General features: G+C 41.6%; 43 protein-coding genes (2 of these 43 running past the window's edge). 22 read left to right on the top strand and 21 right to left on the bottom strand.

Annotated elements, in window-relative coordinates; all coding sequences use genetic code 11:
- The 4 genes from J8M01_RS04985 to J8M01_RS04970 all read left to right on the top strand — a co-directional run.
- A protein-coding gene (locus J8M01_RS04985) for a D-hexose-6-phosphate mutarotase (RefSeq protein ID WP_211057208.1) crosses the window boundary here: on the top strand, positions 1-479 show its 3' portion. It extends 373 nt beyond the left edge of the window; 479 of the gene's 852 nt are visible here — the last part of the coding sequence; the start codon falls outside the window, past its left edge; it ends in the stop codon at positions 477-479.
- Between the two features lie 464 nt (positions 480-943).
- A complete protein-coding gene (locus J8M01_RS04980; RefSeq protein WP_192509095.1) occupies positions 944-1,189 on the top strand; it encodes a hypothetical protein in 246 nt (81 codons plus the stop codon).
- Positions 1,190-1,281: 92 nt separating this feature from the next.
- Entirely contained in the window at positions 1,282-3,657 is a 2,376-nt protein-coding gene (locus tag J8M01_RS04975) for a hypothetical protein (protein ID WP_211057207.1), read from the top strand.
- A 123-nt stretch (positions 3,658-3,780) separates the two neighbouring features.
- A complete protein-coding gene (locus J8M01_RS04970; protein ID WP_211057206.1) occupies positions 3,781-4,146 on the top strand; it encodes a hypothetical protein in 366 nt (121 codons plus the stop codon).
- A gap of 79 nt (positions 4,147-4,225) precedes the next feature.
- On the opposite strand, the gene J8M01_RS04965 is transcribed toward J8M01_RS04970, so the two are convergent.
- Together J8M01_RS04965 and J8M01_RS04960 are read right to left on the bottom strand one after the other, a co-directional pair.
- Positions 4,226-5,998 (bottom strand): PKD domain-containing protein, encoded by a 1,773-nt coding sequence (locus J8M01_RS04965; RefSeq protein ID WP_211057205.1) that lies wholly within the window; start codon positions 5,996-5,998, stop codon positions 4,226-4,228.
- Positions 5,999-6,099: 101 nt separating this feature from the next.
- Positions 6,100-7,257: a hypothetical protein gene (locus tag J8M01_RS04960; RefSeq protein ID WP_211057204.1), complete on the bottom strand. Its 1,158-nt coding sequence runs from the start codon at positions 7,255-7,257 to the stop codon at positions 6,100-6,102.
- Between the two features lie 279 nt (positions 7,258-7,536).
- Between J8M01_RS04960 and J8M01_RS04955 the strand changes: the two genes are divergently transcribed.
- The 4 genes from J8M01_RS04955 (at position 7,537) to J8M01_RS04940 (ending at position 14,683) form a co-directional block, all read left to right on the top strand.
- Positions 7,537-8,697, top strand: a complete 1,161-nt coding sequence (locus J8M01_RS04955) for an efflux RND transporter periplasmic adaptor subunit (RefSeq protein WP_211057203.1) — start codon at positions 7,537-7,539, stop codon at positions 8,695-8,697.
- Between the two features lie 16 nt (positions 8,698-8,713).
- Positions 8,714-11,857: an efflux RND transporter permease subunit gene (locus J8M01_RS04950; RefSeq protein ID WP_211057202.1), complete on the top strand. Its 3,144-nt coding sequence runs from the start codon at positions 8,714-8,716 to the stop codon at positions 11,855-11,857.
- A gap of 144 nt (positions 11,858-12,001) precedes the next feature.
- Complete coding sequence (locus tag J8M01_RS04945; RefSeq protein ID WP_192509089.1) at positions 12,002-12,541, top strand: hypothetical protein; 540 nt, start codon at positions 12,002-12,004, stop codon at positions 12,539-12,541.
- A gap of 87 nt (positions 12,542-12,628) precedes the next feature.
- Entirely contained in the window at positions 12,629-14,683 is a 2,055-nt protein-coding gene (locus J8M01_RS04940) for a S9 family peptidase (protein ID WP_348772715.1), read from the top strand.
- A 502-nt stretch (positions 14,684-15,185) separates the two neighbouring features.
- On the opposite strand, the gene J8M01_RS04935 is transcribed toward J8M01_RS04940, so the two are convergent.
- Positions 15,186-15,659, bottom strand: a complete 474-nt coding sequence (locus J8M01_RS04935) for a Dps family protein (protein WP_211057201.1) — start codon at positions 15,657-15,659, stop codon at positions 15,186-15,188.
- Between the two features lie 381 nt (positions 15,660-16,040).
- Between J8M01_RS04935 and J8M01_RS04930 the strand changes: the two genes are divergently transcribed.
- A complete protein-coding gene (locus J8M01_RS04930) occupies positions 16,041-16,250 on the top strand; it encodes a hypothetical protein (protein ID WP_192509087.1) in 210 nt (69 codons plus the stop codon).
- Here the strand turns inward: J8M01_RS04930 and J8M01_RS04925 are convergent.
- Positions 16,244-16,852: an alpha/beta fold hydrolase gene (locus J8M01_RS04925; protein ID WP_192509086.1), complete on the bottom strand. Its 609-nt coding sequence runs from the start codon at positions 16,850-16,852 to the stop codon at positions 16,244-16,246. The two genes, J8M01_RS04930 and J8M01_RS04925, sit on opposite strands and share 7 nt — an antisense overlap.
- Before the next feature lie 9 nt (positions 16,853-16,861).
- Positions 16,862-17,398: a YaeQ family protein gene (locus tag J8M01_RS04920; protein ID WP_211057200.1), complete on the bottom strand. Its 537-nt coding sequence runs from the start codon at positions 17,396-17,398 to the stop codon at positions 16,862-16,864.
- Between the two features lie 167 nt (positions 17,399-17,565).
- Here J8M01_RS04920 and ylqF point away from each other — a divergent pair, with 167 nt between their 5' ends.
- The 8 genes from ylqF to J8M01_RS04880 all read left to right on the top strand — a co-directional run bounded on the left by ylqF (position 17,566) and on the right by J8M01_RS04880 (position 28,461).
- The gene (gene ylqF / locus J8M01_RS04915; RefSeq protein WP_210996373.1) at positions 17,566-18,510 is read left to right on the top strand and encodes a ribosome biogenesis GTPase YlqF; all 945 of its coding nucleotides are present in this window, start codon (positions 17,566-17,568) and stop codon (positions 18,508-18,510) included.
- 2,108 nt (positions 18,511-20,618) lie between these two features.
- Positions 20,619-21,254 carry a hypothetical protein gene (locus tag J8M01_RS04910; RefSeq protein ID WP_210996372.1) on the top strand — a complete coding sequence of 212 codons (636 nt, stop codon included), beginning with the start codon at positions 20,619-20,621 and terminating at the stop codon, positions 21,252-21,254.
- 56 nt (positions 21,255-21,310) lie between these two features.
- Entirely contained in the window at positions 21,311-22,210 is a 900-nt protein-coding gene (locus J8M01_RS04905; RefSeq protein WP_211057199.1) for a serine hydrolase domain-containing protein, read from the top strand.
- A gap of 4 nt (positions 22,211-22,214) precedes the next feature.
- Positions 22,215-23,276: a histidine kinase gene (locus J8M01_RS04900; RefSeq protein ID WP_211057198.1), complete on the top strand. Its 1,062-nt coding sequence runs from the start codon at positions 22,215-22,217 to the stop codon at positions 23,274-23,276.
- Entirely contained in the window at positions 23,273-23,965 is a 693-nt protein-coding gene (locus J8M01_RS04895; RefSeq protein ID WP_210996369.1) for a LytTR family DNA-binding domain-containing protein, read from the top strand. The genes J8M01_RS04900 and J8M01_RS04895 overlap by 4 nt, the downstream gene beginning before the upstream one ends.
- Positions 23,966-24,208: 243 nt before the next feature.
- A complete protein-coding gene (locus J8M01_RS04890; RefSeq protein WP_211057197.1) occupies positions 24,209-25,510 on the top strand; it encodes a GntP family permease in 1,302 nt (433 codons plus the stop codon).
- Positions 25,511-25,797: 287 nt separating this feature from the next.
- Positions 25,798-27,885 (top strand): elongation factor G, encoded by a 2,088-nt coding sequence (gene fusA / locus J8M01_RS04885; protein ID WP_210996368.1) that lies wholly within the window; start codon positions 25,798-25,800, stop codon positions 27,883-27,885.
- 180 nt (positions 27,886-28,065) lie between these two features.
- Positions 28,066-28,461: a hypothetical protein gene (locus J8M01_RS04880; protein WP_211057196.1), complete on the top strand. Its 396-nt coding sequence runs from the start codon at positions 28,066-28,068 to the stop codon at positions 28,459-28,461.
- Positions 28,462-28,593: 132 nt separating this feature from the next.
- Here the strand turns inward: J8M01_RS04880 and hemB are convergent, their stop codons facing one another.
- From hemB to J8M01_RS04830, 10 genes are all read right to left on the bottom strand, one after another.
- Complete coding sequence (gene hemB / locus J8M01_RS04875; protein WP_192509071.1) at positions 28,594-29,604, bottom strand: porphobilinogen synthase; 1,011 nt, start codon at positions 29,602-29,604, stop codon at positions 28,594-28,596.
- A gap of 9 nt (positions 29,605-29,613) precedes the next feature.
- Entirely contained in the window at positions 29,614-31,374 is a 1,761-nt protein-coding gene (locus J8M01_RS04870) for a diguanylate cyclase (protein ID WP_247670995.1), read from the bottom strand.
- Between the two features lie 77 nt (positions 31,375-31,451).
- Complete coding sequence (locus tag J8M01_RS04865; protein ID WP_211057194.1) at positions 31,452-32,240, bottom strand: TatD family hydrolase; 789 nt, start codon at positions 32,238-32,240, stop codon at positions 31,452-31,454.
- 73 nt (positions 32,241-32,313) lie between these two features.
- The gene (tatC, locus tag J8M01_RS04860; protein ID WP_211057193.1) at positions 32,314-33,057 is read right to left on the bottom strand and encodes a twin-arginine translocase subunit TatC; all 744 of its coding nucleotides are present in this window, start codon (positions 33,055-33,057) and stop codon (positions 32,314-32,316) included.
- 31 nt (positions 33,058-33,088) lie between these two features.
- A complete protein-coding gene (gene tatB, locus J8M01_RS04855) occupies positions 33,089-33,400 on the bottom strand; it encodes a Sec-independent protein translocase protein TatB (RefSeq protein WP_192509067.1) in 312 nt (103 codons plus the stop codon).
- 5 nt (positions 33,401-33,405) lie between these two features.
- On the bottom strand, positions 33,406-33,633 hold the full coding sequence (tatA, locus tag J8M01_RS04850; RefSeq protein WP_192509066.1) for a Sec-independent protein translocase subunit TatA: 228 nt from the start codon (positions 33,631-33,633) through the stop codon (positions 33,406-33,408).
- Between the two features lie 64 nt (positions 33,634-33,697).
- Positions 33,698-35,302 (bottom strand): ubiquinone biosynthesis regulatory protein kinase UbiB, encoded by a 1,605-nt coding sequence (gene ubiB, locus J8M01_RS04845; protein ID WP_192509213.1) that lies wholly within the window; start codon positions 35,300-35,302, stop codon positions 33,698-33,700.
- Between the two features lie 10 nt (positions 35,303-35,312).
- A complete protein-coding gene (locus tag J8M01_RS04840) occupies positions 35,313-35,915 on the bottom strand; it encodes an SCP2 sterol-binding domain-containing protein (RefSeq protein WP_211050508.1) in 603 nt (200 codons plus the stop codon).
- An 8-nt stretch (positions 35,916-35,923) separates the two neighbouring features.
- Entirely contained in the window at positions 35,924-36,679 is a 756-nt protein-coding gene (gene ubiE / locus J8M01_RS04835; protein ID WP_192509212.1) for a bifunctional demethylmenaquinone methyltransferase/2-methoxy-6-polyprenyl-1,4-benzoquinol methylase UbiE, read from the bottom strand.
- A gap of 112 nt (positions 36,680-36,791) precedes the next feature.
- Complete coding sequence (locus tag J8M01_RS04830) at positions 36,792-37,775, bottom strand: GGDEF domain-containing protein (protein ID WP_211057246.1); 984 nt, start codon at positions 37,773-37,775, stop codon at positions 36,792-36,794.
- Between the two features lie 323 nt (positions 37,776-38,098).
- On the opposite strand from J8M01_RS04830, the gene J8M01_RS04825 reads away from it, so the two are divergent.
- The 4 genes from J8M01_RS04825 (at position 38,099) to J8M01_RS04810 (ending at position 44,508) form a co-directional block, all read left to right on the top strand.
- Entirely contained in the window at positions 38,099-39,865 is a 1,767-nt protein-coding gene (locus J8M01_RS04825; protein WP_211057192.1) for a DUF885 domain-containing protein, read from the top strand.
- A gap of 369 nt (positions 39,866-40,234) precedes the next feature.
- Positions 40,235-42,193, top strand: a complete 1,959-nt coding sequence (locus J8M01_RS04820) for a S9 family peptidase (RefSeq protein WP_211057191.1) — start codon at positions 40,235-40,237, stop codon at positions 42,191-42,193.
- 378 nt (positions 42,194-42,571) lie between these two features.
- On the top strand, positions 42,572-43,711 hold the full coding sequence (locus J8M01_RS04815; RefSeq protein ID WP_211057190.1) for a methionine aminotransferase: 1,140 nt from the start codon (positions 42,572-42,574) through the stop codon (positions 43,709-43,711).
- The gene (locus J8M01_RS04810; protein ID WP_211057189.1) at positions 43,699-44,508 is read left to right on the top strand and encodes an amidohydrolase; all 810 of its coding nucleotides are present in this window, start codon (positions 43,699-43,701) and stop codon (positions 44,506-44,508) included. The genes J8M01_RS04815 and J8M01_RS04810 overlap by 13 nt, the downstream gene beginning before the upstream one ends.
- Here the strand turns inward: J8M01_RS04810 and J8M01_RS04805 are convergent.
- The 5 genes from J8M01_RS04805 to J8M01_RS04785 form a co-directional block, all read right to left on the bottom strand.
- A complete protein-coding gene (locus J8M01_RS04805; RefSeq protein WP_211057188.1) occupies positions 44,505-47,795 on the bottom strand; it encodes a methyl-accepting chemotaxis protein in 3,291 nt (1,096 codons plus the stop codon). The two genes, J8M01_RS04810 and J8M01_RS04805, sit on opposite strands and share 4 nt — an antisense overlap.
- A gap of 186 nt (positions 47,796-47,981) precedes the next feature.
- Positions 47,982-51,320, bottom strand: a complete 3,339-nt coding sequence (locus J8M01_RS04800) for an amidohydrolase family protein (RefSeq protein WP_211057187.1) — start codon at positions 51,318-51,320, stop codon at positions 47,982-47,984.
- A 176-nt stretch (positions 51,321-51,496) separates the two neighbouring features.
- Positions 51,497-53,656: an ATP-binding protein gene (locus J8M01_RS04795; RefSeq protein WP_192509058.1), complete on the bottom strand. Its 2,160-nt coding sequence runs from the start codon at positions 53,654-53,656 to the stop codon at positions 51,497-51,499.
- 106 nt (positions 53,657-53,762) lie between these two features.
- Entirely contained in the window at positions 53,763-54,419 is a 657-nt protein-coding gene (locus J8M01_RS04790) for a response regulator transcription factor (protein WP_192509057.1), read from the bottom strand.
- Between the two features lie 229 nt (positions 54,420-54,648).
- Positions 54,649-55,020, bottom strand: a complete 372-nt coding sequence (locus J8M01_RS04785) for a histidine triad nucleotide-binding protein (RefSeq protein ID WP_211057186.1) — start codon at positions 55,018-55,020, stop codon at positions 54,649-54,651.
- Positions 55,021-55,153: 133 nt separating this feature from the next.
- Here J8M01_RS04785 and J8M01_RS04780 point away from each other — a divergent pair, with 133 nt between their 5' ends.
- Positions 55,154-55,792, top strand: coding sequence for a DUF2057 family protein (locus J8M01_RS04780; protein WP_211057185.1), 639 nt, complete (start codon positions 55,154-55,156; stop codon positions 55,790-55,792).
- Between the two features lie 32 nt (positions 55,793-55,824).
- Here J8M01_RS04780 and J8M01_RS04775 read toward each other — a convergent pair whose 3' ends face one another.
- Positions 55,825-57,671, bottom strand: the 3' portion of a protein-coding gene (locus J8M01_RS04775) for a M1 family metallopeptidase (protein ID WP_211057184.1). Its footprint extends 1 nt past the window's final position; only the last 1,847 of its 1,848 coding nucleotides appear in the window; only part of the start codon is in view: it crosses the right edge, with 2 bases visible at positions 57,670-57,671; its stop codon occupies positions 55,825-55,827.

The following is a 57,671-nucleotide window of genomic DNA, read 5'->3' as shown; positions in this document are numbered from 1 at the left end:
CTAAATTAGAGGTAACATTTTTGTTTGGCCAAAGTATTGAGGTGCGCTTAACCAATACCAATCTAGGCCAAAACGCGTTTACATTGACGCAAGCCTTACATACGTATTTTCCAACTCCGTCTATTAATGAAACGTCTGTTGACGGCCTACAAGGTGCTCAATATATTGAGTTTGGTCAGGGGCCGTTCTTACAAGAGGAGGTGGTACATTTCGCGCGAGAAACAGATATGGTGTATACCCAAGCGCCTGTTACACAAATGATTAATACACCAGATGGGCGTATTGAAGTGAGCAGAGAAAACTCTCAGTCGTGTGTTTTATGGAACCCCTGGGTTGAAAAGTCGCAGCGTTTAAGTAACTTTAAAGATGATGAATACTTATCGATGCTCTGTTTGGAAGCGGCAAACGTAATGGATGATGCTATTGTGGTTAATCCTGGAGAAAGCCACACCTTAGCTACCCGTATTCGCTGGGCTTAAGCGGCCTAATTTTTTGCTATTGCACCACCGGCGGTGATAATACCTTTAAGGTGCGATAGCGCGCCCATCTTGATAAATGGGTACCGTGATAGTCTCTACAACTTACCGTTTTTTTGGTAAAGCTGACACATAATATCCCTCCTCATGGTTGTACCCCACGTGTACTGAGGCCTACTTGTGCGACATAATTTACAAGGCTCACAAAAAGTAGGCGTATAATCATCATGTAGACTACACATAAATGTGAGTTAACAGTCATATGTTTTTTGTACGCTCACGCAGGTGCTTTAGCTTCTAGAAAAATCGTTTTTTGCTTCTTTCATTGTAAATCGTGAAGTGCTTACAGAGCATATAATTCAGATCAGTTATATAGGAAGTGTGAACAGCATATTTAAAATTAAGTTACGATATTTATTTGATAATAATTATCATTAGCATATAATGTATGTTAACAGGAGGTGAATATGTTAGTGATACTGTGTCTGTTGGCATTATTATTAGTGATTGCTGTACTGATCAACGTTAAAGCAAGTAATACAATCAGTCGTTATTTACATCGACTTGGTGTGTGGAGTGCCGCATCTTTGGTGGCAGCAGCAATGTATTACGCAGGATTAAGTGCATCGCTGGCGATATGTGTTCTTGTTGTGTCTGCTGGTATTTTAAGCTTATTTGTTTCTTTGGCAAACCCAACGGTACACCCGAGTTAGTAATATGTTTTTACACTTACCTTTGAGTGTTTAGATTAAATAATTGCCATTATTTGCGATACTCACTATAAGATGATTATTTTGAGTTGATTATGCTGCGATTATTACTCTGGATCAGTGTTTGCGGTCTCTCTTTTTCGGGTTGGGCGACGCCTGAATGGTCAACGTTACGTACCGCCCATTTTAATGTGCACTTTACTGATGGTCACGATGCATGGGCGCAATCAGCTGCGCAAGAATTAGAGCAAGTTCGGCAGTTTATTTTAACGCAACAAAATCGCAGTTTACCCGCAACTGCAGATGTGGTTGTATTTGATCCTATCCATGGCGCAAACGGGTTTGCGTTGCCCAGTACAGATTCGCCATTGATGGCACTGTTTACCACGCCACCGCAATCAGACACGGTTATTTCTAATAGTCGAGGGTGGCAACAACTACTTATTCTTCATGAATATGTGCATTTGGTCCACTTATCTCAGCCCTCACGTAACCGATGGCGACAACGTATTCGTAATAGCTGGGATCTCTATGATTTGAATGAAGCAACAATGCCACGCTGGGTAGCAGAAGGGTATGCAACATTATTAGAATCAAAGATGACAGGACGTGGGCGCCTCTACGATAACTTTAGCGAAGCAATATTAACTCGGTTTGCTCAGCAAGGAGCATTGCCAACTTATCGCCAACTCAATGGTGCAGACGAGCGGTATTTATCTAACACCATGGCATATTTGTTGGGGGGAAGGTTTCTTGCTTGGCTCGAAAAAAACTATTCAGAGCAAACACTTGATGCTGTCTGGGTGAGAATGCAAGCGGTAAAAAAACGGCGTTTTCAAGACGCATTTACGGGCGTGTTTGGGCAGCCAGCCGAACGGCTTTATCAGCGCTTTATTGCAGAATATACGTATCACAGTATGCAGCAAGAACGTGCTGAGCCGCAGTTGGATGACACAGTATGGATGAAAGCAGATTTCAGTGCACATAGCCCTGCATTGTCGCCAAATAAATCACTACTTGCGTTGGTTGAACGCAATGCTCAAGGCGCTGTGTATTTGAATGTCTATGCAAATGAAGACAATGCCCAGGCGGCCAAAGAATTTGCCAGTGAGCAGCAGCAAGTATTAGCACGCGATGAGCAGGATATTGTTGATAAAGCGCCAGAGGTATTTCATCGCGAGCGACAATACCAATTGCCATCACGAAACCACGAAAGCATTCGTTACCCACAGTGGTTGGATGATAGCACCTTATTGTTTGTGTCTGGGGTGAAAGAGCACGTCAATGATCATCATGTCAGTGGTGAGCTGTTTCGCTGGTCCTTAAACAGCAATACACTCACTCAACTGACGATTGGCGCAAGTATTCGTCGATTTACGGTGGGTAAAAAAAGTAAGTATATATATGCAGAGCAAGCTCGCTATGGATATTCTGATTTAGTATCGATACACCTTTCACCACAGCATATCACCCCACTCACAGAGCATCAGTTGGGGGAAGTGTATGATTTTCCAATTTTAAGCCACAGTGAACATGCCCTAGCTTATTTAAAAACGGGTTTGAATCGCCATTGGCAATTGATTGTTCGACGCATTGACAATGGCATTGAATATGAAGTGCCAATGCCGGCAGGCTATCAATATGTGGCACATCCGCAATGGCATCCAGATGATGGCAGCATTGTCTTTATAGCGGGTGTTGATGGTGACATAGATATGTACAGTTATGAATTTGAAACAGAAAAACTAACAAAGATCACCAAAGGCCAGCAGGTGGTTGGTTATCCCACTTTTTTAGATGATGATACGCTGTTATTTCTATCGATGAATGCACAGGGCGTTGAGTTGCGTGTTATTTCGATACATGTAGGTCATGAGCTGCAGGCGGTTAACATAAAGAGGGGCCTTAAAAGCTCGCGAATGGACACTACACAGAAACATACTCGATATTTACCTGAAGCCCAAATATACGAGCCCGTTCACCCTAAATTGCCTTATGATATTTGGCAGCAGTCAAGCTCCTTAGCACTTGGAGTTCAGTACAATAGCGCATCAAGTTCGCTCATTCACGTGGGAGTTAAAGGCTCTGATTTCTTAGAGCAATTAAGTTGGCAAGTGGGCCTAGTGCAAGACACAACAGCAACCAAGTTATCAGGGTATTTTGCGGATATTCACTATGAAGATAAGGGAGTGAAGTGGCAGGGGAAAGTATTTGATGTTGCACATCGCCCTCACAATGAGGGTGGAAGTGAGCTTGTTCACGAGCAACAAAGGGAAGGAGGCTTCGTGCAACTTTCAAACACATTGACGTATTCAAGATGGGCGTTTAAGGGTCAATTAGCTGCACATATCAGTGATTTGGAGCGTCAATATGTAGACCAGCGCGCGCGTTGGTTGCGCGTTGGTGCGGCTTATCGTTGGTCTGATGACCAGCAAGATTTTGCGCTTGCGAATGCCATGTCGTGGCATTAGTATGAAGGCGAAATAGGGGAGCATGTATGGCAGGGATATGATGTTGCAGCGCATATCTCTGGAAAGGTTGCTCATATTCCTTGGTATATACAAACCAACCAAATGTTGCGCCAAGGTAGTAGCTTGCAATTAGGGGGATTTGTTACACCTATTTTGGATAACAACATTGCGGCGAATCAAGTGTTCATACCAGAATTGGCGTTGTCTAGTAGGCAAGGAAATCACTATCAGCAGTTTGGTGCAGGAGTAAGTTGGCGCGTGAATAAACCATGGTTATATTATCATCAACACCACCTAGATAATGAGGTTTTAGGTAACAGTTATGGTTTTCAATTCACTACGTTTATCGAAAAAAGCAGTTGGTTAGGAAGGTTTGCTCCTGCAGGTGTGAGTGATTTACGTATTGATTTTGGCTTGGGTCGGGTATCCGGTAGGCTTCTGGAAAATGAAAATAGAGTGTGGCTTGGTGTTTGGTACGATCAAAAGTAATGTATGAGCTCTTGAATATATGAGGGCGGCTTGCTTAACAAGCCGCCCTCCGTCTAACTAGGAGATAGAAAGATGTTGATTATTGAGTGTAGTCAGCTTTTAGAGATACACCGCTAAATGTTCTATAAGCTCGGATCATGACGTGATATCGACCAGCTCCTTCATTGACTGTACATGTTTCGCTATTCCCACTTCGATATGGGCGACATGTCCAATTAGACGTGGTCGGCTTCTGGTCTTTTTTCACATATAAATCAGCATCACCAGTGCCACCATATAGGTTAAATTTAATATTAGTTGCGCCGGCTGGTACATCAAAATAGAAGAACTCTTCAGAGCGGTTGCTGCCTCGCAAGTCTGACTTAGCGACGCCATTTTGTAACTGAGCAGGGTCTGTACCATCATTGACTGAGACTGTTTTACTGGTTGTTGCTGTCGCACCACTAGAGTCGGTTACCGTTAATGATACAGTGTAATCACCAGCTGCTGTAAAGCTATGACTGGTGTTTGCACCAAACCCATTGCTGCTGTTATCACCGAATTGCCACTCGTATTGGCTAAGCGAGCCATTTGGTGAGGTTGATGCAGTACCATCAAAGTTACAATTTAGTGCTGAACAGTCTGCAGAGAAGCTCGCAGTTGGTAATGGATCCGTCGAGCCATTGTCACCGTCAGGTACACCGTTAAAGTGTGAAGAAACTTGAGGCCAAATACGGCTAATTTTAGCCCCTTTGTTGGTGCACCCACCTAAATGATGCAGGGCAATTACTTTATTGGTTGCTGCCGCTAATACTGGCGAGCCAGAAGAGCCGCCAATGGTATCACAGTAATAGCCTAAATCAGTGCCAGTACCGCGGCCATTCGCATTAGCTTGATTCACTTGGCATAGGTTGTTGTTATCTTGATCAGATTCAATCGATAGCTCTTTGGGGTTACCTGAACCATGTTGAGGAATATAGATACGCTCACCTTGCGTTGCGTCACGTACATCTAACCCAAAGTAACCAAATGGTGCTGCTTTAGCAAAGTCATTAATTGAAAAGAGTGTGTAGTCTAATGTGTAGTCGGTTGCAAAGAAATCTTTACCCGTTACTTTAACAACCGTTTCTCTGGTTGATCCATTACAGCTGGTGTTTTGATAGTTAAACCAAACCTCTGTAGAGGCCAGCTCTGCTGCAGTTTCAACGCAGTGATTATTGGTAAACATGCGGTTATCAGCGCCCACACGCCAACCAGTACACAAGCTACGGCCACCAATAACGAGTCGGGCAACAGGACGACTGCGTTCAAATTCAACAGGGTGAGACTCAGCCCAACATTGCACGTCTTTACGTTCATTGATACCACAAGTTGATTGAGTATCGACGTCGGTGCCGTTTAAAATACTGATGCCGTTTTCTTTACCATAGTAATAATGATCAATGACTGGAGTGACGTTACTCGATCCCGCTGTGTATTCTACGACAACAGCATCACTCGATACCGACATGGTAGAAAATGAGGTTGTACCATTGTCACCTAATTTGGCGTCGAGTGTGGCTTTTTTCATATCAGAGATGGTGTATTCGTAACGCTCACTGCCATCGAGGTTTCTAACGACCAACTTACCTCCACCACTTAGGTCGAGGTTTTTAAAGTGTAATTTTATATAGCTGGCATCGGGATGTGTTATGGTTTGTTTAAACGATCCTGCTTTGGTTGTCAGGACAATGTTTGTTTCTTCTTTTGCACCGATCACCGCTTCGCTGGTTTTACTGGTATATTTTAGCATTTGCGCTTCTGTAAGCGGCGCTTGTGCCATTGTAGTTAACGATACTGAACCAATTAATGGTAGTAAATAACGCACTTTCATTTTAATTTCCTTACATGTAGTTGTCGTTTGTATAAAAATCGAACACAACCAACATAGTTAGAAATTTGTTAACTGTAAAGTGTTTTTTGTTAACTTTAGCGTTACCTTTCGGAGAGTAATTGTTCTAATGAGCTTAATTTAGCTTGATATATTCCAGCTTTTTTCTGGTCTTCTGCTTTGAGTAATGCTTCAGATAAAAATTGTTGGGAGGTACTGAGGTTGTTTTTTTGGTAATGAAGTTTGGCAAGTTCAAAATAAGGTTCTGGCAAATATGGAAACTCCTGTACCAGTTCAGAAAGTAATTTTTCTGCTCGGGTATAATGCTGATTCATGTAGGCTTTTCTAGCAATATTGATGATATCAAAAGGGGTTTTTGCTGAGGCTTCACTCATGGCTTCTAGTTTTTTGACCAATATCATATCGTTGAGCTCTGCTGCTAGATAGGTATAACTCGATAAGAGGTTACTGCTGATCAGGCTGTGTTTAATAGCATACTCAAAGAGTGTTTTTGCCGTGTCTGTATCGCCTGCCCTACGGTGTAATATGGCAGCGAGGTTGATCAACTCGGGGTCTGTGTTTCTATGTTTAAATGCTTGTTTTAAATAAGAGTAGCTATTATCAAACTGTTCATTTAGTAACTCATTGGTTGCGAGGTTTGCGTAAAACTTTGCTGTCAGATCATCCACTGTTGCAGTACTGACAAAGTAAATATCTTGTGCAGGAAAGTAATCGATAACAGTACCGGGGCGTATTGCACTGATCCATCCTTCGGGATTGTCATCTGGTGCAAAGAGTTTTGTTTTGAAATGGTTTGAGACAAGTAAGGTGCGTTCTGTTTTTGTGTAGACTGGAATGGATGCCACTTCCCTGAAGCTTGTTTCAACATCAATTAAGTTGGCATATGCCTGCGTCAATATAGCAAGACTAATACAGTTTCCTTCATCTTGTACCAATGTTTGCGCTGCAGATAATGTCGCCCCATCGTAAGTAAACTCATTAAGTTTAGTATTTAGATAGCTCGCAATGATTCTATCTTCTCTTACCCCTTTTGTTAGCGCATCTTGATAATACGCATGAAACTGAACTTGCTCAGCGGTTGGCAATAAGAAAATGTCTGCTTCTGGAATCACGGCTTGTTCGTTGAATAGACTGTGATTGAATAATGAGCTTGGCTCTTGAGGCTCTATTGATGAAGGGAGTTCGGTTGATGTACATCCGATTAATGATGCTAATAGTATGATAATAAAGACTTGTTTCATCTCGTATCTCAAGAAATAAAACCTTAATTTACCGTCTTTCAATTTATCGTACAAGGTGTAATCGGATCTTAATGTAGGCTCGTAATATACATATCACTGGCTTTATGACGTGTGGCAGTGAGGAGATTACGCCTCTATGTATACGAATAGGGTATTAGAAGTAATGGTTTTGTTATAAAAAACGCCTGATGTCGCAACAGAATCTTACAAATGTCACGTTCATTGCGGTACTAATCTTGATAGTATAGCTGTAGGAAATTATTACAGGATAATTTAGTCATGCAAACGAAAACATTAAAATGGATCTTGCCTTTCGTGGCGTTAACAATTGGTGTAGCCGGTTCTAAGGGGATTAATGCGCTAGCAGCAGAGCCAGATGCAAAAGCGCACGTAGACAGTCGGCCGATAGTCGAAATTGAAACGGTGTCAGCATTAGATCATCAGGTTGTGATAAACAGTTATGGTGAAGTTAAGCCATTTGAGTCGACTCAACTGTCAGTACAGGTATCTGGAGAAGTGATCGAATGGCACTCGAGTTTTGTCTCTGGTGGCATTGTGGCACGTGGAGATGTCTTGATGCGTATAGAAAAAGATAATTATGAGGCGGCAGTATTACAAGCTGAAGCAGAGTTATCGCGCGCTCAAGCATCACTTATCGAAGAAAGAGCATTGGCGGATGTTGCAGCTGATGAAGCGAAGCGCTTTCCAAACCGTAAACACACCGACTTGTTTTTGCGTAAACCACAAGTACTGAGTGCGAAGGCGGGTGTAAAATCAGCAAAAGCGGCGTTAAAAAGAGCACAGCGAGACTTAGATAATTGTGAAGTGAAAGCGCCTTATGATGCGTTAGTCATTTCTCGAGATGTGGGTGTGGGCCAATTTGTTAGCACAGGATCACCAGTTGCGACGTTAAATAATGTTGAATTTGCAGAGATAGTTATTCCAATAGCAGGGTTTGATAGTGCATTTTTACCAGAAAGAGTGACTGGAATTGCAGCCACAATTAAGCAAAGTGGACTCAATGGTTTTACGCGTCATGCGTCGATTCATCGTGATTTAGGAGTCGTAGACAGTGATACGCGTATGGTTAATCTCGTTGTGCGTGTTGAAGATCCTTATGGGTTAGAAACGCGTCAACCTGAAGTTAGATTTGGATCGTATGTGCAAGTCAGCTTTGGTGGTAAAACACTGAATAAAATTTACCGATTACCGCAAGATTTGGTCAATAACCAAACAGTGTGGCTGCTAAATGCGGACAATGAGTTAGAGCCAAGAGAAGTTAAGGTTATCAGAGAAGAGGGAGCCTATTTTTATGTGAGTGCAGGTCTGAACGACAATGAGAAAATTGTGATGACAGTGCCTGAATACCCACAAAAAGGTATGGCAGTAAAAGTAGCTGGTGCAGATTCATCGCAGCATGACACAGCTGAAAAACTTTAAAAGGTAGGTGTGCACTGTGAGTACTCATGAACAGCAAAAGCAAACAGGGCTAATTGCCTACTTTGCAAATAACTCCGTAGCCGCGAATTTGTTAATGTGGTTTATCATCCTTGTTGGTTTTTTTACTTATTCAACGATCCAACGACAAATGTTCCCTAATGTTGAGCTGAATTACATCACGGTAACAGCAAATTATCCTGGTGCATCTCCACAAGAGATTGAAGAAAGTATTCTGATCAAGTTGGAAGAGTCTTTACAGGATGTAACTGAAGTTGAAGAAGCAGTTTACCGGGCTTCGAGAGGTACTGGTAGTGCGAGACTGAAGGTGGATGCGAATGCTGAATTAACCGATGTCCTGGATAAGGTGAAGCTTAGAGTTGATAGTATCGCGACATTTCCAGCTGCGATGGAACCTTTGACGGTCAGTCAGTCTGAATTTCGTCAAGATGTGGTGGGGATGACAGTGGCCGCTGATTTGCCACTTACGCAACTGAAGCCTATTGCAAAACAAATAGAAGATGAATTACTTCTGTTGGGTAATGTTTCTTTGGTGTCGGTTGATGTGCCATTAGATGAAATTGCGATAGAAATTAAGCCTGATATGTTACGTCAATACAATTTAACGATTGAAGATGTGGCGAGTACCATCCGCAATTACTCTGCCAATATTTCAGCAGGTGAACTCAGAACAAGCGCTGGTGTTATCTCTGTGAGAGTGGAAAACCAATCTTACAATGGCGATGAGTTTCGTCAACTTCCTGTCAAAGTAGGGGCCAGTGGTGCGCGAGTTTTGCTAAAAGATGTGGCAACAATAAAAGACGAATTTACCGAAGGTGAACGTTACTTTAAGTTAAACGGTAAAAATGCAGTTTATATTCAAGTTAAAGCAACGACTGAGCAGAACATGGTACCGGTGGCTAATTCCGTTAAAGCCTATATCGAACTTAAAAATACCGAACTGCCCGCAGGTGTTGAGATTAAACCATTGGTTGATATGACCTATTACCTAAATGGTCGATTGAGCATGATGAAAACCAACTTGCTGCAAGGGATGTTTTTAGTTGCATTGATGCTGTTTTTGTTTTTACGCTTTAAGTTGGCGATGTGGGTCACCATTGGTATTCCGGTGTGTTTTTTAGGCGCAATGATGATGATGCCTGTATTAGGGATCACTGTAAATGTAACCTCTTTATTTGCCTTTATCATGGTGCTGGGAATCGTGGTTGATGATGCAATCGTCATTGGCGAAAGTGCGTATACTGAAGTTGAAAAGAAAGGCCCTGGCGTTGAAAACGTAATAAGGGGTGCAAAGCGCGTGGCAACACCTGCAACGTTTGGTGTACTGACGACTATGGCTGTGTTTGCCCCTTTGATGTTTTCTACCGGTCCAGATAGTGCGAATTTTATTTCCATTGCGGGTGTCGTATTGTTATGTCTAGTGTTCAGTTTGGTTGAGTCGAAACTGATTTTGCCAGCACACATTGCGCAAATTAAGTTTAAACCGCTGGCAGAAAAAAGTTGGCGTAATGGATTTAATCGTCGTTTCTTTGGTTTTGTAAATGGGCCATATAAACGCTTTGTGACAACGTGTGTAGAATGGCGTTGGACGGTACTTTTCTCATTCATTGGTGTGTTTGCTATCAGTCTCGCTTTATTGAGCAGTGGTGCCGTTCGCACATTATTTTTACCGAAGATCCCACATGATTTTCCAGCAATAAAAATTACCATGAATGACAATGTCTCTGATGAACAAACGATTAGCGCTATCAAACAATTGGAACAGCTTGTACTCACTGTAGACAAACAAGTTGAGCAAGAGTTTGGTGTGGCAATGGTCAAAAATGTCATGGTATTCAATAGCGACCGCACACATGGTCAAGTGATGGCACCGTTAGTGGATGAAGAGTTACGCCCGTTTAATACCTTTGAACTGACACGCCGTTGGCGAGAACAAATGCCAGAAATTCCTGGGGTTAAATCAATTCAAGTTGAGGATGAAGTCATTAACCTCGGTGGTGGCGGTGACTTTGGTTACTTGTTATATGGCTCGGATATAGATACGCTCAATGCGGCTGGTCGACAGTTGATCACCCTGCTGCAGCAAGAAAAAGGGTTGTTTGATATTAGTTCATCTATCGACCCTGCCAGTAAAGAAGTTCAGCTTATCCTTAAGCCAGTTGCTTATGATCTAGGGTTAACATTACGAGATGTGGGTAACCAAGTTGGCGCTAGTTATTATGGTGGCGAAGCGCAACGTGTTATTCGTAATGGGGAAGAGGTACGTGTCATGGTACGTTATCCAAAATTGACACGAGAAGCATATTCTTCATTGAAGCATACACTGATCACTACCTCGACGGGTAAAGAAGTCATGCTCGGTGACGTGGTTGAGTTAGTTGAGAAGCCAGGGATCAGCCAAATACGCCGAGAAGAGGGTTATCGCACAGTCTATGTATATGGCAATATCGATGAAGAAGCAATTGAACCCACAGCCGTGACCACCCGAATTGACGATGTGATCTTACCAGAGCTACTTGCTAATTTTCCAACCGTTAAAACGAAGCTAAGTGGTGCAATTGAAGAGCAACAAGCACAAGCAAATGAACAAGCCATTTTCTTTGTGATGGGGATGCTGTTAGTTTACATTTTATTGGCGATACCATTAAAAAGTTATGCCCAGCCGCTCATTGTCATGTCGGTGATCCCGTTTAGCTTAGTGGGCGCGCTATGGGGGCATTTATTCTTTGGTTTAGAATTGAGTATGATGTCGGCTTACGGCATCATTGCTGCCGCCGGCGTTGTTATTAATGACTCCCTAGTAATGACGGACTTTGTTAACCAAGTACGCAAACAAGGCATGGCATTAAAAGAAGCGGTTATTGAAGCTGGTTGTGCGCGTTTTCGAGCGATAACACTCACATCAATTACCACCTTCATGGGTGTATTACCCATCATGTTTGAAACAAGTTTGCAGGCAATGTTCGTGATCCCTATGGCGGTCTCTCTAGGGTTTGCAGTGCTATTTGCTACCCTGATCACGTTACTATTGGTACCGTGCTTATATATCATTTTGACCGATATACAGCAGGTGTTTAGTAAGGCTGCGGAGTTTGTTTTAAAGCTCGTGCGTTTTGTAAAAATGCGTTTTTCACCTGCTTAATTAAGTAGAGCGACCAAAAAGCCAGCTTCACGCTGGTTTTTTGGTCTTAAAGGATTGCTATTTTTTTTAAACTAGCCGAAAAGTTGTATTTATTGTGCTCGACGCTATACTTGCGCGCAATTGAATAGTGAAAGAGTAAAGTATGTGAGTCAACATCAAGACTTGGAGTGTTGGAAAGAAATTGGTGTTCTAGCTCGATTTCGACAACTACATATGGGTGATGTTGTTTCTGTGAGGTTTTACACTTCAACTGGAGAAGTAAAGGCGTTGTGTGTTCAATTGGTCATTGGCTACCACAGTCAATGCGCGGCTCATGCTTGGAGCAGTGAACTTGCGAATACGATAAATGTTCATGTGCCACTTGTGAGAGTGAATCAAATAAATACACAAGGGCGAGGAAAACTGCCAGTAATGGCCCATACAGACAGTGGCATCATAGCGTGTAAGGTCGAGTTTAAGTGTAAAGTACAGCCAAAAAAGCCAGCTCATTCAATACCTGCCTACGACTATATTTTTCCAAAAGAGCAGCAAACATATCAACAAGGTACCCGTGTTTGGCATGAGAAATCTCAGCGTTGTTATCGTTGTAAGCCATGGCCTTTTACGGAGTATTGCCGTAATGGCGCGGCGCAATTTGAACCCAATGAAGGCGCATTGTGGCAAGTTGCGTGGGAAGCCATCTAGATAAAAATAGACACACAAAAATCAGCACTGGCTAGATGAATTGACTATGATAGACTGAGTAAAATATCAATAAGTTAGGAACAATCTGTGGCCGACATCAACTCTGCTTTAACAGCGAAAAAAATCCCCCATAGTATGACACATCATGGACACCAGCGTATCGATAATTACTATTGGATGCGAGATGACCAGCGAAAGAATGACGAGATCTTGAATCACCTGCATGTGGAAAATGAACACGTGGCAGCGGCATTGGCACCGCATAAAAGTTTGCAAACGTCATTATTCGAGGAGATGAAAGCACGCATCGTCAAAGATGATAGTTCCGTCCCTGTCAAAGATGGTACTTATTGGTATGTCAGTGATGTGAGTGGGGATAATGAATATGCATGTCACTACCGGGCGAAAGATGAGCACCTTAACGAAAAAACATTGTTACTCGATGTCAATGAATTAGCGCGAGAGCATGAATATTATGATGTTGGCGATTTGGCTGTTAGCCCAAATGATCAGTTACTTGCATACAGTGAAGACTTAGATGGTCGCCGTATTTATACCTTTAGATTTAAAGATATAGCATCGGGGGAGTATTTACATGATGTGTTAGCCAACACCGAAGGCGAATTAGTCTGGGGCAATGACAATAAAACGGTTTTTTATGTCAGGAAAGATGAACAAACATTACTCGGTACTCAAGTATATAGGCATATATTAGGCACACCACAAAGTGACGATGTGTTGGTTTATGAAGAACATGATCATCAGTTTTATATGGGACTTGGCAAAAGCCGTGATGAAAGCCAAATCTATATTTATTTGTCAGCAACTGAAACAAGTGATTTGCTGGTGTTAGATGCAGCTCGTCCAGAAGGGAAATTTGAGCGCTTAATACCGAGGACTATGGGCCATGAATATGGCTTGGATAAGCTGGGCGACACGTATTATATATTATCCAATAATAATGCGATTAATTTCCGTTTATTAACGGCTTCGCAGCAGAACATAGCGCAAGTGCAGCAATGGCAAGAGGTGGTAGCACATAGAGCAGATGTGTTGCTTGAAGGCTTAGAGTTGTTTGACAGCCACTTTGTTGTGACGGAAAGAGAGATGGGGCAAATACGCTTTGTTGTTCATGATTATCAAGGGGGGAGCTATCAGCTTACTTTCAATGATGCGTGTTATTATGCAGGAGTTGGTCAAAACCCAGAGCCAGGCGCAACAACCGTCCGCATTTATTATTCAAGCCTAACGACCCCAAGTTCGGTGTATGATTGTGATTTGGTCAGTGGTAATAAAGTGCTGCGTAAACAACAAGAAGTACTTGGTGAATTTAACAGCGATGACTATGGTTGTGAACGTGTTTTTGTGACGTCTCGAGATGGAGTAAATATACCGGTTTCTTTGGTATATAAAAAAGCGAGCTTTAAAAAAGATGGCACAAACCCTCTGCTGCAATATGGCTACGGGGCGTATGGAATTACCATTGACCCTACTTTTTCTAGTACCACACTGAGTTTGTTGGATCGCGGCTTTGTATACGCAATTGCACATATTCGTGGTTCAGAAATGCTAGGACGCACCTGGTATGAAAATGGTAAAAAAGCGTTTAAAGAAAATAGTTTTAATGATTTTGTGGATGTAACGCGTTCACTCACACAGCAAGGTTATGGTGATTCAAATAAAGTGTTTGCATCAGGTGGCAGTGCTGGTGGCTTATTGATGGGAGCGGTAGCGAACCAAGCGCCAGAGTTATATCTAGGCATTGGGTGTCACGTGCCATTTTTGGACGTACTCACCACCATGTTAGATGAGACCATACCGCTTACAACCAACGAATATGATGAATGGGGCAACCCCAATAACGCGCCCGATTACCACAGTATTTTAGCATATTCTCCGTATGATAATATCGAAGCAAAAGACTATCCAAATATACTTGTGACGACCGGACTGCATGATTCTCAAGTGCAATACTGGGAACCGATGAAGTGGGTTGCTAAATTACGAGAGTACAAAACAGATAATAATTTGCTTTTGTTTAAAACAGATATGGATGCAGGTCATGGTGGTGCGTCAGGTCGTTTTAAGAGTCTTCATGAAAAGGCCCTTGAAATGGCATTTTTCATAAGCTTACTTGACTAGGGGCTGTTGAACTTTCAGGTTCATTTTTGCAGCAGTTTGATTGGATTTTATACAAGGCAGAGGCTGCGTAGCATGGTTATTCCATGTGAGTCAGCTGATAACATAGTAGAAAAGCCAATCAAGCGCTGCCTACCGGTTCTTTTGAGCCCCCCTTTCTCTTTGTTGCTTAATATTCGCTTAGATTACTAGGCCACACATTAAGCGCCGCGATAAAAGCATGCTCAAAGAGAACAAAAATAGAACAGCAAAGATCAACAGCCCCTAGCATTACCAAGATGCATGAAAAGTGCATAACCTGCTCAGCTATGCTTTTTTGCTGAAAGTTTATTTGTCAGGTACATGGCTGTTGGCGGGTGTATATTGATGGCCTAACCATTTGTACCAGAGTGCAAAAGGTTTTAATTGTAAAAGGATACACTAGGTGATTTGAGCTGTGCCTTTCTTCGAGGCTACGGCTGACCTATCAATAGGCCAGCTGTAGCATCACAGTGCTTTATTCGCTTTAGTTCAAATAAGCTTTGAGCATCCAGACTAACTTTTCTTGTTCTTTAATGTAATCACTCATCAGAGCCGCGGTACCTTCATCTTCGGCTTCTCCCGCTTCTGCCAGTATGACGCGTTGCATGCCAATCAAAGTTGTGAAACCAGCCAAGAGGTTTTCTAACGCCTGTGTACCATCACTGATCCCTTTTGCTTCACGTATTTGGCTTTGCTCAAGGTAGTCAGAAAAGACATGCAAAGGCTGGCCTTCTATGGTTAAAATTCGCTCAGCAATTTCGTCAACCTTCTCTAATAAAAGGTTGTAAATTTCTTCAAATTTTAAATGTAATTCAAAGAAGTTACGGCCCTTGATGTTCCAATGAAAACCGCGCGCGTTCATATATTGAATTTGGTAGCTGCTTAATAGAGTGTTTAATGACGCAACGAGTGCTTGGCTTTTTTGATTGTCTAAACCGATTGAATTTGTGTTTTTCATAGTAGGCTCCTTATTTCGATGAGTTCAGTATGGATGAATGTCTGGCAAATGCCCAACGAGTTAAATCAATAAGAGTAATCTGTAAAATCAATTGATTTTAACTTTTCATTTATTTTTGTTGATTTAACTCTAATGCTCATTGATATAGGTGATATAAGGCAAGTGTCGTTATCACGTGTTGGAATAGAGCTTGCCAAGTTGCTATAAAATGACGGCTAACGTGTCAATACTTGATCTCGTTCAAATTCTAGCAAGGCATAAAATGAAGGCGATGCAATATTTGATTTAGGTCAAAAATCACACATTGCCTAAGCGCATAATAGCAATGAACTTCAGCACTGCGTGCTGAAAACAGTGAAGATGGAATTTAGGAGTATTATTATGCAAGGTAAAACACCATCTCAACATAAGAGTGAGATAGTCGTTGTGATTATGGCGTTGTTGGTATTTGTGGTTGGTTTAGTTGGGCATTTAGCGGGTGCCAGTATCGCAAACTCAGATTCGTTTGGTTACATCGCGGCACCGGTACCCTTGATTGTTGGTGTACTGGCATTTATTGCTTATAAGGTTGCTGAGAAAGGCGATCATTGATGATCGTCGGTCAGCAAGGAATTGATATATTGCGTGACTTGTCGAGAGTAGATCATACTGGTATGGCTAACGTGAAATATTTTATGTTCAGCCATGCCTGGTAATTGTGTTTCCTCAAGCAATACAGTGCCATCTGAACGACTGCCTTTTTGTAAGATCGGCATAAAACCTAAAGGCAGGTCGCCAGCGATACTATAGAGTTTTGCCGAAAAGGGCCAATCTTGATTATCTGTGAGTAAGAACTCAATGCTATTTTTAAGTAGCATGTTAAGCCCCTTATTGTGCATATGTTTGGCGATTGCACTGCCTTTGTGTGGGGTGCCAAGCGTAATGACCTTTTTCACCGATTGACTGGCAATAGAGTGTTGTTCTAAATAAGCGCGCGCGACGAGCCCGCCCATTGAGTGGCACACAAGCGCGGTGTCTTGATGACCAATAAAATCATCAAGCGTGGTAAATATCGCTGTTTTGTCAGGGTCTAGGGTGTTGTAGCTAAAATTTAATATATCAAAGCCGCGTTTCTTAAGTTTGGCGCACAGTGGGCGCATCACAAAGCCTGACATATACAAACCATGTAATACTACGATGCGCCGAATTGTCATATGTGCCTCTTATTTCAATTGTTGCGGTACAATATGTACACTGGTTTGTTCATCGCTGAACCAAATTTCCCCATCTTGAATGGTGATGGTAAGCGTCATTGCACGACTGACCATATTGGCTAACTGTGCGGTTGCTTCATAGGGCAAACTGATCACGGATAAGTTATGATAACTGGCCAGTTTTTGCTGATTCTTTTGCCACCATATTGGTTGGTTATTTTCACCATAGGTATACAACACAACACTGTTTGCACGGTTACAGGCTTTTTTTACGCGCTTCTCTTCTGGCAAACCCAGTTCAACCCATAGCTCTATCTCATCACTATAGTTTTTTAGCCATACTTCAGGCTCGTCGTCTGCACACAACCCTTTGGTGAACTCTAGCCTTTCTTGAAATTGTAATACGTAGGCTAAAATTCGGATCATCAAACGTTGCTCAGTTTCCGACGGATGTTGTGCGAGCGTGAGCGATAAGTCTTGATATACATGCCTATCCATGTCGCTAATAGATAGGTGAGTTTTAATTATAGTTGATTTGAGCGCCATGGTTTTTTTGATTAATAAATAGCAGAGGGGGGCAGTATACAAGAGATCACTCAGATAATACGCAGTGTATGCGCGGATCAAATAAATTTTTTATGGTTTTAAAGCAATTGTGCGCTTATCTAGGTAAAATGGTGAGCTAATCACTATTTCACACAGGAGAATACTATATGGCAATCCAGTGGTTCCCAGGACACATGAACAAAGCGCGCAATGAGATCAAAGAAATTATGCCGCAAATGGATGTCATTATTGAGGTGCTTGACGCGCGTATTCCCTATAGTAGTGAAAACCCAATGGTGTCTGCACTACGTGAAGGTAAACCGGTGGTGAAAATACTCAATAAGGCGGATTTGGCAGATCCGGTGATGACTGAGCAGTGGATGCAATATTTAGAGCAAGAAAGTGGTGTGAAAGCTGTGGCATTTGGTCACGATAAAGCGGCAGAAGTGTATAAAATAAATGAGTTATGTAAAAAGTTAGCGCCGCATAAAGTGGGTATTGATAAACAGCTTAAAGCCATGATCATGGGGATCCCAAATGTGGGTAAATCCACATTAATAAATACGCTAGCAGGGCGAATTGTTGCTAAAACGGGCAATGAGCCAGCGGTGACTAAAGCGCAGCAACGTATTAAACTTGACGATGGTATTATGCTGTATGACACACCAGGCATGCTTTGGCCAAAAGTAGAGAATGAAAACTCAGGATACCGATTGGCGGCAACAGGTGCTATCAGAGATACCGCAATTGACTATGAAGAAGTTGCGAGCTATACCGCAGAGTATTTGTTATTGGCGTACCCTAGATTACTTCAGTCACGCTATAAAATAGATGAGTTGCCTGAACAAGATTGGGAGTTCATTGAAATGGCGGGTAAAAAGCGTGGTTGTATACGCGGTGGTAATCAGGTCGATACCCATAAGATGTCAGAAATCTTAATTAATGAATTACGTGATGCGGTAATTGGTCGTATAACCATGGAAACGCCAGAAATGCGTGAGCGTGAAGAAGTGGTTGTGGCCCAATTGAGAGCGCAAGCCGAGGCGAAAAAAGCGGCAAAAGAAGAGGAAAAGAAACAGCGACGTGCACGAGCCAGAAAAAATAGGCGTTAATACGTAACCTCAGCTCTGGATAAGCGAATTTGCCCAATAAAGCTATTTTTCTCACTCTCGGCGTTGCTTTCATTTGTAATAGCCCGCTATTACTGCATAAAAGCGCCTTGATATTGAACTAAATATCATCATTGGATTGTACGTAAGTTTGTTTTCAAAACATTTTCTATTCCAAAACCCTTATCCAAACCTGAGGTTACGTAGGTTGTTGAAAGTCTAATTTTAAACAAACATAAAAAAAGCCCTGAAAGGGCTTTTTTTGTTTTTCATATCTACCGTCAAGATATGAACAATGTAGCAAGTAAAATAGTAGAGTGACTGAAGCGTGTTACTTTCAAGGGGCGTTGTAGGTAACGCATTTCAGTCGTGGCTGTTAACGTAAGCCATACGTGTTTCGTGGTCGAGAAACAAATTGAATACTGCAACAAGTCTGGGCTATGTCGACCCTTCTTGTTGAGATTGATTATTAGTTAGATTAAGTTTGCTGTCAATAATTAAATGCAAATAATTATCATTTAATTAATTTGGTAGGGAGTGACGTAAATTTCAGACATAAAAAAAGCCCTGCAAGGGCTTTTCCGTTTCATATCTACCGTCACAGATATGAGCAATGTAGCAAGTAAAATAGTGGATTGGTAAGGTGAACATAACAAGGGGCGTTGTCTGGTTCACCTGACCGAGCAATTAACGTGTGCAGCACGTGTTTCGGGTCAGAAACAAGTAACAAGACTAAGTATGCATCACCCTTGTTGAGATTGATTATCAGTTAGATTAAACTTACTGTCAATGATTAAATGCAAATAATTATCATTTAGTTAAATTGGAGAGAGTGACGTAAATTTCAGACATAAAAAAAGCCCTGCAAGGGCTTTTCCGTTTCATATCTACCGTCACAGATATGAGCAATGTAGCAAGTAAAATAGTGGATTGGTAAGGTGAACATAACAAGGGGCGTTGTCTGGTTCACCTGACCGAGCAATTAACGTGTGCAGCACGTGTTTCGGGTCAGAAACAAGTAACAAGACTAAGTATGCATCACCCTTGTTGAGATTGATTATCAGTTAGATTAAACTTACTGTCAATGATTAAATGCAAATAATTATCATTTAGTTAAATTGGAGAGAGTGACGTAAATTTCAGACATAAAAAAAGCCCTGCAAGGGCTTTTCCGTTTCATATCTACCGTCATAGATATGAGCAATGTAGCAAGTAAAATAGTGAGTTGGTTATCAGTAAACTTAATAAGGGGCGTTATCTAGTTTACCATTAACCAGAGCAATTTACGTGTGCACCACGTGTTTCAGGGTCGTGAAACAGTCTAGAGTAAATAACAAAGCAAACCGTCAAACTTGCCTTGTTGAGATTGATTATCAATTAGATATCTAACCCTGTCAACACATAAATACAAATAATTATCATTTATTTAATGTACGTCTATCGGTAAACTATAGACATAAAAAAAGCCCGATTAGGGCTTTTCTAGCGTTCATATCTACCGTCACAGATATGAGCAATGTAGCAAGTAAAATAGTGAGTAAGTTAATATATGAGTTAATAAGGGGCGTTATTAAATCTATATCAACCTGTGCTGTTAACGTGCGCAGCACGTGTTTCTGGGTCGAGAAACAATCAGAGTAAAATTACAAAGCAAACCGTCAAACTTACCTTGTTGAGATTGATTATCAATTAGATCTTAACCTCTGTCAACTCCTATTTGAAAATAATTCTCATTAACTTAGTGGCTGAGGCCTTTAGCCACGTATTGATGTCGTTAACATCGTTTTTTCACCATTGAAACAAATAGTCCGCCCATCTTGATTAAGGTTAGGTAAACTGGAGATCGTTTTGGTTAATAAAATCATTAATTGAACTTAAATAACCTCAGCTCTGGATAAGCGAATTTGCCCAATAAAGCTATTTTTCTCACTCTCGGCGTTGCTTGCATTTGTAATAGCCCGCTATTACTGCATAAAAGCGCCTTGATATTGAACAAAATATCATCATTGGATTGTACGTAAGTTTGTTTACAAAACATTTTCTGTTCCAAAACCCTTATCCAAACCTGAGGTTAAATACTTACTAATTTATATGTGCTTAAGGAGAAATAAATGAAATGGTTTATGGTTTTAGTCAGTGTTTTTATGTGTACACAAACAGTTGCGGTTGATAAGTGGCGTGGGTTATTAGAAATTCAACCTCACGTGTTCTTAACCATCGGGTTTAATGTTGATCCAGTACAAAATACAATGACGTTAGATAGCCCTAATCAAGGGAAGTTCGGTAAAAGTCCTACAGAGTATACTGTGTCAGACAGTGTAATATCGTTCAAAGATACCGATCTCCAAGCTGAATTTAAAGGTCGTATTGAAGGTAGTACATTGGTCGGCTCTTTTATACAAGGCCAGACAATGCCACTGACATTACACAAATTATCAGAGCAAGATCTTAAGCAGCTCAAATATGAAGGGGCATATAAAGGTGAGCTTGATATCAACGGAAAACCGCTTCCTGTTATAGTGCAAGTTGCTGTAACAAAAGAAGGTTTTTATAGTTCTTTAGATAGCCCAGCTCAGCAAAGCTTTGGCATTCCGCTGAATAAATTCACGATTGATAACCAGAAAATGACATTTAGCTCAAAAATGATAGGGGCCCAATTTAGTGGAAAGCTTGGTAAAGAAGGCTATCAAGGGAAGTTTGTACAAGGGTTTGAAATGCCACTAACTTTGAAAAAAAAACGTCTTTAGCCTATGGAAGTAAACCAGCCATTACACTGAATAATTTAGATGAGCAGCTCGCGAATGTGTTTGATGATTCAGCCGCCGCAGTGGTGATCTTGGAGCAAGATAAGCGAGCGTTCTTTTTCCATGGCGATAAGGTGGGTTCGGATAGTTTATTTGAGATAGGTTCATTGACGAAACCCTTATTTGCATTATTGGCAAGTCGCTTAGTCGTTGATAAAGTTTGGTCTTTAGAGATGCCCATTGCAGATCTACTAGGACAGGGGTTTGAACACCACAGCTATACGTTATTGCAATTGTTAACACACCGCTCTGGTTTACCGAGATTGCCGAAAAACTTGATGCCATCGAACATCGATGACCCTTACGTGGATTTTGATTCAGTAGATATTAAACAGGCACTGACGTTGCCTATCGGCAAAAAAGGGGACTTTGAATATTCTAATTTTGGGTATGGATTGTTAGGCTGGTTAATGGCAAAAGCATGGGATAAAACACAGCAAGAAATGGCTGATAATTATCTTTTTAATACATTGAAGATGCCACACGCAACTTTGGCTTTAAGTCAGTTGAAAAAACAGCAATTATCAGGTCGTGGTTATGATGGGAAACCCGTAGCAAACTGGTATTTTGATAGCTTAGTTGGTGCCGGAGGTGCATTAGCATCTCCTGAAGATATGGCGAATTGGATAAGCGCGTATTGGCAGGTTGAGCCGAGTGATTCTGAATTGTTCCCTATGCTGAAAAATAGCTTAACGCATTTAAATAACACCATGGTGTATGGCTTTAATAAAGGACTAAATAGTAGTTACTTTCATGGCGGAAAAACGGCAGGATTTACATCAATGGTGGTGTTTGATCCAAGTAAACAGCAAGGTGTTATCGTGATGATTGCAGGCCCGCAGGATGCGGGGGCCCTAGCGATGAGATTATTTAAGCAGCTACAAGAAAAAGGTCAATAAGGCAATGATGACGCTACATTATCAATATTTTTTTTCCCAGCGATATGCATTTATTGCTTGTCATATTATGAGCTGGTTGTTTACCTATTTAATGATGACGTTCATTGTCATGCAAAACCCTTATGCTAGTTGGATAGAAACAGTCTACGGGGCCATTTTTATTTTTTCAGGCGCATTAGTCACCTACCTAATACGTTGCCTGTATAAGAAGCATATTCAGCATAGGAGTAACCTTTTTCAGTTTATGTTTTTATGTGTGGGGTCGTGTTTGACGACCTTGTTCGCAACGACTATTTTATTGCTCGGAGTTTTCTTTATAGCGCATATCGGGATATCGCGTCCTATTCCTGCATCGCAATTGGGGTTTGTTATAGAAACTGTCGGGCTCAGCAACGGTATAAATATGCTTGGGTTGGCGATGTTATGGTCGCTTGGGTATTTAGCATTGAGTAAAATAAAATCTCTTAGCGAAGCGCATTCGTTATTGACGGTGAGCCAGTTACAAGCGTTAAATAGCCAACTGAATCCGCACTTTTTATTTAATGCTATTAATGATATTCGCGCGTTGATTTTAGCGCAACCTACCCAAGCAAGAGAGAGTCTCGCTGAACTTGCCGACATGTTGCGATACTCTCTGCAAACAAATCAAGATGACAAAGTAGCGCTAGGTGAGGAACTTGAAAATGCACAACATTACCTAAATTTGTGTAAGATTGGTTTAGCTGAGCGGTTGCAGACTGACATTGATGTGGCAGCAGAGGCCGTCACCTTAAAAGTGCCAAAGATGGTCCTTCAGTTATGCTTAGAAAATGCCATTAAACATGGGATTGCTAAGAACCGAGCCGGCGGGTTGGTTTCTTTAAAGGTACGCTGCGATGAAAAACTATTCATTGAGGTGATGAATCCCTTGATTGAAAATGCGAAACCATCTGGTGGCTTAGGGCTGGCAACCAAAAATATAGAGAAGCGTTTAGCCTTGCTCTATAAAGGAGAGGGTTCCATCAAACGGGTGGTACGTGACCAGCGTGTTGTGACTTGTATCGAGCTACCAAAGGAAGCACTATGAATAAAGTGGTGATTGTTGACGACAGCCATTTAGCTCGACTTGAACTCAGAGCACAGCTTGATGAACTCGGTGGGTTAGATGTGGTGGGGGAAGCACCGGATATCATTGAAGCAAAAGCAGTTATAGAACAACTGCAGCCGGATTTACTCTTACTTGACATCAATATGCCCAGTGGCAGTGGCTTTGAACTGCTTGCGCAATTGAGTTATGTACCCTACGTTATTTTTGTTACGGCGCATCACGATTTTGCGGTAAAGTCTTTTGAAGTGAATGCCCTAGATTACTTGTTAAAGCCTGTAACACAAGCCCGGTTAGCTATTGCCATTGAAAAATATAAAAAATTACAAACACCACTTGAAGTTGATAGCCGCTTTTTTATCAAAGACGGACAACGTTGCTTTTTTATTTCACTTGATGAAGTGCAAGCATTTGAGGCTATGAGTAATTATACGCGTTTGCACACAGAAAATGGGGCTGTCAGCGTGTATCGAACTTTGAGCAATATCGCTGAACGATTACCACCGGAGCCTTTTTTCAGGGCTAATCGCAGCTGGCTGTTTAATGTGGGTAAAATTACGACAATTACTCAGGAACTGGGTGGCATACTTGAAGTAACGCTGCAAAATAACTTACATGTTACTCTATCTCGTATGCAAACAACGGCATTTAAGCAGCGGTACAAAATCTAAATTGTGTACTTTTTCATTTTGTTAGCATAAGTTTGTGCTATCTATAATAAGAAAGCTCATACCATTAAGACATACAGGCTCTCGAGTTTATCATTGAGTGACGTTTAGGTTTTGCCGTTGTGGCTTGTTTATAACGAATGATGTCATCGTGATAGGGGCTCGATGCACCGAATGAAATTACTGTATTAGTCATTAACCGTGAGGTGGTAAGGGGCAATATCAAAGATATCAATGGGTGATATTATGCTGAGCTCTGTTGGCCTTATATTGGCTTTAATCGCACTGATCGTGCTGACGTTGAGAGGCGTTAATTTATTTATTTCAGCACCTCTGTGTGCTTTGGCCGTCGCTTTTTCAAGTGATATTGCACTCTTCCCAAATGCAGAAGAAGTGGATTTTGTCAGTGGTTACATGCGTGGTTTTTCTGGGTTTGTACAATCTTGGTTTCTGATGTTTTTATTGGGCTCCTTGTTTGGTAAGTTTATGGAAAATACGGGAGCCGCAGATGCAATAGCGGGGAGCATTGTTAGCAAGCTAGGAATGAAGTACGCCGTTTTGGCCGTTGTGTTGTCTTGTGCCGTGCTTACTTATGGTGGTGTCAGCGTTTTTATCGTGGCGTTTTCAGTTTACCCAATGGCATTGAGCCTATTTAAAGATGCAAATTTACCCCGGCGATTTATTCCTGCCACACTGGCGTTTGGTTCTGTGACTTTTACCATGACCTCAGCGGGCTCGCCTGAAATTCAAAATTGGATCCCAATTAAATATTTAAATACCTCGCCGTATGCGGCATGGCAAGAAAGTTTAATGGTTGCTGTGTTTATGGCGGTATTAGGTTATCTATTGTTGACGTGGATGATAAGAAGAGCACAAGCCAATGGTGAAGTATTTGAGGCGCGCGCAGATGATGAGCTGTGTGCAGCGAGAACACTGCCTCATCCTATCACGGGGCTGCTTCCGTTACTTGTGGTATTAGGGCTGTCTTTTTCATTACATGACACGTTACAGCAAAGTGCGTTAATGGTGGCGTTGTTAGGGGGTGTTATGAGTCTCTACATCATTAATTTTAAGTTCTTTCTTAATATATCAGATGCTATTAATTCAGCGACTACAGGGGCGTTAGTTGCAATAGGCAATACTGCTGCAGTGGTTGGTTTTGGTGCCATCGCAAAAGAAACATCCGCGTTTCAAGAAGCTGTTGCGCTCATGACCCAAATTCCAGGTAATGAACTCTTAGGGGCTGCAATTGCCGTGAGTGTCATTGCCGGTTTAACGGGGTCGGCATCAGGCGGACAAGCGATTGCACTGCCACTCGTTGCGCCTCATTACCTAGATTTAGGCGTTAATAATAGTGAGTTACATCGGGTGGTTGCCATTAGTTCTGGGGCAATCGATACTTTACCGCATAATGGTTATGTTGTGACAACCGTTCGTGCTATTTGTAAGGAAACGCATCAAGCGGCCTATGGGCCTTTGGCAATACTCACTGTGGTGGTTCCACTGCTTGGACTCGGGGTCATCTTAGGGTTGTTTATTTGGTTTTAATTTCAGTGGCGCAGTAGTTTAGCCGCCGCTTGATTGAGGTTTTATCCATAGAATTTGGCGTGGTCAGGCAAATAAAAATAGCAAGCTAAGTATGATCCAATAAGGTACGGATCATTAATAATTTAAGTTAATTTACTGATGAATTTGCATTTTTGAATTACATATTCTAGCGAAAAGCAACTTTTTACCAAATTGATTGCATTTTAAGCGATATCAAGGATGATGTTCGCTAGAAGAGGTGATATACTCCCGCCGAATAATTTTTCTACTTTAAATAGAGCAAAATAATGGCAGATTTATCGAAATACAGAAACATTGGTATTTTCGCGCACGTTGATGCGGGTAAAACTACTACCACTGAGCGTATCCTAAAGCTAACTGGTCAAATTCACAAAACTGGTGAAGTTCACGATGGCGAATCAACAACTGACTTCATGGAACAGGAAGCTGAGCGTGGTATTACTATCCAGTCAGCTGCAGTAAGCTGTTTCTGGAAAGATCACCGTTTTAACGTTATCGATACTCCTGGACACGTTGACTTCACTGTTGAAGTTTACCGTTCATTGAAAGTACTTGACGGTGGTATCGGTGTATTCTGTGGTTCTGGTGGTGTTGAGCCACAATCAGAAACAAACTGGCGTTACGCGAACGAGTCAGAAGTTGCTCGTTGTATCTTCGTAAACAAGTTAGACCGTATGGGTGCTGACTTCTACCGCGTAGTAGACCAAGTAACTAACGTACTTGCAGCTAATCCACTTGTTATGACGTTACCAATTGGTATCGAAGACGAGTTCGTAGGTGTTGTAGACGTTCTTACTAAGAAAGCATACGTTTGGGATGACACTGGTCTTCCAGAAAACTATGAAGTATTAGACGTGCCTGCTGATATGGTAGACAAAGTAGAAGAGTATCATGAGATGCTTATCGAGACTGCTGTAGAGCAAGACGATGATCTACTAGAAGCGTACATGGAAGGTGAAGTACCTTCTATTGACCAAATCAAAGCGTGTATCCGTAAAGGTACTCGTGAGCTAGCGTTCTTCCCAACTTACTGTGGTTCAGCGTTTAAAAACAAAGGTGTTCAACTAGTACTTGACGCTGTTGTTGATTATCTACCTTCTCCAACAGAAGTAGACGCGCAACCTCTTACAGATAAAGAAACAGGTGAACCTACTGGTGAAGTTGCAACTGTATCAGTTGACGAGCCACTACGTGCACTTGCGTTTAAGATCATGGATGACCGTTTCGGCGCCTTGACCTTTATCCGTATTTACTCTGGTGTACTTAACAAGGGTGATACAATTCTTAACTCTGCAACAGGTAAAACTGAGCGTGTTGGCCGTATGGTTGAGATGCAAGCAGATGACCGTAATGAATTAACGTCTGCACAAGCAGGTGACATCATTGCTGTTGTAGGTATGAAGAACGTTCAAACTGGTCACACTTTATGTGCACCTAAACATGAATGTACACTTGAGCCGATGATCTTCCCTGAGCCAGTAATCTCAATTGCAGTACAGCCTAAAGATAAAGGCGGTAACGAGAAAATGGGTGTGGCAATCGGTAAAATGGTTGCAGAAGATCCGTCTTTCCAAGTTGAAACTGACGAAGATTCAGGTGAAACTATCCTTAAAGGTATGGGTGAATTACACCTAGACATTAAGGTAGATATCCTTAAACGTACTTACGGTGTAGACTTAATCGTTGGTCAGCCTCAGGTTGCATACCGTGAAACTATTACTCAAGAAATTGAAGATAGCTACACGCACAAGAAGCAATCAGGTGGTTCTGGTCAGTTCGGTAAGATCGATTACCGTATCAAGCCAGGCGAGCAGAATTCAGGCTTCACGTTCTCTTCATCAGTTGTTGGTGGTAACGTACCTAAAGAATTCTGGCCTGCAGTTGAGAAAGGCTTTAAGTCAATGATGGAAGAAGGTGTTCTAGCTGGCTTCCCAGTACTAGACGTTGAAGTTGAGCTATTCGACGGTGGATTCCACGCAGTTGACTCATCAGCAATCGCTTTCGAAATCGCAGCTAAAGGCGCTTTCCGTCAGTCTATCCCTAAAGCGGGTGCACAACTTCTTGAGCCTATCATGAAAGTTGACGTATTCACACCAGAAGACAACGTAGGTGACGTAATTGGTGACCTTAACCGTCGTCGTGGTATGATCAAAGACCAAGAAGCAGGTCTGACTGGTGTTCGTATCAAGGGTGATGTTCCACTTTCTGAGATGTTTGGTTACATTGGTCACTTACGTACTATTACGTCTGGCCGTGGTCAATTCTCAATGGAATTCTCTCATTATGCAGCATGTCCGCAGAATGTAGCTGAGACAGTAATTGCAGCAGAGAAAGAGAAAAAAGCAGCTAAATAATTAGTTCTTTTTCATTAAATACGAAAAACCGCTTGTTTTAACAAGCGGTTTTTTTTTATCTTGAATAAATCGCAATAAAAGCACTCTAGTTTCTTGATTTAGGAACAGTATCCTCTTATCATTGCATTCTTAATAAAATGATTGGTTTTATTTTGGGGACTTAAAAGAATGGAGGCTTTTATGAAAACAATCGACTTAACTGTGAATTGGATATTTTACGGTGTGTTATTCTTATTATGCTTTGTGATCTATGGTGCATCACAAACCTTTCCAGCGCTTGCCAATATTTTGATGATTACTTCATATTTGTTCCTCTTGGGGATTATTTTATCATTATATTTAGCAGTGGTTAACCGCCGTTACGTACATATAGATAAAGCGGGCCTAAGCTATTCACGGGGTTTAAAAACGCAATATATTCCCTGTGACACCATCGCAAATATATGTGTTACTCGTATAATGTTTATTAAAATTCTTGAGATTTCACTGTCAAATAATAGAAAAACACAATTTTATAGTTGGTCTATATCGACTGAAGAATTAGCAAGAACGAGAAGTATACTCAATAGTAAGTAACCTCAGCTTTGGATAAGCGAATTTGCCCAATAAAGCTATTTTTCTCACTCTCGGCGTTGCTTTCATTTGTAATAGCTCGCTATTACTGCATAAAAGCGCCCATATGGCGCTTTTTTGTTACTTACTGACCAATTATTTCTGTTGTAACCATTGTGCGGCTTGTTTTGCAAAGTAGGTTAGTATGCCATCGGCACCTGCGCGCTTAAATGCCAATAGCGACTCCATAATCGTCGGTTGCTCTGCTAGCCAGCCATTATCAATTGCTGCGCGATGCATTGCATATTCACCACTCACTTGATAAGCGAAGGTTGGCACTCCAAACTCTGTTTTTACGCGTTTTACAATATCTAAGTATGGCATACCCGGTTTGACCATGACCATGTCAGCACCCTCTTGTAAGTCAAGAGCGACCTCTCTAATTGCTTCATCAGAATTGGCAGGGTCCATTTGATAGGTTTTTTTATCTGCCCCTTTAAGGTTACCAGCAGAGCCCACAGCATCACGGAAAGGCCCGTAGTAGCTTGATGCGTATTTGGCAGAGTACGCCATAATGCGGGTGTGTACATGTCCCTGTTGTTCTAAACCATCACGTATTGCTGCGATTCGACCATCCATCATGTCTGAAGGCGCAACGATATCAGCACCTGCTTCAGCATGCGATAAAGCTTGCTGCACTAGTATCTCTGTAGTGACATCGTTTACAACATAGCCACTGTCATCAATGATCCCATCTTGTCCGTGAGTGGTAAATGGATCGAGGGCAACATCAGTAATAACGCCAAGCTCAGGAAAAGCCTCTTTGAGTGCACGGGTTGTGCGTTGTGCCAACCCTTCAGTATTATATGCTTCTTCTGCATGTAACGACTTCTTTTCGGTTGGTGTGACAGGGAAAATAGCGACAGCAGGAATGCCCAAGGTCACTAGTTCTTTGGCTTCTTCTAGCAGTAAATCGATTGATAAACGTTCGATACCAGGCATAGATTCAATGGCTTCACGACGATTTTCTCCTTCTAGTACGAAGACAGGATAAATTAGGTCGTTGACAGATAATTGGTTTTCACTCATTAAACGACGTGAAAAATCATCTCGACGCATACGGCGCATACGAGTGTATGGAAAAAGGTCTAATCCTGATTGAGCCACAATGGCCTCCTAAGTGTTTTCATAAACAACAACACGGTTGCGACCTTGCTGTTTTGCTTGATAGAGTGCTTTATCAGCAAAGTCAGTAAACAATGTTGGGTTTTTACTATCAGTGGCAATGGCACTGCGTATGCCTGCACTGATTGTCATAGTAACGGTATTCTCTCCCACATTGAGTTGGGATTTTTCCAAATCTGAGCGTATAAGATCAGCGAGCTCAACAGCTCCTTGAGAATCGGTGTTAGGTAATAGCAATACAAACTCTTCGCCGCCATAGCGAAATACTTCGTCATGAGGGCGTTTTAGATGCAGCTGAATTTGCTCCGCAACGGCGCAGATTGCTTGGTCGCCAACTAAGTGTCCATAGGTATCATTGATCTTTTTGAAGTGATCGATATCTAACATTACGACGCTGAGCATGGTTTGCTCACGCCGAGATCGCCTGACTTCCATCATGATACGTTTATCAAAATAGCGTCGATTCTTGACCTTGGTTAGCGCATCTTCCATATTGAGTTTCTCTAGTGCGCGGTTTTTCTCTTCTAATTCACGTAAAGTGACTTGTAGCTCGAATGTGCGTTCATCGATACTCGATTCTAAATCTTCTTGCGCTTGTTCTTGTAGCTGGATACGCTCTTTTAGCAAGGCATCGGCGGCCTGATTTTGTGCGATTTTTGATTGCTGAACTTTGATTTTGTTATCTCGCTCATCAACATACTTTCGTGTGAGGGTGTAGCTCAAAATAATACTGATAACGAGGTAGCATAAATAAGTAACAGGGCGGTCTAATAGTGCCCCGGAGAGTAAACCCAGCTCAAAGCTAAATTGGTATGCAAGTGCCAATGTTAATGCGCTAAATATACTGACATGCGCATATCGTTGTGGTGTATTTTGGCGCCATTTAATTATTGCGAGTACTAAATAGCCGGTTGTGAGTATTAGGCTCAAAGCGTAAGCGATAAGCAGTGCTGTATCTATCGGTATTGTGATGAGTAGCAATGCAACGGCTAACGATGTTGGCCATAACCATTTAAGGGGTTTTTGATAGGAGGCTAATTGTTTTTGTGTCAGGAGTGTTTTGGCGACAAACGGCATAAATAATAAGCAACTGTATAACACTAATAAAGGTTGCGCATATTGTTGTAGCCATTGCCAATTACCATAAATATATCGGTAACTAAAGCCATAAAGATGAACATTTAATAGCCAGATGGTAACAATAATAAAGCTACCAGATAAAAAGTATTTTTTCCGAGTAAAGGTATACAAAGTAAAGTTACTCAATGCCATAGCGATGATCACACCTGCCAAAATGCCATATAACAGATTAAACTTACTTTTGTATTTTAGGTATTCAATGGGGTGCCATAAGCTTAAAGGTAAGTTTAATGCACCATGATGTTGAATTTGCAGGTAAATTACCCCCGTACTACGCGCAGGAAGGTCAAAGGGTACTAATTGTGCTTCATGTTTAATAGGGCGCTGCACTAAGGGAAGAGCGTCTCCTAAATCAAGCGTGAGTAACGACCTATTATGCAATTGAATATAAGCGGTAATTTTATCCAATAAATTATTATCGATGCTGAGCAGAAGGGGGATCTCAATGGCATTTATATTATTCAACTCAACCTTTAGCCAGACATTACCACTTACAGGTCCTAAGTTCAGTGCGCCACTTGTATTTGTGAACCACTTAGGCGAAGACGCGATTAACCCATCCACATGATGACTATTGTTCACAGTGTAACTGAATGGCAAATCAGAGCGCATCTTAAAGTTATTTCCTAACTCTATACCATAAGGTGATGTGCAAAAGAGCAATAGGGATAGAAGGCAGAATCGCAGCATCATGTACCATGCCTTTTGTCAAAAAGGCGTTCGAAATTATCTTGACTTAATTTCGCAACATGGGCCACGGTTTGACCTCGTAACTTAGCGACTTGGTTTGCAATCTCATGAATAAATGCAGGTTCATTACGCCTTGATTTTGGTTTGGGCGCGAGTGTTCTAGGTAATAAGTAGGGTGCATCCGTTTCTAATAATAATTTATTGTCGGGGATCAATGGCACCAATGATTGTAGCTCAGCGCCTCGGCGTTCGTCGCAAACCCAACCCGTGATACCTATGTATAGGCCATATTCTAAATAGAAAGACAGCGCATCTTTATTGCCAGTAAAGCAATGTAAAACACCTGTGATAGATGTGTTTACAAGCAGTGCCTTCAATCTAGTAAAGGCATCTCGCTCATGCAAATAGACCGGAACTTGCATGTTTTTAGCCAATTCGAGTTGCTGCTGGCAGACTCTTTCTTGAATAGATCTGGGGGAAAAGTCTCGGTTAAAGTCTAGGCCACATTCACCGACTGCCACAACCTCAGGACGCTGGAGTAACTGTTGAATTGATTCACTAAAATTATCAGGTGCATCTTTGGCATCATGGGGGTGAATACCTGCGGTACTGACGTAACCAAATTTGTTGGCTAACTCTTGGCTCTGTTGTGAGTCACTAATATTACTGCCAATCAGAAGCATGTTTGACACACCTGCCTGAGTCGCACGCATTACTATATCTTCGCGTTCACTATCGTACTGCGTGCTGGTTAAGTTTACGCCTGCATCGATATAGTGTGTTTGCATTAGTTAGCCCATTTAATCAAAACACGATGATGATGAAATATGCACAGATAGCTGCTCTTCTGAGTGGCTTGGTTCACTCTACCGTCTCCTGATTATTGGTGTCTTTAGAGTAAAACCTTGCGAGAATTAAACCCAGCTCAAATAATAGTAGCATAGGTAGGGCGAGCAATGTTTGTGATAATACGTCTGGTGGGGTAAGGAACATGGCCACAACAAATGCACCTACAACGACGTAAGGGCGCTTTTCTTTGAGGCTCGCTGTTGTCGTTGCACCGCTCCAGCATAGCACCATAATGGCGACCGGGATTTCAAACGCAACCCCAAATGCAAAGAACAATTTCAGCGTAAAAGCTAAGTAACTGCTGATATCAGGTGAAAGTGTCATCATTTCAGGTCCGACACTGGTGAAAAAGCCTAAAATAATAGGCAGCACAACGAAGTAGCAAAATGAAATCCCAGCGTAAAATAATAATACGCTTGAGCATAATATAGGTATCAGCATACGCTTTTCGTGTTTATATAAGCCCGGTGCAATAAAACTCCATACTTGATGTAATAGCATGGGTACTGCTGCAAACAATGCGACAAAAAGGGTGAGCTTAAAAGGGGCAAAAAACGGGGCTGTAACATCTGTCGCAATCATTGTGCTATTTTCAGGCAGATGTGCAATTAAAGGTGCAGCAACGAACGCATAAATATCATTCGCAAAATAAACTAATGCGACAAAAATGACCAAAATGCTTAATATTGCCTTCATTAAGCGATTACGCAGCTCAATTAAGTGGCCAATAAAGCCGCTCTGTAGCGTTTCTGACATGGTGTACTCATTCGTTATTGCGTCGGTCAGATTACTCTTGGTCCGACTGCTTAGTATTATCTTTATAGCTATGCTTTACTGAAGCTGCTGCTTTATTGAGCTCATCAACAGAGTGTTTCACTGAAGCACTCAGGTCAGTCATGTTCTGTTGTTCCGCCTTTTTTAAATTTGAATGCAGCTCATGCACACGCAGTTCTTCATTTACTTCAGCTTTGACTGAGTTAGCAATAGACTTTATACTTTTTATCCAGCGACTGACAGTTCTAATCGCGACAGGCAAGCGTTCAGGGCCAAGTACAATCAAGCCGACGATCAATACGACGGCAAGTTCCCACATCCCCATAACGGTTAGACCTTATCCTTTGGTTTTTCTTGTGCTTCTTGTGTTTTTTGTTGTGTTTGGTCTTTTAACTGTTCAGTCGGTTGTGCTTCGTCATCGGACACGGCTTTTTTAAAGCCTTTGACAGCGTTACCCAAGTCACCACCAATACCACGCAGTTTTTTAGTACCGAATAAAAGTACTATAATGGCTAAAATGATTAGAAGTTGCCAAATACTGATGCCACCGAAACCCATACTTACCTCATTGATAATGAATTTAACTCGTTAAAAAATGATTATACGCAGAGTGTATAAAATATCATCCTGTTTTACGCCATGCACTGAGAAATAGTACGCTTGCAATAGATAAACTGACGCCCGCCGCAAACCAGTCATGAGCGAGATAGAACAAACCTGCGGTAATTGCTGCGCTGCAAGCAAGCATACCAAGTAAGAGTGGCTTGGTATTTTGTTTTGGTGTTACTGCCATAACATTTTGATTCTTTTGTCTCAGTGTTTGATATATCAAATCGGGTAATTCAGGCATTTTTTCAGCCCAAAAGGGTAAATTAGCATACACTTGTTTGAGTACTGACCAAGGTCCTACCTGATCTTTGACCCATTGTTCTAAAAATGGTTTGGCTGTTTGCCATAAATCAAGTTGAGGATAAAGTTGGCGGCCTAACCCTTCAACGTACAGTAGTGTTTTTTGTAATAACACCAACTGGGGTTGTACTTCCATGTTGAAACGTCTGGCCGTATTAAATAAGTTTACTAATACATGGCCAAATGAAATCTCAGCCAATGGTTTATTAAATATAGGTTCACATACAGTACGAATGGCAAACTCAAATTCTTCAACGCAAGTATCGGCGGGGACCCAGCCCGAATCAACATGAAGCTGCGCTACCTGACGGTAATCTCTATTAAAGAAAGCAATAAAGTTCTCAGCTAAATAGCGTTTATCTTCTTTGTTGAGTGTACCGACTATTCCGCAATCAATACCAATGTACTTAGGGTTGTGCGGTGTGTGAGTAGAGACAAAAATATTACCTGGGTGCATATCAGCATGGAAAAAACTGTCCCTAAAAACTTGGGTAAAAAATACTTCGACACCTCTTTCAGCCAACAGTTTCATATTAGTACCTTGCGCTAATAGAGCGTCAGTATCTGAAACGGGGATGCCGTAGATACGCTCCATAACGAGGACGTTCTTACGCGAGTGATCACTGTATATCTCTGGGATATATAAAGAATCTGAGTCTGAGAAATTGCGACGTAACTGTAATGCATTCGCACCTTCGCGCAGTAAGTCGAGCTCATCAAGCAGTGTTTTTTTGTATTCTTTGACCACTTCAACTGGGCGTAAGCGTCTGCTTTGGCTCACGACTTTAACAAGCATGCTGGCGAATCGAGTCATTAATGCAAGATCCGCTTCAATTTGTTGTTCGATATTAGGACGGATGACCTTGATAACAACGTCTTTATCCTGCTCGTGAGTATGTAAGCGAGCAGTATGTACTTGCGCTATAGAAGCAGAAGCCAGTGGGGTTTGATCAAACTCACTAAATAGTTCGCTAATATTATCTATCTGTAGTGCTTGCTCGATTAACCGTTGTGCTTGTTGGCCACAGAATGGTTGCACTTTGTCTTGCAACTGCGCTAGTTCTTCAGCAATTTCTTGGGGGAGTAAATCTCGTCTGGTCGATAACATTTGCCCAAACTTTATCCATACCGGTCCAAGAGTTTCCAGTGACAGTCTTAACCTTTGACCAATGGATTTATCCGGGTGTTTGTTTTTTAACCAAAACAAACTTTTTCTTGCGAGCTTTCCATACCAAGGTTGTTTATTTTTTGGGATGAGATCATCTAAACCGTATTGCAGTAAGGTTTGAGTTATTTGATATAAACGAGCAACTGCCAACATTCGCTCCTCAGCGGTTAAGTAAGAGTTGAATACGCTGCTCTAATTGAGCTGCTTGATTTTTTATATGTCGGGTGTGCATTTTGTATTGTTCAAGCTCTAAAGGGTGAATGGTCACTTTGAGTTCATCTTGGCATAATTGTGTGACTGTTGACTTAAATGAGCTGCCAATCGTTTTGCCTTGAACATGGGCTTTTTGGGTACTGTTTATCACCTGTTGTGCTGGTGCATCACCAATGTAGCGAGATAGATGTTCTGCCCAGTCAATATGTATGTTTGAAAAGGCTGAGCTATAGTTTTGCGCAAGTTGCAAATCACCTTCTAAATCTAGTTTCTCTTGTCGAATGAGTTGCGTGAGCAAACTAGGGTTAGTGAGCTTGGTTAAAGTTTCTAAGCTGGCGCTGATATGACAGTCTGCATGTTCTTGATATTGACTGAATACCATAAATTGATGGCCTACGTAAGTGAGCGCGAAGGTGTGCTGCCAATCGCGTAATTCAACGGCGATCACTTTATGTTTACAGTTTTCCAGAGACCTTGTTAATTCGGGCTCTAATACGAGCAAGCGATTCAAACATGACTCGACGATGGCACTTGCAACGACCTCAATCATAGGTATCCTTAGTATTTAAAGCCGCGATGAAGCGCCACAATACCGCCGGTCATGTTCTGATAACTGGTTTGTTCAAAACCGGCTTCTTCCATCATACTCTTGAGTGTTTCTTGATCTGGGTGCATACGAATTGACTCGGCCAAATAGCGATATGACTCACTGTCATTAGCGATGATTTTCCCCATAGTTGGTAGTAGGTTAAATGAATATAAATCGTAGAGCTTAGAGAGCGCTTCATTATTGGTTTTTGAGAATTCCAGCACTAATAAGCGACCACCGGGTTTGAGTATTCTATACATAGAGCGCAATGCGGCATCTTTATCAGTGACATTACGCAGCCCAAAAGCAATGGTAATCACATCAAAAGAGTTATCAGGAAATGGCAGAGCTTCCGCGTTCATTTGCACGTATTCGATATTGCCGACTAAGCCCAAGTCACGTAGCTTATCACGACCAACTTTAAGCATTGAATCGTTAATGTCACCAAGAATAACTTGACCAGACTCAGTCACTAGCTGACTGAATTTAGCCGTTAAATCACCGGTACCACCTGCTAAATCCAATACTTTGTGGCCTTTTCGTACGCCGGAGCAAGCAATTGCTTGGCGTTTCCAAAGTCGATGGACTCCAAAGGACATCAAATCATTCATAATGTCATATTTTGCCGCAACTGAGTGGAATACATCGGCGACGAGAGAAGCCTTTTCTTCACGGTCAACGGTTTTATAACCAAAATCAGCAGTATCTTGTGGTGACTCTTTCATTGTTTTCTCAGTTAGGCTTAACATTATGATGCGCTTAGTGTACTTGATCGCGTGACTCACGTGCAATTCATAAGGGTAGGATTTTATCTTATAATAGCGAAGAAATTTCAGACTATGAGGGAATATAGTAGGCCTGATTAAGGGTGAGCGCTTTGTGAGCCGCTTGTGCTGCCTTACGGGCTAATGTCGTAAAGTCAGCCTCTTGCTGCTGTTTAACGATACCCAAAGATAATTGCACACTGGGTAACTCAAGCGGGCTTTTTGAGCTCACAAATTTCAGTTTTTCGACGCCTTTTAGTACTTTGTCTGCGATCACGAGTGCCGTTTCAGGCTCTACATCAGGTAATAGTACGGTAAACTCATTTTTACCAGTCCTGCCGGGTAAACCGCTTTCAAAGACATATTTTTGGATTTTCCTAGCAACACGATTGAGCACCACTTCAGCAATGGCATCGCCGTATTTATTCGAGAACTCGTCGATGTTTTCTACTTGTATTGCGATAGCACACAGAGGCTTATTTTGTTGTAGCCACAGTTGTGTTTGCTGATTTAAATAATGGCGTTTGTACATGCCAGTTTGGGTGTCGATAATGTGTTGCTTGCGCAGCTTAAGTAATTGCTGTTGCGTCTTTTTATGCATTAAACGGGCATTTCTAAGGGTGGCTTTAAATTGCACCTGTTGCTGTAGCAAAGCATCAGCTTGTTTAGATAAAAGCATCAGCGCACGCTTACTCTTTTCAATATTGTGCTCATCTAAAGAGTGGACGCAGTGGTGCAGTTGTTCAGAAAACTGATTGATATTACGTTGTGAGTTGCGGGTGGAGTTATGTAAACTTGATAGGAGCCCATCCACGTTTTTTAGCATGGCTGCTTCTTCTTGATGACCCTGATTTATGTACTCAAAGTAGAGTTGCTCTAAGTAAATGCTATCTATTTTTTGTCCGCTATTTAAGATGCTATCAAGTGCTGCATTGAGCTCCGTATCAGACTTGCTAATATAGGTGTACGTTACCTGATAATTTAACGGCGTAGGCGGTAAATGGTGTTGCTCTAAAAAGAGGCAGACTTTGGTCATTTTTTCCTGTGCAACAGCCATAGGATCATGGAATATCATTTCATTTACCGCAATAATAAGTCAGCGAAAAGTATGTAAGTAATCTTGATATCCTTGAGCTTCAGAATTGCGTCCCTACATTGAAGACTACATTACTGAGTCAATCACGTATTTAAAAGCAAAATGACCACTTTGGAAATAGAAAAATGATTTATATTTGTTTATTTGCTGATTTTATAATCATAAAGGCTGGGTTTGTTGTATTTTTGCACTAATGTAAATTATGAAGTCTGTCGAAATTAGTTGCGAATAATGAGCTTGCTTAGCTACAGTGACTGAAGATAAAAATATAATAAGGCTTTCGAGTGAGAAAAACGTTAATCAACTACACGTCTATTTCGTTATTAGCTCTTTGTTTGTCTGCATGCCAATTAACGCCCGTTAATGTTGATGCGCAGTTTACTCATATTGCTCAAGAAGTGGAAACAACTCGCAAAAATAACAATGCGTATGCGAGAACGCAGACAAATGGGGCACAGTTGCTACCTGACTTATCTGCTGAAGGTTTAGCAAAAAATTATCATCGTAATGTACAGTTTTTACATGAATTGGATAAGCTTCCTTTAACCAAAATGAGTGACGAGAACCAGATTAATCACACCATTTTGCGTGCGCAAATTCAAAATCAGGTTGATCAGTATCGCTTTCATAGCCATTACATACCATTGACGTCAGAGTACGGCTTCCATTCCAGCATGTCTTTTATGGTTGCCGGACATGACTTTGCGAAGTTATCTGGTTATGAGTTGTATTTAAGTCGATTACAGCAAATCCCTCGTTATTTTGCACAAAATATAATGTGGATGAAAAAGGGTGTACAAGTTGGCATGACTCAGCCTAAAGTTGTGCTTGCGGGCTATGAAGAGTCTATTACTGCGTTCATCGTGCCTAACGTCGTTGATTCTGAGTTTTATGCGCCATTTTTGGTGAATTCTGCGAAGCTACCAGCAGCTGATTTTGAAAAGTTGCAACAACGTGCACAAGACGTTATTACTGAACAGGTGCTTCCTGCGTATCAAAATTACTTACGCTTTTTTGTGGATGAATACCGCCCTGCCGCAAGAGAAGAGATTGGTATTTCAGCCACGAAAAATGGCGAGTCGTATTATGCAAATCGTGTTCGCCATTATACAACGACAGACATGACGGCAAAGGAAATCCATGAATTGGGATTGCAAGAAGTTGCTCGTATTCGTTCTGAAATGCAAAACGTCATTCAGGAGAGTGGGTTTGAAGGGACATTTGCTGAATTTGTCGACTTTTTGAGAACGGATCCACAATTTTATGCAACCACACCAGAACAACTGTTAAAAGAAGCCGCTTTTATTGCCAAGAAAATGGATGCACAATTACCAAAGCTGTTTCATACACTACCTCGCAGGCCTTATGGTGTAGAGCCCGTCCCGGCAAGCATTGCGCCTAAATATACAACTGGTAGATACAGCGGTGCAAGCAAAGATGATGAAGCTGGTTTTTATTGGGTAAATACTTATGCTCTAGATAAACGCCCTTTGTATGTGCTGGAAGCATTGACTTTGCATGAAGCCGTGCCAGGCCATCATTTACAAATTGCGTTGAATGCTGAATTGGATTATTTACCAGGTTATCGTCGGAATACGTATATTTCGGCTTTTGGTGAAGGTTGGGGATTATATTCTGAATATTTAGGGCTTGAAGCGGGTTTTTATAAGGACCCATATAGTAACTTCGGCCGTTTAACGTATGAAATGTGGCGCGCAGCACGGCTAGTGGTTGATACTGGTATGCATATGTTTGGTTGGAGTCGTGAGCAAGCAATGAATTTTATGAAAGACAATAGTGCGCTGTCATTACACAATATCAAGACTGAAACGGACCGTTACATTTCTTGGCCAGGGCAAGCACTGTCATACAAAATTGGTGAATTAACGATTAAGCGATTACGCCAGGAAGCCGAAGAAGCGCTTGGTCAAGAGTTTGATATTCGTGAGTTCCATCATCAAATACTGCGTCATGGTTCTGTCCCTTTATTCGTTTTAGAGGAACAAGTGCGTCGTTATATTCAAACTGAATTGGCAAAACCGCAAGGTTAACTATTATTGGGTGGTCACGAGGCTGGCCACCTATCTTTCATTGTTTGTTAAACAAGCTAAGTAAATATAGACACACCTCGCTTTTGTGAGGTGACCACGTAATTAACGTTACCCATACTGAATGAACTATTGTTCATAAGACCGAGTAAACAATCTAACCTCAATTGGTATCAATATTGCCAATAACCCTCTATGAGCTTTGCACTTTTGGTATTAAAAACATGACTGGTATTTGTCCTGAACTACTCTATTTACTGCGAGTATGTCAGTGGTGCTGTTCAGAGCACGCTTGATGAACAGGTAAGTTTCTATTGAATGTTGGATTGTCGGAGATATAAAATCACCGACAATGGTGTATATGGATAGATTATGAAAATATTATTTAAAGTGTGTTGCTTAATTTTGATATTAAGTAGCGCTAAATGGACACATGCTGGCGAAATCATTTCTGTGGCAGATTTTAGTAAGGATTTTGCGTATCGACAGGTGCAAATTTCTCCCAATGGCAAGTACCTCAGTTTTATTTCTAAAGTTGAAGGCAAAAATAACCTTTATATTCTTGATCTTAAGACTAATAAAATAGTCAGTGGGATTAGTTTTAATGGTAATGGACAAGTTGGTGCTTATGTATGGGCAAGCAACGAGAGACTGGTTGCTGAAAAGCAATATTTGAAGGGGTGGTCAGCTCGTCCAGAATATCGAGGCGAATTGTTTGCGATGAACTGGGACGGCACACGACAGCGTTATGTGGTTGGCTATCAAGGTAAAATGCAAACAGGCTCAGCAATAAGAAAGGCTACGCCGTTAGAAGGCACCTCTTATGTATTAGACAGTTTACCGAATGATGATGATCACATTCTAATTGTGACGTACCCATGGCGTATGATCAAAGAACCGAGAACAGTTGTATATAAGGTTAATATTCATAATGGACACCGTAAGAGTATTGCGGGTTCACCATCAAAAATGGGGCGTTATATTACTGATCATCAGGGAAATGTACGTATTGTCGTTTCTACTGAAAATTATATAAACCAGTCTATTCATATTAGAGATAAGCGTGGTGATAAATGGCGTGCATTACCGCTAGAAAATACTTCTTTACAAGACGTGACGCCATGGTCATTTGATAAATCAGGTAAGCATGCTTTGATTGGGGCTTCTGAATCTGGTGGTCCGAAAGGCATTTACAAGCTTGATTTAACAACGGGTGTAACGACCAAGGTGTTTCAAGATGATGAGGTATCACCTTCAACGGTTTGGACTGATAGTATTAGCAAAGAAGTCATTGCGATTGAATTAGAGTCTGGGTATCCGAGTTATGCATTTACAGAGAGCAATTCGCAAGGCAGTCGCACATTAAAGTCATTATTGGCGACGTTTCCTAATAGCCAAGTACATTTAATCAGTAGCAGTAAAGATGGTAAGCGCAGTATTGCTTACGTTTGGAGTGATCAAAATCCGGGGCAATATTATCTATATGATGGGGAAAAGAAAAAGCTTAGCTTCTTATTTTCCGAAAGGGGCTGGCTACCTGCCGATAAAATGTCTGAAACGAAACCAATAAAATTTACTGCGCGTGATGGTGTTGAAATTCGTGGGTACCTGACATTGCCAAAAGGGAAGGAGGCGAAAAATCTGCCACTGGTAGTGATGCCACATGGTGGACCACATGGGCCAAGAGATTACTGGCGCTTTGATGTTGAAAGTCAGTTATTGGCCAGCCGAGGTATGGCTGTACTGAAAGTAAACTTTCGTGGTTCAGGTGGATATGGCCGAAATTTTGAAGTTGCAGGATACCGCAAGTGGGGAAGTGATATACAACATGACATCATTGATGGCACTAAGTATGTGATTAAACACGGATATGTAGATACAAACAATATGTGTATTATGGGGTCTAGCTTTGGCGGCTATTCAGCAGTACAAAGCGCTATTATTGAACCTGATTTATTCAAGTGCGCTATTGGTGTTGTTGGTGTGTATGATTTACCGTTGATGTTTAAAGAAGGTGATATAGCGGGGCATGAAACGGGAAGAAGTTATTTGGCCCAAGTATTGGGGGACGATCAGCAGCAATTAAAAGACTTTTCTCCAAGCTATAATATTGAGAAGCTAAAAGCACCTGTGCTAATAGTGCATGGGGGTGAAGATAAGAGAGCGCCGATTGAACAGGCTGAGTCACTGATAGAGGCGTTGAAAAAAGCCAAGCATCCTTACCAGTATATGTTACTAGAAAGTGAGGGGCACGGATTTTATAAAGCGAAGCATCGTGCACAATACTATGAACGCATACTCGCATTTTTAGATGCGCATCTAAAATTATGATGAGAGAGAAAAGGCAACGTTAGGTTGCCTTTTTTGTGCTGCTGTCGTGGTAAAAGCGATGGTTGTTTGAGAGATAAGTGAACGCGTATCTTATTGCTAAACCTTCACGTTTGATTGGCGTAAATTGGCAAATACATTCATGTAATTGATCGTGTAGGCTTATATTACGTCTCTATAAAGTAACCTAGCTACAGTATGATTTGCAGCTTATGATACGCTCAGTGATAAGTCATACATTTTGTTAAGCGACGGCTGTGCTAATTTATACGTCATGGGATTATCGTTGGTTTGAAGTAATATGAAAAGTCACCGTAAAGTATACCCGTATAATAGCAAGCCGACTTTGGTGATCAGGACAAGTATAATTGGAGAATATCAGTGCAGAGTAAATTACCGATTGTTGCAACGAGTATTTTTAGTAAAATGACAGGGTTAGCTAATCAGTATGCGGCAATTAACTTATCTCAAGGTTTTCCCGAGTTTGACACTCCAGAGCAATTGAAATCCAAGTTAGCGTATTATAGTAGCGAAGGATTTAATCAATATTCGCCTTCGGTAGGTATAAAACCACTGCAACTGCAAATAGGTGAATTGGTGAAGCGGCGTTATCATACAAAGATAGATGCTGAGCAGATGGTAACCATTACCTCAGGGGCAACGGAAGCACTGTTTGTTGCAATTCAAGCGATTATACATCCAGGTGATGAAGTGATCGTCTTTGACCCTGCTTACGATTCTTACCAACCTGCCATTGAGTTAGCAGGAGGTAAAGCAGTACATGTGGCAACACATGCGCCGGATTATGCAATTAACTGGTCACAGGTACATCAGCTCATGAGTGAAAAAACTCGAGCAATAGTGATTAATACCCCCCATAACCCGAGTGCTAAAACACTTAAGCTGGCAGATCTCACCCAGTTGAAAAAGCTGGTTATGCAATATGAACTTTATCTGATAAGTGATGAAGTATATGAGCATATTACCTTTGATAATCAGCCTCATTTGAGTGTGTTACGTGATCCTGAGTTGTTAAGTCGCAGTTTTGTGGTCTCTAGTTTTGGCAAAACGTTCCATTGTACCGGCTGGAAAATGGGCTACTGTATTGCACCTACGCACTTAACGGATGAATTTAGAAAAATTCATCAGTATGTGACGTTTTCAAGCTTTACGCCTGCACAATTGGCTTTAACCGATATGCTCGCGGAGCAAGGTCAACATGTTGATGGATTGGCCCAGTTTTATCAAATTAAACGAGATTGTTTAATCGATGCATTATCAACCAGTCGTTTTCATGTGCTGCCAAGTGAAGGGACGTATTTTTTATTACTGGATTACAGTGAAATCTCCTCATTAGATGATGTGGCATTTTGTGAGTATTTAGTGAAAGAAGTGGGGATAGCTGCAATACCTCTGAGTGTATTTTATGCACAAGGGTCGTCAGACAAAGTGATCCGACTGTGTTTTGCAAAAGAAACGGCTACGTTATTAATCGCAGCGGAGAAACTATGTCAATTATAAATGATTCAAAGGGCACTGAATTACGAGTTGCGGTGGTACAATATGATATTGTTTGGTTACAGCCACAAATGAATTTTACCGCTTTGCAGGCGCTATTAACAGAAAGTTTAAGTGAACCAAAAAACAAGGTTGATTTAATTTTATTGCCAGAGACTTTTGCAACGGGTTTCGCGGTTGATGAAGGGGTCAGCGAACCAAAAGGCGGACCTATACTGCAGTGGCTAATTCAGTGTGCTCAGCACTATCAAGCGGTGGTTGCGGGGTCTGTATTAGTACAAATGGGTGCCAAGCAGGTCAATCGGTTTTATTGGGTAAAACCAGATGGTACTGTGATGCATTATGATAAGCGGCATTTGTTTCGGTTGGGTAACGAAGGAGACTATGTCGAAGCGGGACAAACGAGACAAGTTTTTACTATTAATGGTTTTAGAATATTACCCCAAGTGTGTTACGACTTGCGGTTTCCTGTATTCCAACGTAATAGGAATGACTACGATGTTATGGTTAATGTCGCAAACTGGCCTGCAGCACGACGTCATGTTTGGGATACATTATTGATGGCCAGAGCAATGGAGAATCAATGTTATGTCTTGGGTTGTAATCGAATTGGTGTAGATGGTAATCAAGTTGCCCACAGTGGGGGCAGTGCTGCATATAATTTTAAGGGGGAAGCTATTATGCAATTACCAGATAATCAGACTGCGGTCGCATGCGTTCACTTAGTGAAAAACCAGCTAGAAGCATTTAGGGCAGCTTTCCCTGCCCATTTAGATGCCGACGAATTTGAGTTGAGTTAGCGATTATATTGATGGATGAGTAATTGCGTAGTGTCTGCACTTTGCTTACTTAACGAGAAGTAACCTAACAAGCGGCGCATTTGATTTGCTTGATCAGCCATCTGTTTCGCTGCCGCCATTGTTTCTTCAGTTATCGCTGAATTTTCTTGAATTAAATCAGTCAGTCGTTGCACAACCAAGTCAACTTCTTTAATTGCTTGTTGCTGTGTGATGGTTGATTGGTTTATTTTGACAATGGTGTTGTTAACTTTGGAAACCGCGTCGACAATTTGTTCGAGTTTATGACCAGAGCTATTTGCCATATCGGTGCTTTGGTCTACTTTTTGATTACTATTGGCAATGATGTTTTTGATCTGCTTGGCTGATGCTGCGCTTCGCCCAGCAAGCTCTCGGACTTCGTTAGCAACAACTGCGAACCCTCTTCCATGTTCACCAGCTCGAGCGGCTTCAACTGCCGCGTTCAAAGCCAATAAATTGGTTTGAAACGCGAGGCCATCGATGACCGACACAATTTCATTGATGTCTTTACTTGCGCCATTGACTTCTTCTATTGCTATGACGGTTTCTTTTGAAAGCTCACCACCTTCTAGTGCTATATTTTGGGCATCGTTTGATAGTTCTACGGCATTACCCGATTGTTTGGCTACAGCCGTTATTTCACTGAGAATGTGGCCTGTACTCGCACTGGCTTCTTCCAAATTAGCGGCTTGCTCTTCTGTTCTGGCACTAATTTCAGTATTACTGGCAGCAATCTCTCCTGCACTTTGCGATACGTGGCTTGCTGATAACTGTATGCCCTCTATCACTTCGGTTAACTTACTGATAGTGGTATTGACATCCTGTTTTAGTACTAAGAAAACGCCATCATAATTGCCTGAAATAGAGTCGGTTAGCTTGCCCTGAGACACAGCACTGAGTACATGCGTCACTTCACTTATTGCATCAGAAATTGTAGTAATAGACGTATTTACATCTTCTTTAAGTTGTTGCAGTTGTCCTTGTAACGGCGATTGTATCTTTAAGTTGAAATTGCCTTTGCACATTGCAGCCATCACCGCGGCGAGTTCTTCAATAACTTGGTTTAAATTACCGACAGAGTTATTTATATCGGATTTTAGGGTATCAAGTTGGCCTGGCATAGCCGAGGTGATTGTGCGGTCAAAGCGACCGTGGCTAATTGCCATCATGACTGAAGAAATTTCACTCACTGCTTTATCAAGGCCGTGAATAGAGGTATTTATATCGTCTTTAAGTTGCCCTAACTGACCTTGAGCTGGGCACTGTACACTTTGTTTAAAGTCACCTTTACTCATTGCAGCCATTATTGTACTAATGTCTTTGATGATAATTGCGAGGTTGTCGACACTGACGTTTACATTATCTTTTAGAGCATTGAGCTGACCTTCTAATGGGATATCAATACGTTGCGAGAAGTCGCCTTGGCGAATAGCGCCCATCACTGTACTTATTTCATCAATGGCACCTGACACGCTGAAAATAGAGTTATTTACGCAATCTTTTAACTGACCGAGTTTTCCTTGCGCATCAATAGAGACGCGCCCATTAAAGTCACCATGCTCGACATTTTCCATAACAGACACAATGGCATTCATAGTGCCGTTGAGAGAATGCAAAGATTGGTTTACATTCGATTTTAGTTTATCTAAATCGCCTGACATAGGTGCAGTGAGTTGCAAGTCAAATTGTCCGATTGACATGGCTTTAATAACTTGATTTATTTCGCCAATCGCAATATCTAAGCTATTTGCACAATGATTGGTTGCTTGCTTTAATGTTTCCAATTCCCCTTTGCACTGGACTTTAATTCGTTTTGAAAAACGTCCAGATGCCATTTCATTCATGACTAAGTTTGTTTCTGAAATTGATTGCTGAAGTTCATTTAATAGAGAATTAAAGGCAAGCGCAGATTGTCCAATTTCATCTTTTGAAGCGATGGGCGCGCGAATAGAAAAATCGCCTTCTTGTTCAACTCTGCGCATCGTATTAACTAAAGCATGTGCTGGCCGAGTTAACGTACGCGCAAAGAGAAATGCAATAACCACGATGACGGCAATCGTGAATACAAGCACGACTATAAGCAAATTACGTAATCGTGTGACGGCATCAAATGCTTCTGCTTTGTCTATTTCAGCAAGCAATGCCCAGTCTGATCCTAACACATCTATGGGCATGAAAGCGGAAAGAACAGGTTGTCCGTTGTAATCGGTGATCAGCTTCTGACCATGCTCTCCTGCGATGGCGCGTTGGAACCCTTCCGTATTTATAGCGCCTTTACTTGGGTATTTAAATGAGTTTATTACTGAGTGATTTTCAGGGTCTAAATAGGAATCTGAACGCATTAACCCATCACGCCCGACTAAGTAAGTTTCACCACTTTCACCGAGCCCTTCTCTTTCCGTCATGATGTCATTCAGCGCATCAATTGATAATTGAAAAATGAGTGTAGATTGTGCATGCCCAGTGTTGATGAGCGGTGCGGCAATAAAGCTTGCTGGGGCATTGTATGAGGGGAGGTACTGTTGATAGTCGACAAAAGCATATTGTTCGGGGGTATTCAACGAGCGAGCTTTTTGAAATACAGCAGCAAGGTTACTATTTGCATAAGGCCCTGTGAGTAGCGATGTGGCAAAATCGAGTTCTTTGTATACAGAATAGACGATGTTACCCGTTTCGTTATCCACAATAAAAATATCGTAGAAATGATTGATTTCAGCAACTTTCAAAAAGTATTCATGATGACGTTGGTGGGTCATATCATAATCATCATCATGGTCGGTTTTTACCAATTTTGATTTTTCGCCAAGTGCAAATGGGTTGTCCGCAATATAGCGTTGTTGCAGCATAAGCCCTTCAGCACTGATACTATCAATTAAGTTATCCGGTAACGTTGCACTCGGGTTTTCAGTATTAAATTTAGTCGTGAATTCATTCTGATAAAATTGCGTTAAAGTGTCAGGAATAATAACGGTGCCATCAAGTGTACTAAATGCATAAATGAATTCACGGGCTGCGGTTTGTGCGTATGGGTTGTGTGCAAGCGCACTCATTTTATTTTTTACGGCTTTAAAGTGGCGCTCAACGGCGCTTTTTTTGATTTCCCCAACCGCCCCAAGTTGTGAATAGGCTTGTTGCTGAAGTGCGTCTGTGGCGTGATATAGCGCCATAGAAATAACAACGGCAATGGGAGCAAGTGCAACCAATAAGAATGCAATAATAAGCTTTTTGGTCAGGTCTAAAGATTGATAAATCGCATTGATACTGGCCATTGCGCACTCCTTGTTCTCGTTATTTTTGTTGATACAAAATGTATCTTTGCAGCAAAGTGTAGAACAGTTCTCGTTTACGTCTAGTGAAAGCACACAAAATTTGTGCCTAATTTCGCAAATAGCGTCTTTTTTAAATGGCATAAAAAAACCACCAATCGGTGGCTTTTTATTTTCAGAAACAATTAATTAGTGTTTCCAATGATACTTGTGTGCTTTTTCTTCCATGTACATTTGTGTGGCAGGATGCATCTGTGTTTTAGTGCCTCCTTCAAAGAAAAACGGTGCACGTTTAGTATCGTAGTTACCGACTTCATTCATCGTTGCCGAATCATAAATACGCCCATTGATAACCGTATATGCCACGTTTTCTGATTGACGAATATCGCTTAACACATCTCCCTCGATGATAGCTAAATCGGCAAGTTTGCCTTTTTCGATAGTCCCAATGTCATGATCCATACCAAGGTATTTTGCACCATCAATGGTACCACTTCGTAGCGCTTCCCAAGCGGTGAAACCGCCTTGGGCCATTGACCAAAGTTCCCAATGCGCTGCTAAACCTTCGCGCTGGCCGTGAGCGCCAATATGAACGGTGACACCTTCGTCACGCAATTGCTTGGCAACTTCAGCTGTCAGTATGTGGTTATATAATCTTTCTGGCGCTTGGCCTGGTCGAATAGACCGAGGTCTGACAATATAATCCGGTACGAAACTCATTAAGCGCTCATTTTCCCATACATTAGTATGTTCGTAGAAGTAGTCTTCCCCTTTAATTCCGCCATAAGCCACCACAAAAGTGGGTGTAAAGCCAACATCTGTTTGCCCCCACATTTGTTCAATATCAGAATAAATATGAGGAATAGGTAAGGCGTGTTCTACACCGGTATGTCCATCCACAATCATATTCATATTGTGCTGGAACTTAGATCCCCCTTCAGGCACAACCATAATTTCCATGTTCTTAGCGGCTTCAAGCACTTGCTGACGCGTTTCACGGCGAGGGTGGTTATAGCTTTTCACTGAGATAGCCCCGGCATCTTTTAAGCGCTTCACATGGAACTCCGCTTCTTCTAAGTTGCTAATTGGCGTTTTATACCCAGGCGCATTACCGGCATAAAGAATTCTGCCTACAGAGTAAATACGTGGGGCAAGTGTTTTACCTGCTTTGGCCAGCTCAGCCATTGAGAATACTTCAGATGAATTATTGGAAGGGTCGTGAATCGTTGTGACACCAAAGCTCAAGTTTGAGTATTGATTCCAGTTTTGTTTTGGCTGCAAGTCATGGCTTCCGTAACTGCCATGGGCATGAGCATCGACGAGTCCAGGGACAACCGTTTTACCAGTGATATCCAGGGTTTTTGCAGCGCTTGGAATCGTGACGTCACCTTGCTTACCGACCGCAACAATGCGGTTTTCTTTGATTACAACAACCCCATTTTCGATGATTTCCTGCTGTTTATCTGCATCACGCATCGTGACTATGGTACCGCCGACGAGTGCCAGTGTACCCTGAGGTTTATCTGCTTTTTGTGTAAAACTGAGATCAATACCTTGGGCCGTTAATTCTTTGGCTTTTATGTCTTCGCCCGTTAAGAATGCGAAAGTATCAGTGAGTTTTCTCTGATATAAATTTGGGCCGAATGCCCAAGTAAGTGCGCTACTGTCACTTATCCAATTTAGGTAATCGCCGGAGTACTTAGACACCTGCTTAACAGGGAAAGATTTGGTTCCTTTGTTAATAGATAGGGTTTTACCCGTGCTGGTGAATGGAGCAACAAAGGTATTAAAGTGTTCAATGAAGGCAACATATTGGCCATTTGGAGAAACTTTAAAATCGAAAATGTAATCGCCTTTAAAATGGCTGCGCTCTTTTTGCCCATTGAGGTTAACACTTTTGAGTTCTCGGTCAGTATCACCTGCAACAGAGAAGAAAATACGGTCTGACTCAGCACCAAAATGTGGATTATCACCGGATTTAACAACGCGTTTTGTTTTACCGCCTTTACTTGGAATAAGGTAAATTCCAGGCGACATAGACCAGTCACCATTTAAAAGGTAACCACCGGTTACTTTCTTATATAAAATATGCTTGCCGTCAGGCGAAAAGCTCGGTGAAATATAATGTCCTGGTTGCTTGGTTATTACTTTACCTTTTCCGCCTTTCGCTGAAACAACGCGAATAGAACCTAGCGTTTTATCATCCCATGCGGTGTATACAATCGATCGACCATCGCGTGAGTAACTTGGATAAAACTCGAAGTGATCCGTTTGTTTTGTAAGGCGCCTGACTGTACCTGATTCTATATCTTTGACGTATAGATAACCTAACGCTTGGAAAAGTGCCGTTTCACCATTTGGTGATAATTGTGACCAACGAGCCATTTTTATTTTGAAACTATCAGGAGCAACATCAACCGCAAAACGTAATGCAGGTGTAATTTGTTTTTCTGCTACGATTCGAGTGGGTATGACCTGTGCTTCTTTAGATTGAATATCTACCGTTCTAAATACACCTCCAGCCCAAAACACCAGCGCTTTGCCATCAGGCGTATATGCAAAAGAAGGGGTATTACCATGTGCTCCATTTGCTTCTTGTAAATCTCTGTCTAAGCCTGCATAAATTTCTGTTTCGATCCCAGATTCCAGATTTTTAACATATAACGCACTCGCCATGGCTTTACCATCATCAACACGTTTTACGAACGCAATAGATTTACCGTCAGGGCTTGGTGTCGGGCGAATGGCTCCCCCTGCGCCTTTGACAATCGTTTCTTCTTCTGCGGTTGCTAAATCCCAGCTACGGATTTCAAACACTGTCCCAAGTGCATTTTTATTGTATTGCCAACTTACACCTGGGGTGCCATCAACAGAGTAATATATTTTTTTTCCGTCAGTTGAGAAGGCAGGCTCTGCGATATTTTTCTGAGATTTAGCACCATGTAAACGCTCGCGAACAATCACGCCTTTACCACCACTGATATGGTACATACGAATTGAGCCACCTGGGATAGTGCGGCCTGTCACTTGACCTTGCTTTACGGCAATATATTGCCCGTCAGGTGCCCATGCTGGGTTGTGAACGATATTATTCGTTTCTTTTGATACTTGTCGCTTATTCTCGCCATTGATATCCATTACCCACAGGTTATCGCCACCTGCACGGTCAGAAATAAAAGCAATCTTGCTGCCATCTGGAGAGAATTTAGGTTGGATATTCCACCCCATATCATTCGTTACTGAGGTTGCTTTCCCACCGCTGATAGGCATGATGTATATATCACCGAGCATATCAAAGACAATGTGCTTACCATCAGGGCTAACATCTAAGTTGCTCCATGTGGTTTGGTTGGTGTCAATGGTGATTGTTTGCTTTTCGCCCGGTGTATTTAACACATCCCAAGTATCTGTTTTACGTTCTTGTGCTGCTGGGGCGGCAGTATTTGTGGTATCCGCTAAGCTCGGTAGGCTTGTGCCTAAAATCGCGAGGCTGATTGCGGCCGTCAGTGGTTTTTTGAAAAATGCCATTGTGAATTCCATATTATCGTTATTGGTGGGTTTAATACGCAGCATTAAACCTTTAATAGTAGTGAGAATGACTAAATTTGGCGGTTATGTCGATTATGCGCGATAAACGGTAAGAAAATACCGTTAAACAGCGGGTAAATCATGCGTATTGCCATGGTTATGTTAGTCGCTACAAATTAGTTCAAGGTATTTCTTCTTACAAAATCAAGGTACGCTTCTAAACTCTGCTGCCATAATGCCATTGCTTGAGTAAGCTCGGTATCACTTGATTTTTTTTCGAGTAAACGTCGTTCAATTTTCTTTAACAGTAAACCGTATCGATTAAACCCAAGTTGCATTGCGGTACTTGATTGTCGATGAAGTAACCGTATGCATTGTTCACTATCTTGTGAAAGCATTTGTTGAATATGTATGAGCTTATTTCGCGCAGACAGCACAAATTCATTATAGATAGAAGAGACTTCGTCGTCGCTAAAACTACTTTTTAGTGAACTAACCGCCGTTTCATCATACAGTGTATCGGTGAGTTCCACACTCATACTCGGTTTCTGTGCAGACTGTGAGTCGTTTAATTTTTGTCGCAGTTTTTCCTGCTTAATGGGTTTGCCGACAATGTCTTTTATTCCAAGCGCTAAATACTCTTTGACTTCATCAGGACTTAAACTGGCCGTGAAAGCAAGAAACGGAGTGCGTTGGTTTTTGTGCTCAATGGTTTGCAGTCGACGGAGTACCTCTTGGCCAGTGAAATCGGGTAAGTTCATATCAAGCAACACCACATCAAATTGATGTTGTGTTAGTAACTCAATCGCGCTGGCGCCATCGGTTGCGAGCTTTACCTTATGCTCGTCAGTTGCCATAAACTCAATGGCAATCTTCTGATTCAAGTCTAAATCTTCTACCAAAAGTATGTTTAGACCTGTAATGCAATCTGTATTATGGTGGCGTTGTTCAACGAGGCTAAGTTCGCCGACGGTTAAAGGTATATCAAAGCTAAAAGAGCTGCCTTTATTGAGTTCACTGAGGATATCGAGTTTACTGTCGAGTCTATCTAATAATCGACTGGTTATTGCTAACCCTAACCCTGTACCACCTTTGATTTTACCGGCGCTACTTTGCACATAGGGTTCGGTTAATTTACTAATGTCTTCTTCATCAATACCTGGCCCTGAATCTATCACGCTAAAGCGGACAATATGCGACATATGCGCTTCTTCAAGCAACTCTACACGGATTTTGACACACCCTTTATCGGTAAATTTAATGGCATTACCTACTAAGTTTATAATTATTTGGCGGAGTTTTTGTTGATCGCAATAATAGCAAGCTTGTTCAGGAAGCTCGTAAATGAGCTCAAAGCTGAGTTTCTTTTGTTCGGCTAATGGGCTTAATAATAAACAGAGATTATTGAGCCAACTTTTGAGTTCAACATCTTCTTCGTAAAGGGACTCATCACTTTGATCTAAACTTGCGTAATCGAGCACTTTATCAATGAGTAAGTTGAGAGATGCTGCTGAATTGACGATAGCTTCGCAGTACGCTTTGTTACGGTGGTTTGTGGTTCGGTTTAAAACCAATTGAGCACTGCCTAAAATCCCATTGAGCGGTGTGCGGATCTCATGACTGATAGTGGACAGAAATAGCCCTCTGATCTCGAGATCTTTTTTGGCTTTTTCAGTAAGCTGATTTAAGTGATCTTCACGGCGTTCATTACATAAAAGGGCCATGCCAGTGGCATAAAAAATAGGGGCTAATACCCCGTTAACAAACAACGTAATAACAAACCAATTGTCTTCAAGAAGTGTAAAAGTAGTGACCTCTCCCATCAATACAGTACGGGCTAAAAAAGCGCTTAAAACTAGCGTTAGTACGATACCGTATACAATAGTACCATTGGGATAAAGTGGGCGAGCAAAACGCAAGAATAGATATAATAAGAAGATTGCTTCGCAAATATGCTGCAGGTCAGACACGAAGATACGACAGCGTAAATCATCATCCACGGCACTAAAGTACACGAGTGCGGCAAGTAAAAAGGCTGTGACGATAAGAAATAGTCTTAGCTCCCAGCCTTTATAGTTCAGAAACTGACAGATGGCGAGGCAGTGAATAATGGATGCGGCAAATAAGAGCGTATTAGCGAGGCCGATGGTTTGCCATGACTCGATATCGCTATGGATAAAAAACCCAATTATGGCGGCAAATAAAACCATGGGATAAAATATGTACAGCAAGGTGCCTGGTGTACTTTTATTCGTCCGCCAAGTCAAAAAATTAAGTAGGGTCATCATGGCCATCATTATGGCACTAGTAAAATACAGTGTTTTAGGGTCGAACATTCTTGTTATTGTTTTGAAGGTTTGTGGTTAAGGATAGAGACTGTACGGGGCGGAGTAAAGAAACAAAAACAGCCGCATATAGCGGCTGTAATTTTAACACTCGTATTTAGCGAATTTCATCAGGTATATTTTGCTGAGCCCAAGAGAGTAACTCAATACGGTTGCGGCACTTGGTTTTTCTAAATGCGCTATATAAATGTGTCTTAACGGTGTGCGGACTAATATTGAGATCTTCAGCTATCTCTTTATTTTTAGCCCCCTTACTCATCAATGAAATAATTGCTTTTTCGCGTTTGGTGAGTTTAACGGGCTCAATATCACCTTCAGTTAACTTGTGCAGTGCATCTTTGTTAAACTGTAACATACGATTAAGCGCATTACACATGATCTCGCGGCGATACCAAAGCTGGTCTTCCATTAGGAGGCGAATACCTTTCATTAATACATCTGCGTTATCAGTGGTATAAAAAACACCACGGATCCCACTTAGTAATGCACGATTGGCAAGTTCAGGATTCTCGTCCAAGTTAAATAGTATGATATCGCAACTTACTTTCAGCCTGACTAATTGTTCTTTTAATTTATTCCAAGCATCATTGGTTGCGGTTTCTATAAATAATAGGCGTGTACCTTCAGGCACATCTGCTATATCGGTACCTGTGGTTACATCTAGTCCTTGCGTTTTAAGCAATGGCTGTAAAACGTTAATTCCTATGGTGTTAATAGGCTCTTTATCTAATAACAAAAAGGCAGAACTGCTCATTTTTGGTAACACTCTTATTCCAACTGATGATTCAATGCTAACACGTGACTCAGACCTTTTGTATTAGAATTTTCATCAAGCGATAGATAGTTTTGCTATATGTAATCGACATATAACGCTATGAATACAAATGAATTACATCACTCAAACTATAACTTTATGATATAGCTGGCTTTTCATGTTTTCGAAATAATAACTTACTTGTTTACATTCCTTAACAGGGAATATTTTAAAGTAGTTCTTTTTTCGTATTTGTGTATGGTGGCCACCCCAATGCTTTACCTGCCAAGACATGTAAATGAATGTGGTATACGCTTTGTCCACCATCTTCGTTGCAGTTCATGACGACACGATATCCGTCTTCGGCAAACCCATGTTCCTTAGCTAGTTTAGCAGCTACGACATATAAATGGCCGACTAAGTGTGAATTTTGTTCAGTGACATCGTTGATTGTTGCAATTTTCGCTTTTGGAATTACAAGTACATGAAATGGCGCTTGCGGACTGATATCTCTAAATGCCAACGTGTATTCATCTTCATATAAAATATCGGCTGGAATTTCCTTGTTAATAATTTTGTCAAAAATAGTACTATTGCTCATTGATAATCCTTAATAAAATGTGTTATTCGTGACTTAGCAGAGAATTTAAAAATTACGGTGTACACTAATGACAAAGTTTAGGCAAACTGTCAAATAGCCAACTGTAAATATACGTAAATAAGGAAACCGTGATATGAGAATAAAAAGCTACGTATGCATCTTACTTTTTTCCACTTTTTTAAAGGATGGCCATGCAGCAACCATTCAGTTCAATGAGGAGCTACTGCCGCTACAGGTTAATAATGATGTTATCGAACACTCATTGTTTAGTAAGGTTACGGAATTAGAACTCGCACCAGGACAATATGCACTGAAGCTCCAATATAGTGATTTATATGAGCTTGATTATGATGAACACGAAGTGGTGGACTCAGACGCATTCTGGATAGAATTGAATGTAACAGAACAAGGGGTATATCAGGTCACATTTGAGCGGGCTGAAGACGTTGATGCCGCAAAAATATTTGCTAAAAACCCTGTCGTGCGCATCGTTACTCCGCATGCGAAAACACAGCTTGCGGTGAAGCTCAATGGCTTTGCGCAGTCAAGCATGATAGCTGCAATGCCTGCACAACATAGTCATGACAAAAGAAGTGCTGCGTCTACTAAACCACAACCCAAAGCCAGGCTGACTACGCCATCATTGGGTTCGCAAAAGCCGGTGCAGGGCGTTTCTCACCCTGATGCGGCAACGATGCTCGATTTTTGGTGGCAACAAGCAAGTTCAGGGCAGCGCGCGGCATTTTTAGAAAAAATAAAAAAGGGCCAGTAATGGCCCTTATCAATTTATGCACTCAGTGGGTATTACTTTGCAAAAATAGCATCAATAGTGCCTTGAGCAAGCGGGTGATAACCTGGACGGGCCGCTGTATATACTTTATGCGCCCATTCCCGTTTTCCATTCTTTACAAGTGCTTTATACAGAGGAACTATCAGTTTACGACGTCCGATCCCTGATAAATGCTCATCAAGTGCAGGGTAAATTGCTTTATAGCCATTGCCTACACCTAACATATACCACGCAAAAGCGCGTTCGGCATTGGTGGATGTCGTTAAGTTAAATGCATTATCAAGTTCAGCCATGCGATCTAGGCTTAAATCTCTAGGTAAGTTATTGATGAAATGCAACCATTCATGCACAGTCCAGCTACTTGTTGGTAAATCATTGACTGTACCTTCTCCTTTTAACCATGCCGTAGAAAGTTTATCGACATTAATGAATGCATCTGAAGTTGGGTTTGGCGCATCAACAGGTAGACCTGGTTGATGGATCCATTCATTGGCTTTTTCTAAGCTGACAATACCTGGGTATTTTTGTAACAGGTGAGTGTTTAAGTAAACCTTAAATTCAGCTGTTGTTAATGACTTAAATGAGTATTTACTAAAGTAGCCTTTGACAAATTCGTCAAATTTGGCTCGACCAAACTTCTCTTCAAGATAGATTAAAAATAACTGCCCTTTTGTATAGGGTATAGAGCTAAATGCATCATCTGGATCTCGACCATTGAGTTTTAGGTTCAGACGCGTATCAGGCGCTGCGATGTTTTTTAACTGAGCTCTTAGGCCAGCGGTATCTAATGCCTGCTCCATTACTGCGCGTTCACGGCCGAATACTTCTTCCATGATACGGTTTTCAACATAAGAGGTGAAACCCTCGTTCAACCAAAGGTCTTCCCAAGTGGCGTTTGTCACAAGGTTACCAGACCAAGAGTGTGCCAGCTCATGTGCGATTAAATTAACGAGGCTTTTATCACCTGCCACAACCGTTGGTGTAATGAATGAAAGGCGTGGATTTTCCATGCCACCAAATGGAAAGCTAGGAGGTAACATCAGTAAGTCATAGCGTCCCCATGCGTATTCACCGTACATGACATTTGTTTTATCGATCATCGCTTGTGTATCATCAAACTCAGCAACTGACGCATCTAAGATTTGTGGCTCCGCAAAAATGGCTGTTTGATGAGACATTTCTTTATATTCAAGGTTGCCTGCGCCAATAGCGATGAGGTACGGAGGAATGGCTTGTGGCATGTCAAACCAATAATCACCATCTTTAATAAATGCCCCTGAGTTATCAGCGCTCATGACCGCACGGACATCTTTTGGCGTATTGATACGTGCTGAGTAAGTGACACGCATTGCAGGTGTGTCTTGCACAGGGATCCAGCTACGCGCGTGAATTGCTTGCGATTGACTGTACATAAATGGGTGAGTTTTACTGGCGGTTTGTACAGGCGTTAGCCATTGTAGACCAGATGCTTTTGGTAAGCTGTTGTAATAAATGCGTGCTTTTTTAGCTTGTGTATTAAAGGTAATGGTCAGTTTGGCACCTTTTACGCTGTCACGTTTTGCTAGGGTGAACGCCGCTTTATGCCATTGACCATTACCATCTAAATACATGATTTTATCAATTTCGAGATCGCGTGTATCAAGTACCAAGGTACGCGCTTGGCTATTACGCCAATCAAGAGTGTGTTCGACGAAGCCTTCCAGCTGTTTGTCATCAAAATCAACATCTAGATCTAAATGCAAGTGGGTACTGATAACATCTTTTAGATTGGCATAAGTATGTTCATCAACAGCTTGGGTTGCCAATGCTGAGTGAGAGAGGCCAGCAAATACTAAGCTGGTAGCTAAGGCAGAAAGTTTCA

The organism is Pseudoalteromonas sp. MMG005 (assembly GCF_018101015.1).
GTDB classification, from domain to species: domain Bacteria; phylum Pseudomonadota; class Gammaproteobacteria; order Enterobacterales; family Alteromonadaceae; genus Pseudoalteromonas; species Pseudoalteromonas aurantia.
The sequence above is the reverse complement of the archived record's forward strand: the minus strand, read 5'-3'. Positions and strand labels throughout refer to the sequence as shown.

What these genes read in the sequence shown, in the direction of transcription:
- J8M01_RS04890 (WP_211057197.1), top strand. Translation starts at nt 24,209, where the DNA reads ATGCTGAGCTCTGTTGGCCTTATATTGGCTTTAATCGCACTGATCGTG.
- J8M01_RS04785 (WP_211057186.1), bottom strand. Translation starts at nt 55,020, where the DNA reads ATGAGCAATAGTACTATTTTTGACAAAATTATTAACAAGGAAATTCCA.
- J8M01_RS04810 (WP_211057189.1), top strand. Translation starts at nt 43,699, where the DNA reads ATGTCAATTATAAATGATTCAAAGGGCACTGAATTACGAGTTGCGGTG.
- J8M01_RS04830 (WP_211057246.1), bottom strand. Translation starts at nt 37,775, where the DNA reads ATGGCTGTTGCACAGGAAAAAATGACCAAAGTCTGCCTCTTTTTAGAG.
- J8M01_RS04895 (WP_210996369.1), top strand. Translation starts at nt 23,273, where the DNA reads ATGAATAAAGTGGTGATTGTTGACGACAGCCATTTAGCTCGACTTGAA.
- J8M01_RS04935 (WP_211057201.1), bottom strand. Translation starts at nt 15,659, where the DNA reads ATGAAAAACACAAATTCAATCGGTTTAGACAATCAAAAAAGCCAAGCA.
- J8M01_RS04930 (WP_192509087.1), top strand. Translation starts at nt 16,041, where the DNA reads ATGCAAGGTAAAACACCATCTCAACATAAGAGTGAGATAGTCGTTGTG.
- J8M01_RS04780 (WP_211057185.1), top strand. Translation starts at nt 55,154, where the DNA reads ATGAGAATAAAAAGCTACGTATGCATCTTACTTTTTTCCACTTTTTTA.
- J8M01_RS04960 (WP_211057204.1), bottom strand. Translation starts at nt 7,257, where the DNA reads ATGAAACAAGTCTTTATTATCATACTATTAGCATCATTAATCGGATGT.
- fusA (WP_210996368.1), top strand. Translation starts at nt 25,798, where the DNA reads ATGGCAGATTTATCGAAATACAGAAACATTGGTATTTTCGCGCACGTT.
- J8M01_RS04910 (WP_210996372.1), top strand. Translation starts at nt 20,619, where the DNA reads ATGAAATGGTTTATGGTTTTAGTCAGTGTTTTTATGTGTACACAAACA.
- J8M01_RS04975 (WP_211057207.1), top strand. Translation starts at nt 1,282, where the DNA reads ATGCTGCGATTATTACTCTGGATCAGTGTTTGCGGTCTCTCTTTTTCG.
- J8M01_RS04900 (WP_211057198.1), top strand. Translation starts at nt 22,215, where the DNA reads ATGATGACGCTACATTATCAATATTTTTTTTCCCAGCGATATGCATTT.
- J8M01_RS04965 (WP_211057205.1), bottom strand. Translation starts at nt 5,998, where the DNA reads ATGAAAGTGCGTTATTTACTACCATTAATTGGTTCAGTATCGTTAACT.
- J8M01_RS04870 (WP_247670995.1), bottom strand. Translation starts at nt 31,374, where the DNA reads ATGCGCTCTGATTTGCCATTCAGTTACACTGTGAACAATAGTCATCAT.
- J8M01_RS04955 (WP_211057203.1), top strand. Translation starts at nt 7,537, where the DNA reads ATGCAAACGAAAACATTAAAATGGATCTTGCCTTTCGTGGCGTTAACA.
- J8M01_RS04820 (WP_211057191.1), top strand. Translation starts at nt 40,235, where the DNA reads ATGAAAATATTATTTAAAGTGTGTTGCTTAATTTTGATATTAAGTAGC.
- J8M01_RS04800 (WP_211057187.1), bottom strand. Translation starts at nt 51,320, where the DNA reads ATGGCATTTTTCAAAAAACCACTGACGGCCGCAATCAGCCTCGCGATT.
- tatA (WP_192509066.1), bottom strand. Translation starts at nt 33,633, where the DNA reads ATGGGTTTCGGTGGCATCAGTATTTGGCAACTTCTAATCATTTTAGCC.
- ubiE (WP_192509212.1), bottom strand. Translation starts at nt 36,679, where the DNA reads ATGAAAGAGTCACCACAAGATACTGCTGATTTTGGTTATAAAACCGTT.
- ylqF (WP_210996373.1), top strand. Translation starts at nt 17,566, where the DNA reads ATGGCAATCCAGTGGTTCCCAGGACACATGAACAAAGCGCGCAATGAG.
- J8M01_RS04840 (WP_211050508.1), bottom strand. Translation starts at nt 35,915, where the DNA reads ATGATTGAGGTCGTTGCAAGTGCCATCGTCGAGTCATGTTTGAATCGC.
- J8M01_RS04865 (WP_211057194.1), bottom strand. Translation starts at nt 32,240, where the DNA reads ATGCAAACACACTATATCGATGCAGGCGTAAACTTAACCAGCACGCAG.
- J8M01_RS04920 (WP_211057200.1), bottom strand. Translation starts at nt 17,398, where the DNA reads ATGGCGCTCAAATCAACTATAATTAAAACTCACCTATCTATTAGCGAC.
- tatC (WP_211057193.1), bottom strand. Translation starts at nt 33,057, where the DNA reads ATGTCAGAAACGCTACAGAGCGGCTTTATTGGCCACTTAATTGAGCTG.
- J8M01_RS04790 (WP_192509057.1), bottom strand. Translation starts at nt 54,419, where the DNA reads ATGAGCAGTTCTGCCTTTTTGTTATTAGATAAAGAGCCTATTAACACC.
- J8M01_RS04925 (WP_192509086.1), bottom strand. Translation starts at nt 16,852, where the DNA reads ATGACAATTCGGCGCATCGTAGTATTACATGGTTTGTATATGTCAGGC.
- J8M01_RS04805 (WP_211057188.1), bottom strand. Translation starts at nt 47,795, where the DNA reads ATGGCCAGTATCAATGCGATTTATCAATCTTTAGACCTGACCAAAAAG.
- J8M01_RS04795 (WP_192509058.1), bottom strand. Translation starts at nt 53,656, where the DNA reads ATGTTCGACCCTAAAACACTGTATTTTACTAGTGCCATAATGATGGCC.
- tatB (WP_192509067.1), bottom strand. Translation starts at nt 33,400, where the DNA reads ATGGGGATGTGGGAACTTGCCGTCGTATTGATCGTCGGCTTGATTGTA.
- J8M01_RS04980 (WP_192509095.1), top strand. Translation starts at nt 944, where the DNA reads ATGTTAGTGATACTGTGTCTGTTGGCATTATTATTAGTGATTGCTGTA.
- J8M01_RS04880 (WP_211057196.1), top strand. Translation starts at nt 28,066, where the DNA reads ATGAAAACAATCGACTTAACTGTGAATTGGATATTTTACGGTGTGTTA.